The 56,940-nt window shown below is 74.3% G+C and carries 51 protein-coding genes and 1 pseudogene; 25 read left to right on the top strand and 27 right to left on the bottom strand.

Annotated elements, in window-relative coordinates; all coding sequences use genetic code 11:
- The first annotated feature begins 57 nt into the window (after positions 1-57).
- The 3 genes from EV374_RS28610 (at position 58) to EV374_RS28600 (ending at position 3,738) form a co-directional block, all read left to right on the top strand.
- Positions 58-1,149, top strand: coding sequence for a ferredoxin reductase (locus tag EV374_RS28610; protein ID WP_132240263.1), 1,092 nt, complete (start codon positions 58-60; stop codon positions 1,147-1,149).
- Between the two features lie 14 nt (positions 1,150-1,163).
- Positions 1,164-2,306 (top strand): acyl-CoA desaturase, encoded by a 1,143-nt coding sequence (locus EV374_RS28605; RefSeq protein WP_132240262.1) that lies wholly within the window; start codon positions 1,164-1,166, stop codon positions 2,304-2,306.
- A gap of 259 nt (positions 2,307-2,565) precedes the next feature.
- Positions 2,566-3,738: an alanine--tRNA ligase-related protein gene (locus EV374_RS28600; protein WP_132240261.1), complete on the top strand. Its 1,173-nt coding sequence runs from the start codon at positions 2,566-2,568 to the stop codon at positions 3,736-3,738.
- A gap of 158 nt (positions 3,739-3,896) precedes the next feature.
- On the opposite strand, the gene EV374_RS28595 is transcribed toward EV374_RS28600, so the two are convergent.
- Positions 3,897-5,477 (bottom strand): pectate lyase family protein, encoded by a 1,581-nt coding sequence (locus tag EV374_RS28595; RefSeq protein ID WP_132240260.1) that lies wholly within the window; start codon positions 5,475-5,477, stop codon positions 3,897-3,899.
- 649 nt (positions 5,478-6,126) lie between these two features.
- Here EV374_RS28595 and EV374_RS28590 point away from each other — a divergent pair.
- Positions 6,127-7,944 (top strand): acyl-CoA dehydrogenase, encoded by a 1,818-nt coding sequence (locus EV374_RS28590; protein WP_486486016.1) that lies wholly within the window; start codon positions 6,127-6,129, stop codon positions 7,942-7,944.
- An 86-nt stretch (positions 7,945-8,030) separates the two neighbouring features.
- Complete coding sequence (locus EV374_RS28585) at positions 8,031-8,396, top strand: hypothetical protein (protein WP_132240258.1); 366 nt, start codon at positions 8,031-8,033, stop codon at positions 8,394-8,396.
- Positions 8,397-8,426: 30 nt separating this feature from the next.
- Here EV374_RS28585 and EV374_RS28580 read toward each other — a convergent pair whose 3' ends face one another.
- The gene (locus EV374_RS28580; RefSeq protein WP_132240257.1) at positions 8,427-10,121 is read right to left on the bottom strand and encodes a long-chain-fatty-acid--CoA ligase; all 1,695 of its coding nucleotides are present in this window, start codon (positions 10,119-10,121) and stop codon (positions 8,427-8,429) included.
- Between the two features lie 108 nt (positions 10,122-10,229).
- Here EV374_RS28580 and EV374_RS28575 point away from each other — a divergent pair, with 108 nt between their 5' ends.
- Positions 10,230-11,858 (top strand): glycosyltransferase 87 family protein, encoded by a 1,629-nt coding sequence (locus tag EV374_RS28575; protein WP_132240256.1) that lies wholly within the window; start codon positions 10,230-10,232, stop codon positions 11,856-11,858.
- Here the strand turns inward: EV374_RS28575 and EV374_RS32800 are convergent.
- Both EV374_RS32800 and EV374_RS28570 read right to left on the bottom strand, forming a co-directional pair.
- Positions 11,815-11,991 (bottom strand): hypothetical protein, encoded by a 177-nt coding sequence (locus EV374_RS32800; protein ID WP_165947935.1) that lies wholly within the window; start codon positions 11,989-11,991, stop codon positions 11,815-11,817. The genes EV374_RS28575 and EV374_RS32800 overlap by 44 nt on opposite strands.
- 549 nt (positions 11,992-12,540) lie before the next feature.
- Positions 12,541-13,254: a class I SAM-dependent methyltransferase gene (locus EV374_RS28570; RefSeq protein WP_132240255.1), complete on the bottom strand. Its 714-nt coding sequence runs from the start codon at positions 13,252-13,254 to the stop codon at positions 12,541-12,543.
- A gap of 130 nt (positions 13,255-13,384) precedes the next feature.
- On the opposite strand from EV374_RS28570, the gene EV374_RS28565 reads away from it, so the two are divergent.
- Positions 13,385-14,389 (top strand): alcohol dehydrogenase catalytic domain-containing protein, encoded by a 1,005-nt coding sequence (locus tag EV374_RS28565; RefSeq protein ID WP_207914639.1) that lies wholly within the window; start codon positions 13,385-13,387, stop codon positions 14,387-14,389.
- Between the two features lie 363 nt (positions 14,390-14,752).
- Here EV374_RS28565 and EV374_RS28560 read toward each other — a convergent pair whose 3' ends face one another.
- The 8 genes from EV374_RS28560 to EV374_RS28525 form a co-directional block, all read right to left on the bottom strand.
- Positions 14,753-15,268 carry a hypothetical protein gene (locus EV374_RS28560; RefSeq protein WP_132240253.1) on the bottom strand — a complete coding sequence of 172 codons (516 nt, stop codon included), beginning with the start codon at positions 15,266-15,268 and terminating at the stop codon, positions 14,753-14,755.
- Between the two features lie 101 nt (positions 15,269-15,369).
- Positions 15,370-16,026, bottom strand: coding sequence for a response regulator transcription factor (locus EV374_RS28555; protein WP_207914635.1), 657 nt, complete (start codon positions 16,024-16,026; stop codon positions 15,370-15,372).
- The gene (locus EV374_RS28550; RefSeq protein ID WP_132240252.1) at positions 16,008-17,132 is read right to left on the bottom strand and encodes a hypothetical protein; all 1,125 of its coding nucleotides are present in this window, start codon (positions 17,130-17,132) and stop codon (positions 16,008-16,010) included. Before EV374_RS28550 ends, EV374_RS28555 begins: the two co-directional genes overlap by 19 nt.
- Complete coding sequence (locus EV374_RS28545; protein WP_132240251.1) at positions 17,125-18,273, bottom strand: ATP-binding protein; 1,149 nt, start codon at positions 18,271-18,273, stop codon at positions 17,125-17,127. The genes EV374_RS28550 and EV374_RS28545 overlap by 8 nt, the downstream gene beginning before the upstream one ends.
- A gap of 116 nt (positions 18,274-18,389) precedes the next feature.
- Positions 18,390-19,298: a sulfite exporter TauE/SafE family protein gene (locus EV374_RS28540; RefSeq protein WP_132240250.1), complete on the bottom strand. Its 909-nt coding sequence runs from the start codon at positions 19,296-19,298 to the stop codon at positions 18,390-18,392.
- Entirely contained in the window at positions 19,295-19,897 is a 603-nt protein-coding gene (locus tag EV374_RS28535; RefSeq protein ID WP_132240249.1) for a rhodanese-like domain-containing protein, read from the bottom strand. The genes EV374_RS28540 and EV374_RS28535 overlap by 4 nt, the downstream gene beginning before the upstream one ends.
- A 135-nt stretch (positions 19,898-20,032) precedes the next feature.
- Positions 20,033-21,436, bottom strand: coding sequence for an MBL fold metallo-hydrolase (locus tag EV374_RS28530; RefSeq protein ID WP_132240248.1), 1,404 nt, complete (start codon positions 21,434-21,436; stop codon positions 20,033-20,035).
- 135 nt (positions 21,437-21,571) lie between these two features.
- The gene (locus EV374_RS28525; RefSeq protein ID WP_089000744.1) at positions 21,572-21,841 is read right to left on the bottom strand and encodes a metal-sensitive transcriptional regulator; all 270 of its coding nucleotides are present in this window, start codon (positions 21,839-21,841) and stop codon (positions 21,572-21,574) included.
- A 215-nt stretch (positions 21,842-22,056) separates the two neighbouring features.
- On the opposite strand from EV374_RS28525, the gene eccB reads away from it, so the two are divergent.
- On the top strand, positions 22,057-23,439 hold the full coding sequence (eccB, locus tag EV374_RS28520) for a type VII secretion protein EccB (protein ID WP_132240247.1): 1,383 nt from the start codon (positions 22,057-22,059) through the stop codon (positions 23,437-23,439).
- A gap of 108 nt (positions 23,440-23,547) precedes the next feature.
- On the opposite strand, the gene EV374_RS28515 is transcribed toward eccB, so the two are convergent.
- The 5 genes from EV374_RS28515 to EV374_RS28495 form a co-directional block, all read right to left on the bottom strand.
- Positions 23,548-24,153, bottom strand: a complete 606-nt coding sequence (locus EV374_RS28515) for a class I SAM-dependent methyltransferase (RefSeq protein WP_132240246.1) — start codon at positions 24,151-24,153, stop codon at positions 23,548-23,550.
- A 175-nt stretch (positions 24,154-24,328) separates the two neighbouring features.
- Complete coding sequence (locus EV374_RS28510) at positions 24,329-24,886, bottom strand: GNAT family N-acetyltransferase (protein ID WP_207914633.1); 558 nt, start codon at positions 24,884-24,886, stop codon at positions 24,329-24,331.
- 50 nt (positions 24,887-24,936) lie between these two features.
- Positions 24,937-25,803 (bottom strand): carbohydrate ABC transporter permease, encoded by an 867-nt coding sequence (locus EV374_RS28505; RefSeq protein ID WP_132240245.1) that lies wholly within the window; start codon positions 25,801-25,803, stop codon positions 24,937-24,939.
- A complete protein-coding gene (locus tag EV374_RS28500) occupies positions 25,803-26,765 on the bottom strand; it encodes a carbohydrate ABC transporter permease (protein WP_132240244.1) in 963 nt (320 codons plus the stop codon). Before EV374_RS28500 ends, EV374_RS28505 begins: the two co-directional genes overlap by 1 nt.
- Positions 26,762-28,156 carry an extracellular solute-binding protein gene (locus tag EV374_RS28495; protein WP_132240243.1) on the bottom strand — a complete coding sequence of 465 codons (1,395 nt, stop codon included), beginning with the start codon at positions 28,154-28,156 and terminating at the stop codon, positions 26,762-26,764. Before EV374_RS28495 ends, EV374_RS28500 begins: the two co-directional genes overlap by 4 nt.
- A gap of 116 nt (positions 28,157-28,272) precedes the next feature.
- Here EV374_RS28495 and EV374_RS28490 point away from each other — a divergent pair, with 116 nt between their 5' ends.
- From EV374_RS28490 to EV374_RS28465, 6 genes are all read left to right on the top strand, one after another.
- Positions 28,273-29,313: a zinc-binding dehydrogenase gene (locus tag EV374_RS28490; protein WP_132240242.1), complete on the top strand. Its 1,041-nt coding sequence runs from the start codon at positions 28,273-28,275 to the stop codon at positions 29,311-29,313.
- Complete coding sequence (locus tag EV374_RS28485; RefSeq protein WP_132240241.1) at positions 29,310-30,128, top strand: sugar phosphate isomerase/epimerase family protein; 819 nt, start codon at positions 29,310-29,312, stop codon at positions 30,126-30,128. The genes EV374_RS28490 and EV374_RS28485 overlap by 4 nt, the downstream gene beginning before the upstream one ends.
- Positions 30,125-31,489 (top strand): trehalase domain-containing protein, encoded by a 1,365-nt coding sequence (locus tag EV374_RS28480; RefSeq protein WP_486486015.1) that lies wholly within the window; start codon positions 30,125-30,127, stop codon positions 31,487-31,489. Before EV374_RS28485 ends, EV374_RS28480 begins: the two co-directional genes overlap by 4 nt.
- Positions 31,490-31,629: 140 nt before the next feature.
- Positions 31,630-32,019, top strand: a complete 390-nt coding sequence (locus EV374_RS28475; protein ID WP_132240240.1) for a DUF2267 domain-containing protein — start codon at positions 31,630-31,632, stop codon at positions 32,017-32,019.
- Positions 32,020-32,287: 268 nt separating this feature from the next.
- Positions 32,288-33,046 (top strand): alpha/beta fold hydrolase, encoded by a 759-nt coding sequence (locus tag EV374_RS28470; protein WP_132240239.1) that lies wholly within the window; start codon positions 32,288-32,290, stop codon positions 33,044-33,046.
- Between the two features lie 87 nt (positions 33,047-33,133).
- Positions 33,134-34,087 (top strand): TauD/TfdA family dioxygenase, encoded by a 954-nt coding sequence (locus tag EV374_RS28465; protein WP_132240238.1) that lies wholly within the window; start codon positions 33,134-33,136, stop codon positions 34,085-34,087.
- 3 nt (positions 34,088-34,090) lie between these two features.
- On the opposite strand, the gene EV374_RS28460 is transcribed toward EV374_RS28465, so the two are convergent.
- Entirely contained in the window at positions 34,091-35,347 is a 1,257-nt protein-coding gene (locus EV374_RS28460; RefSeq protein WP_132240237.1) for a hypothetical protein, read from the bottom strand.
- A 31-nt stretch (positions 35,348-35,378) separates the two neighbouring features.
- Complete coding sequence (locus EV374_RS28455; protein ID WP_132240236.1) at positions 35,379-35,969, bottom strand: D-alanyl-D-alanine carboxypeptidase family protein; 591 nt, start codon at positions 35,967-35,969, stop codon at positions 35,379-35,381.
- Between the two features lie 610 nt (positions 35,970-36,579).
- On the opposite strand from EV374_RS28455, the gene EV374_RS28450 reads away from it, so the two are divergent.
- Both EV374_RS28450 and EV374_RS28445 read left to right on the top strand, forming a co-directional pair.
- Positions 36,580-38,217 (top strand): BCCT family transporter, encoded by a 1,638-nt coding sequence (locus tag EV374_RS28450; protein WP_132240235.1) that lies wholly within the window; start codon positions 36,580-36,582, stop codon positions 38,215-38,217.
- Positions 38,218-38,354: 137 nt separating this feature from the next.
- Positions 38,355-38,933, top strand: a complete 579-nt coding sequence (locus tag EV374_RS28445; RefSeq protein ID WP_132240234.1) for an AAA family ATPase — start codon at positions 38,355-38,357, stop codon at positions 38,931-38,933.
- 159 nt (positions 38,934-39,092) lie between these two features.
- On the opposite strand, the gene prfH is transcribed toward EV374_RS28445, so the two are convergent.
- The 5 genes and pseudogenes from prfH to EV374_RS28420 all read right to left on the bottom strand — a co-directional run bounded on the left by prfH (position 39,093) and on the right by EV374_RS28420 (position 43,567).
- A complete protein-coding gene (gene prfH / locus EV374_RS28440; protein WP_132240233.1) occupies positions 39,093-39,782 on the bottom strand; it encodes a peptide chain release factor H in 690 nt (229 codons plus the stop codon).
- On the bottom strand, positions 39,779-40,954 hold the full coding sequence (locus tag EV374_RS28435) for an RNA ligase RtcB family protein (RefSeq protein WP_132240232.1): 1,176 nt from the start codon (positions 40,952-40,954) through the stop codon (positions 39,779-39,781). The genes prfH and EV374_RS28435 overlap by 4 nt, the downstream gene beginning before the upstream one ends.
- 224 nt (positions 40,955-41,178) lie before the next feature.
- Positions 41,179-41,883, bottom strand: a pseudogene (blaOXA, locus tag EV374_RS28430) (class D beta-lactamase); the annotation flags it as partial.
- Between the two features lie 389 nt (positions 41,884-42,272).
- Positions 42,273-42,905, bottom strand: coding sequence for a hypothetical protein (locus EV374_RS28425; RefSeq protein WP_132240231.1), 633 nt, complete (start codon positions 42,903-42,905; stop codon positions 42,273-42,275).
- Positions 42,906-42,964: 59 nt separating this feature from the next.
- On the bottom strand, positions 42,965-43,567 hold the full coding sequence (locus EV374_RS28420) for a DUF4291 domain-containing protein (RefSeq protein ID WP_132240230.1): 603 nt from the start codon (positions 43,565-43,567) through the stop codon (positions 42,965-42,967).
- A gap of 88 nt (positions 43,568-43,655) precedes the next feature.
- On the opposite strand from EV374_RS28420, the gene EV374_RS28415 reads away from it, so the two are divergent.
- Positions 43,656-44,138 carry a type II toxin-antitoxin system PemK/MazF family toxin gene (locus tag EV374_RS28415; protein ID WP_132240229.1) on the top strand — a complete coding sequence of 161 codons (483 nt, stop codon included), beginning with the start codon at positions 43,656-43,658 and terminating at the stop codon, positions 44,136-44,138.
- Between the two features lie 4 nt (positions 44,139-44,142).
- Here EV374_RS28415 and EV374_RS28410 read toward each other — a convergent pair whose 3' ends face one another.
- Positions 44,143-44,793 carry an NAD(P)H-dependent oxidoreductase gene (locus tag EV374_RS28410; protein WP_132240228.1) on the bottom strand — a complete coding sequence of 217 codons (651 nt, stop codon included), beginning with the start codon at positions 44,791-44,793 and terminating at the stop codon, positions 44,143-44,145.
- 117 nt (positions 44,794-44,910) lie between these two features.
- Positions 44,911-45,561: a GGDEF domain-containing protein gene (locus tag EV374_RS28405; protein WP_132240227.1), complete on the bottom strand. Its 651-nt coding sequence runs from the start codon at positions 45,559-45,561 to the stop codon at positions 44,911-44,913.
- A gap of 262 nt (positions 45,562-45,823) precedes the next feature.
- Between EV374_RS28405 and EV374_RS28400 the strand changes: the two genes are divergently transcribed.
- The 6 genes from EV374_RS28400 to EV374_RS28375 all read left to right on the top strand — a co-directional run bounded on the left by EV374_RS28400 (position 45,824) and on the right by EV374_RS28375 (position 51,319).
- On the top strand, positions 45,824-46,063 hold the full coding sequence (locus EV374_RS28400) for a DUF397 domain-containing protein (protein ID WP_132240226.1): 240 nt from the start codon (positions 45,824-45,826) through the stop codon (positions 46,061-46,063).
- Positions 46,064-46,197: 134 nt separating this feature from the next.
- Complete coding sequence (locus tag EV374_RS28395; RefSeq protein WP_132240288.1) at positions 46,198-47,079, top strand: Scr1 family TA system antitoxin-like transcriptional regulator; 882 nt, start codon at positions 46,198-46,200, stop codon at positions 47,077-47,079.
- 106 nt (positions 47,080-47,185) lie between these two features.
- Complete coding sequence (locus EV374_RS28390) at positions 47,186-48,034, top strand: SAM-dependent methyltransferase (protein ID WP_132240225.1); 849 nt, start codon at positions 47,186-47,188, stop codon at positions 48,032-48,034.
- 330 nt (positions 48,035-48,364) lie between these two features.
- Positions 48,365-49,420 carry a LacI family DNA-binding transcriptional regulator gene (locus tag EV374_RS28385; RefSeq protein ID WP_132240224.1) on the top strand — a complete coding sequence of 352 codons (1,056 nt, stop codon included), beginning with the start codon at positions 48,365-48,367 and terminating at the stop codon, positions 49,418-49,420.
- 2 nt (positions 49,421-49,422) lie between these two features.
- The gene (locus tag EV374_RS28380) at positions 49,423-49,626 is read left to right on the top strand and encodes a hypothetical protein (protein ID WP_132240223.1); all 204 of its coding nucleotides are present in this window, start codon (positions 49,423-49,425) and stop codon (positions 49,624-49,626) included.
- 136 nt (positions 49,627-49,762) lie between these two features.
- Positions 49,763-51,319: a protein kinase domain-containing protein gene (locus EV374_RS28375; protein WP_132240222.1), complete on the top strand. Its 1,557-nt coding sequence runs from the start codon at positions 49,763-49,765 to the stop codon at positions 51,317-51,319.
- A 6-nt stretch (positions 51,320-51,325) separates the two neighbouring features.
- Here the strand turns inward: EV374_RS28375 and EV374_RS28370 are convergent, their stop codons facing one another.
- Complete coding sequence (locus EV374_RS28370; protein ID WP_132240221.1) at positions 51,326-52,153, bottom strand: MOSC domain-containing protein; 828 nt, start codon at positions 52,151-52,153, stop codon at positions 51,326-51,328.
- 175 nt (positions 52,154-52,328) lie between these two features.
- Here EV374_RS28370 and EV374_RS28365 point away from each other — a divergent pair, with 175 nt between their 5' ends.
- A complete protein-coding gene (locus EV374_RS28365) occupies positions 52,329-53,132 on the top strand; it encodes a DedA family protein (RefSeq protein ID WP_132240220.1) in 804 nt (267 codons plus the stop codon).
- Between the two features lie 481 nt (positions 53,133-53,613).
- A complete protein-coding gene (locus EV374_RS28360; protein WP_165947934.1) occupies positions 53,614-56,742 on the top strand; it encodes a BTAD domain-containing putative transcriptional regulator in 3,129 nt (1,042 codons plus the stop codon).
- Positions 56,743-56,940: the final 198 nt, after the last annotated feature.

Below are 56,940 nucleotides of genomic sequence, written 5' to 3'. Positions count from 1 at the left end.
TTCGGTTCACCTTCGAAGGTCAAGATTTTATGCCATTCTGCCGGCGACCATCGAATCATGACCACCACCGTCCCGAACCCCTCCGGGAAGGCGGCCCTGCGGGGCCGGATCCTTCGGCTGGCCGCGTCGGTCACCACCCCGCTGCTGCCCGACGACTACCTCGACATGGTCGCCCCGCTGCGCTCCGGCGCCGACCTGCGCGGCCGGATCCTCGCCGTGCGCCCCGAGACCGCCGACGCGGCGACGCTGGTGATCCGGCCCGGCCGCGACTGGCGCGGGCACACGCCCGGGCAGTACGTCCGCCTCGGCGTCGACGTCGACGGCGTACGCCAGTGGCGGGCCTACTCGGTCACCTCGCCCCCCGCGCGCCGGGGCGAACCGATCTCGGTCACCGTGAAGGCCATCCCCGACGGGGTCGTCAGCAACCATCTCGTCCGGCGCACCCGGCCCGGGACGCTGGTCCAGCTCGACCAGGCCCAGGGCGACTTCGTGCTGCCGGGCCGGCCGCCGGCCCGGGTGCTCTTCGTGACCGCGGGCAGCGGCGTCACCCCCGTGATGGGGATGCTGCGCGCCGACCGGCTGGGCGGCGCCGACGTCGTCGTGCTGCACTCGGCGCCCACCCCCGCCGACGTGATCTTCGGCGCCGAGCTGCGGGACCTGGCCGCGCGGGGCGCGATCCGGCTGGTGGAGCGGCACACCGACACCGACGGGCTGCTCACCGTGGCCGACCTCGACCGCCTCGTGCCCGACCATCTCGACCGGGAGACCTGGGCTTGCGGCCCGCTCGGACTGCTCGACGCCCTGGAGGAGCACTGGGCGGCCGGGGGGTGCGGCGACCGGCTGCACACCGAGCGGTTCCGCCCGACCGTCATCTCGCCCGGCGAGGGCGGCACCGTCACCTTCGCCCGCTCGGGCGTCACCGTCGCCGCCGACGGCGCCACCCCGCTGCTCGACGCCGGCGAGAACGCCGGGGTGCTGATGCCCTCGGGCTGCCGGATGGGCATCTGCTTCGGCTGCGTCCTGCCGCTGCGCCAGGGCGCGGTTCGGGACCTGCGCAACGGGGAACTGACCACGGCGGTGCCCGGCGACGGCGTCCGCATCCAGACCTGCGTGTCGGCGGCGGCCGGCCCCTGCGACATCGACCACTGACCGGAGTACCTGACGTGACCGTGATCCAGAACAAGCCCGTCAACCCGATCGCCCACCTCACCGCCGAGGACATCGAGACCATCGGCAGGGAACTCGACGCGATCCGCGCCCGGGTGGTCGCCGACCGGGGCGAGCGGGACGCCGCGTACATCCGCCGGGTCATCTCGACGCAGCGCAAGCTGGAACTGGGCAGCCGGGTCGTGCTGCTGTTCTCCCTCTTCCCGCCCGCCTGGATCGTGGGCACCGCCGGCCTGACCGTGGCCAAGATCCTGGAGAACATGGAGGTCGGCCACAACGTCCTGCACGGCCAGTGGGACTGGATGCGCGACCCGAAGATCCACTCCACCACCTGGGAGTGGGACCACGTCTCGCCCGCCGACCAGTGGAAGCACTCGCACAACGAGCTGCACCACACGTACACGAACGTCCTCGGCAAGGACAACGACCTCGGCTACGGCATCATGCGCGTCGACGAGGACCAGCGGTGGCACCCGTTCCACCTGGGTCAGCCGCTGTGGAACTTCATCAACGCCTGCTTCTTCGAGTACGGCATCGCCGCGTACGACCTGGAGCTGGGGCGCAACCTGCGCAAGGGCCGGCACAAGAAGCCGGAGTTCCGGGCCCGGGCCCGGGCGGTGGGCCGCAAGATCCGCCGGCAGGTGCTCAAGGACTACGTGCTGCACCCGCTGCTGTCGGGGCCCTCGTTCCTGCACACGCTGGCCGCCACCTTCACCGCCAACCTCCTGCGCAACCTGTGGAGCCACTCGGTGATCATGTGCGGGCACTTCCCGGAGGGCGTGGAGACCTTCTCCCGGCGCTCGATCGAGGGCGAGACCCGCGGCGAGTGGTACCTGCGGCAGATGCTCGGATCGGCCAACATCAGCGGCAGCCGGCTGATGCACATCATGACCGGCAATCTGTCGTTCCAGATCGAGCACCACCTCTTCCCGGACCTGCCCAGCAACCGCTACCAGGAGATCGCCCCCGAGGTGCGGGCCCTGTTCGACCGCTACGGGCTGAAGTACACCACCGGCTCGCTGCCCCGGCAGGTCTTCTCCGCGTGGCGGAAGGTCGTCCGGCTGTCGCTGCCGAACCGCAAGGCGCCCCGCCGGGTCGACGACCGCCCCGCGCCGGCGCTCGCCACGTCCGGCGTCTGACCCGCCCCCGACGCCGCCGCCCGCCGCGAAAAAACGCGCTGGGCGGCGGCGCGGTGTCCCCGTACAGTCGGGGCATGGAGATCAGGCACCCCTTCGCCGCCGCGGCCGCGCGAGCTTCGCGCTCGTCGGTCGCCGCCGCCTGACCTCACCAGCACCCGCCGGCGACCGGAAACGGTCCGCCGGCTTCTTCGTTCCCGTCGGCCCGCCGGTCGCCGGCGGCGGACCCTTTCCGGCCGTCAAACCCGGAAAGGCCACCGCCATGACGTACGACCCGATCAGCCGCACCTTCCTCGACTTCTTCCGCGAGCGCGGCCACGAACTCGTGCCCGACGGCTCCCTGATCCCGCCGCCGGGCGACCCGGTGCTCTTCACCACCTCCGGGATGCACCCCCTGACCCCCTACCTGGAGGGCCGGCCCCACCCGCTGGGCCGGCGGCTGGTGAACGTGCAGCGTTGCCTGCGCACCACCGACCTGGACGAGGTGGGCGACTCCACCCACCTGACCCTGTTCCGGATGCTGGGCTCCTGGTCGCTCGGCGACTACGACCTGCCGCGCAGCCTGCGGTGGGGCTACGAGCTGCTGCGCGACGGCTTCGGCGTGCCGCACGACCGGATGCACGTGACGGTCTTCGGCGGCGACGACCGGGTCGGCCCGGACGAGCCCTCGCTGCGGACGTGGGGCGAGCTGGGCCTGCCCGTGGAGCTGACCGGGGAGGAGAACTGGTGGTCCAACGGCCCGACCGGGCCGTGCGGACCCGACACCGAGATCTTCCTCTGGACCGGCGACGGCCCGCCCCACGGCACCCCCGGCACCGACGAGCGGTGGATGGAGGTCTGGAACCACGTGGGGATGCGCTACCACCGGCACCCCGACGGCCGGCTGACGCCGCTGCGCCAACGCAACGTGGACACCGGGATGGGCCTCGAACGGCTGGAGATGGTCCTGCGCGGGCACCGCTCGGTTTACGAGGGCGAGAGCCTCGTGCCGTGGGTGCGCGGCGTGTCCGACGTGTGGGGCCTGCGCGACGCGTCGCTGCGCCTCGTCGGCGACCACCTGCGGACGGGCGTGGCGGTGGTCGGCGACGGCGTACGGCCCTCGAACACCGGCCGCGGCTACGTGCTGCGCCGGCTGTTGCGCCGGACGCTCACCACGCTGTGGCGCGACGACGCGTCCAGGACCCTGTCCGACCTGCCGACCGGGCCGGTACGGCACACCCTCGACGGGTTCCGGCAGCCCGTCGGCGTGGACGAGGTGCGCGACGTGTTCTCCGGCGAGGAACGGCGGTTCCGGGAGCTGCTGCGGCGCGGGCGGCCGGTGGTCTCCCGGCGCCGGTCCCGGGGACCGCTGACCGAGGCGGACTACCGCGATCTGCACGACACCCACGGGCTGCCGCGCGACCTCGTCGACGGCCTGCTCGCCGAGGCGGCCTGACCTCGGCGCCCGTGCGCCCGTGCGCCCGTCGTCCGTCGTCCGTCGTCCGTCGTCCGTCGCCCGGGGGACCGGTGGCGGCGGCGCTCGCCGCGTCGACGCCGGGCGGGTCGCCGCTGCCGTCCGGGACCGGTTCGCCGGTCCCGGACGGCAGTTGGCAACTAGCTGGCGTAGGTCTCGAACTCGGCGACCTTCGGCGCGCCGCTCGATCCGGTGATCCTGAACGTGATCTTGGTCAGGGACGTCGAGGGGAAGGTGATGACGCCCGCCCCGCTGCCGGAGGCCAGGACGGCCCCGGTGCCGTGGTTGACGAGCTGCCAGGACCCGATGCTGCCCTGGGTGCCCGACGGCTCACGGATGATGACCCGGGCCACCCTGGTGGCGGAACCCCACTTGATCGAGATGTCGCCGGTCGCGCCCGACGGCGACCAGTGGGTGCTCAGGCTGCCGTCGCGCACGTTGCCGTAGCTCGTGCCGTCGGCCTTGCTGGAGCCGTCGGAGCCGGCGCCGATGCTGAGGTTGCTCCCGCTGGGCGGGTTCGTCGGCCCAGGGGTGGGGCTGCTGGTCGGCCCGGGCGTCGGGCTGGTGGTCGGCCCCGGCGTGGGGGTGGTCGGCGTCGGTGCCGGCGTCTGCGGCGAGCAGCTGCCGTTCGACTCCCGCAGGCCGGTGTTGGCGCCCGCCGTCTGGCGCACGACGTCCGGCACGCAGGCGGCCCCGTCCAGGCTGTAGGAGTACGGGATGCTGACGCTGGTGTTGGACACCGGGTTCGGGCCGGCCGGGTTGTTGTCGCCGCTGCGGCTGGACCAGGTCACGTTGTCGAAGACGTTTCCGGCGACCTGCCAGTAGCCGGCCTCGCTGGTGTAGAAGGTGCCCAGGACGTCCTTGGAGTTCCGGAAGTAGTTGTTCTCCACCTTGGCCCTGGCCCCGGCCCGCGAGTTGATGCCGGACTCGTGGAGGCTCACGTAGTGGTTGTTGTAGATGTGTGCGATGCCGCCGCGCAGCAGGGGCGTACGGGAGTCGATGTTCTCGTACAGGTTGTGGTGGAACGTGACGAAGCCGTTCGAGCGGTCGCTCTCGCTGGACCCGATCAGGCCGCCACGGCCGGAGTTGCGCAGGATGCTGTACGACAGCGTCACGTACTGGACGTTGTCCTTCATGTCGAAGAGGCCGTCGTACCCCTCCGACTCCCCGCCCGAGGCCTCCAGGGTGGCGTGGTCGACCCAGACGTTGCGGACGGTGCTCTCCATGCCGATGGCGTCACCGCCGTTGGACGTGGGCGAGCCCGACTTCTTGACGTTCCGGACCGTCACGTTCCGGATGATGATGTTGCTGGAGTCGCGGATGTGGATGCCCAACTGGTCGAAGACGGCTCCGGTGCCGACCCCGATGATCGTGACGTTGCTGATCTGCTTGAGTTCGATCACGCCGGCGGCGGTGTTGCAGCTGTCGCCCGACACCTTGGCGGTGTTGCCGTGGTTGATGGTCCCCTGCACCTCGATGATGATCGGGGTGCTGCTGCTGGCCCGGGTGCACAGGGCCGTGTGGATCCCGGTGCCCGTGCTGACCCGTACCGTCTGCCCGCCCGCGCCGCCGGTCGTGCCGCCGTTCTGGGTCGCGTAGCCGGTGGCGGCGCCGGCGGCTGCCGACGCCTGCTGCATCGGCAGGGCCGCAACGCCGAGCGCGGCCCCGACGGCTGTCGTGGCCAGTGCCACCTGGAGTCGCAGTGCGACTGGTCGTCTCATCCTTGCCTCACCTTCGTATGAAATTTCGGGTGTTGCTGTCACGTGCCGTGGTCCGGCCGGCGGGGCCGTCGAGGCTGCCGACGTGTCGCCGGCCGCCGGACGGGTCGCTCGTCGACCCGGCTGTGGGGGTGTTCCTTTCGATGTCGAGCGGGTCGGCGGTTCCGCCTCGGCCTCGACCGTCGAGGTCGTCGGCGTCGGCCGCGAGGCCGCCAAGATCCGCTCTGGTGGTGCCGTCGCCCGTGCCCGGAAAGCGCTTTCCAGCGAGGATAGGGAGCTGTCTATCGATATGGCAAGAACCTGTCCGGATTGCGGTGTGATGCCCTGCTCCGTCTGTCCCGACAGCCGCCGTACGCGCCGCCGGCGGCAGCGGGGACACGACGCGGGCCGCCAGCGCGGGGGCGCGGGCGCCGGTGGCGGGACACGGACGCGGGCCGCCAGCGCGGGGGCCGCGGGCGCCGGTGGCGCGCTTCGCCCCCGGCCGGAGGGGCCAGCCGGTGGCCCGGCGGCGTTGCCGCGCCACGGCCCGGGTCACCCGACGACGCGGCGTCGGGTGGTGCGGTGGCCGGCCGGATCAGACAGGATGACCTGCGCGAGGGCGTCGCCGGGCCGCGCCGCGGCCGACGGCCCGCCCGTCGACGGAAGGAGACCCGTGTCGTCCACCCTGCTCTCCCGTCGCGACCTGCGCTTCCTGCTGCACGACTGGCTGGACGTGACCCGGCTGACCGAGCGGCACCGCTACGCCGAGCACTCCCGGGAGACCTTCGACGCCGTGTTGGAGCTCGCCGAACGGGTTGCGGTCGAGCGGTTCGCCCCGCACAACCGGGCCGCCGATCTGGCCGAGCCCACCTTCGACGGCCGCCGGGTGCACACCATCGCGCAGGTCAAGCAGGCCCTCGACGTCTTCGCCGAGACCGGGCTGCTGGGCGCCGGCATGGACGCGTCCGTCGGCGGCATGCAGCTGCCGCACGTCGTACGGGCCGCCTGCTTCGCCTGGCTCCAGGCCGCCAACGCCGGCACCTCGGCGTACCCGTTGCTGACCCTCGGCAACGCCAACCTGCTGCTGGCGCACGGCAGCCCCGAGCAGATCGACACCTGGGTCCGCCCGATGGTGCAGGGGCGCTTCTTCGGCACGATGTGCCTGTCCGAGCCGCAGGCCGGCAGCTCGCTGGCCGACATCACCACCCGCGCCGAGCCGCAGGACGACGGGACGTACCGGCTGCACGGCACCAAGATGTGGATCTCCGGCGGCGACCACGAGCTGTCGGAGAACATCGTCCACCTGGTGCTCGCCCGGATCCCCGGCGGCCCGCCCGGGGTCAAGGGGATCTCGCTGTTCATCGTCCCGAAGGTGCTGCTGGGCGACGACGGCGCGCTCGGCGCCCGCAACGACGTCGTGCTGGTCGGCCTCAACCACAAGATGGGCTACCGGGGTACCACCAACACGCTGCTCAACTTCGGCGAGGGCGTGCACCGGCCGGGCGGGCGCCCCGGCGCGGTCGGCTACCTGGTCGGCGAGCCGCACCAGGGCCTGGCGCAGATGTTCCACATGATGAACGAGGCACGCGTCGGGGTGGGTGCCGGCGCGACCGCCCTCGGCTACACCGGCTACCTCAAGTCCCTCGCGTACGCCCGCCAGCGCCCGCAGGGCCGACCGCTGGCCGACAAGGACCCGGCCACGCCGCAGGTGCCCATCGTCGCCCACCCGGACGTACGCCGGATGCTGCTGGCGCAGAAGAGCTACGTGGAGGGCGCCCTGGCGCTCGTCCTCTACTGCGGTCGGCTGCTCGACGAGGAGAAGACCGCGCCGGACGCGGCGGACCGGGAGCGGGCGCGGCTGCTGCTGGACGTGCTCACCCCGATCGCGAAGAGCTGGCCGTCGCAGTGGTGCCTGGCCGCCAACGACCTGGCCATCCAGGTGCACGGCGGCTCCGGCTACACCCGCGACTACGACGTCGAGCAGCACTGGCGCGACAACCGGCTCAACCCGATCCACGAGGGCACCCACGGCATCCAGGCGCTGGACCTGCTGGGGCGCAAGGTCACCATGCGCGACGGGGCCGGGCTGGCGCTGCTGGTGGAGACGGTCCGGGCCACGACCACCCGCGCGTGGCAGGCCGGGGGCGAGGCCGCCGAGCTGGCCGCCCCGCTCGGCGCCACCCTCGACCGGGTCGCCCTGGTCACCCGACGACTGTGGAGCACCGGCGACCCGGAGGTGGCGCTGGCCAACGCCAGCGTCTACCTGGAGGCGGTCGGCCACGTGGTGATCGCGTGGATGTGGCTGGAGCAGCTTCTCGTCGTCGAGGCGGCCGGCGACCCCGGCGACGGCCCGGACGCCGACCTGCACGCCGGCAAGCGGCAGGCCGCCCGGTACTTCTTCCGGCACGAGCTGCCCCGCACCGGCCCGCAGTTCGACCTGCTGGACAGCCTCGACCGGACCACGCTGGAGATGCGCGACGACTGGTTCTGACCCGCCCCCGCTGCCCCCGCCGTCCTCGCGGGGGAGCGCTGTCCCGCCGGGGTCGTTGGTGCGCGGCCCGCCTATCCTTGCCAGCCATGAACCCCGGTGACGTGACCGTTCCGCCGCCCGCAGACGGAGCCGAGGAACGGCTGGAGACCCTGCGGCGCTGGTGGCGGCTGCCGGATCCCGCGCGACGCGAGGTCCGGCTGCTCAGCCGCTCCGGACGGCACCACCCGGACCGGGAGATCGCCTGGGTGGCCTGGCGGTGGGCGCAGGTCGTGCTGCCGCCGGGAGCGCCGGAGCCGGGCCGCGCCCGCAACATGCTCAGCGCGGCCGGCTTCTGGGCGCTCATCCTGCTGGATCTGGTCACCGGCGTCGATCCGACGGACCCGCCGGAGCCGCGGTGGCTCGACCGCCGCCGGGCCCGGCGCGTCCTGCGGGCCGGCCCGCCCGTCGCCTGACCGGCGCGTCGGCTGTGCCGCCCGGCGGTCTCAGCCGTCGGCGAGCAGCCGGTTGCGGACCTCACGGCGCAGGACCTTGCCGATCTGGGAGCGGGGCAGGTCCTCGACGACGACCACGCGGCGGGGGACCTTGTACCCGGCCAGGTGCCGCCGGCAGGCCGCCCGCAGGCTCGCCTCGTCAGGTGGCTCGGCGCCCTCGTCCAGGACGACCGCCCCCACCACCTCCTCGCCGCCGTGCTCACCGGGCAGACCGACCACCGCGGCGTCGCGGACGCCGGGAACGCGGCGCAGCGCGTCCTCCACCTCCGACGGGTAGACGTTGAACCCGCCGGTGATGATCAGCTCCTTGATCCGGTCGACCACGCTGACGAAGCCGTCGGCGTCGGCCACCACGACGTCCCCGGTACGCAACCAGCCGTCGGGCAGCAGCGCCGCCGCCGTCTCCGCCGGGCGGTTCCAGTAGCCGGCGAACACCTGCGGCCCCCGGATCAGCAGCTCTCCCGCCTCACCCGGGGCGCGGTCGCGCGACGGGTCCTCGGGGTCGACGATGCGGATGTCGGTGGACGGGAACGGCACGCCGACCGTGCCCGGCCGGCGGGCGGGGGAGACCGGGTTGCCGAGCGCGACGGGGGAGGTCTCGGTCATGCCGTAGCCCTCGACGAGCAGCCCGCCGGTGACGGACTCCCACAGCTCGACCGTCGCCGTGGGCAGCGCCATGGCGCCGGAGATGGCGAACCGGGCCGAGGAGAGGTCGATCCCGCGTTCCCGGGCGGTCGTGGCGAGCTTCTCGTAGATCGGCGGGACGGCGGGCAGGAAGGTGGGCGGCCGGCGCCGCACCGCCGCCAGCGTCTGGTCCAGGTCGAAGCGGGGGAACAGCACCAGCGTGGCGCCGATGCCCACCGAGAAGGTGAGGCAGAGCGTCAGCCCGTACGCGTGGAACAGCGGCAGCACCGCGTACACCGTCTCCTCGCCGTCGCGCAGGCCCGGCACCCAGGCGCGGCCCTGCGCCGCGTTGGTCCGCAGGTTGCGGTGGCTCAGGATGGCGCCCTTGGGCGTGCCGGTGGTGCCGCCCGTGTACTGCAACAGCGCCGTGTCGTCCGGGCCGGGGGCGGGGTGCGCGGCGGCTAGCGGGCCGGCCTCGGCCACCAGCCGCTCCCAGGACAGCGCTCCGGGCGCGGGCCCGGTCATCGCCGCGCGGGTGGCCCGCGCCCGGGCCAGCGGCAGCCGCAGCGCCCAGCGCTTGCGCCGGGGCAGGGCCCGGGTGAGGTCCACCGCGACCACGGTCTCGACGGCCGTCGCGCCCGCGCTGTCGCGGACGAGATGGGCCACCTTGTCCCAGACCACCGCGACCCGGGCGCCGTGGTCGGCGAGTTGCCGGGTGAGCTCCTGCGCGGTGTAGAGCGGGTTGTGCTCCACCACCACCGCGCCGAGCCGCAGCACGGCGTAGAAGGCGACCACGTGCTGCGGGCAGTTCGGCAGCACCAGCGCCACCCGGTCGCCCCGGCCGACGCCGAGCCGGCGCAGTGCCTCGGCCCCCCGGCCCACCTGCTCGTCCAGGTCGGCGTACGTGGTGGTGGCGCCGAAGAAGTCCAGGGCGATCCGGGGACCGAAGCGGCGGGCGGCCCCGCGCAACAGGTCGACCAGCGACTCGTCGGACGGCGCGACGGTCGCCGGCACGCCCGGGGCGTAGCTGCGCAGCCAGGGCCGCTCGGCACTCAGGTCCATGTCTCTCCTCCGCGCGTGCCTGACCATCTCCTACTTCACGGTAACCTACGGTTGCGTAGGTAGCGCTCGGGGTCCCCGTCCGACCGGCCCCGGCCGTAGACTCCGACGGTGCGGGATCGACGGGTCGTGGCGCTCTGGTTCGTGTTCGTCCTGCTCGCCGTCGGGTCGTCGGCGCTCGTCACGCTCCGCCCCGACCGTCTCTCCGACCTGCACATCTATCGTGGCGCACTGCTGCACCTGCAGGCCGGCCGGCCGCTGTACGAGTTCGCCGCCGAAAACGGCGGCCCCTTCACCTACCCGCCGTTCGCCGCGCTCGTGCTCTGGCCGGTCTCGGCCGTCGCCGAGGGGGTCGTGCAGGGGGTCTGGCTGGCGCTGATCTGCCTCGCGGTGGTCGCCATCGCGGTGCCGGTCGGCCGCGTACTGGCCGGCGGGCCGCAGCGGCACCTGGTCGTGCCGGCCGTCGCCTGCGCCCTGATGCTCTCCGCGCCGGTGCAGAGCAACCTGCGCTTCGGCCAGGTCAGCGTCTTCATCGTGCTGCTCGCGCTGCTCGACGGCATGGGCGTCCCCCCGGCCCGGCTGCGGGGCGTGCTGGTCGGGGTGGCCGCCGCGATCAAACTGACCCCGCTGCTGTTCGTGGTCTACTTCCTCGTCACGGGCCGCTACCGGGATGCAGGGCGGGCCGTCGTCACGTTCCTGGCCTGCGCCGCGCTGGGCGCGGTGGTTCTCCCGGCGGAGAGCTGGACGTACTGGACCGAGGCGGTGCGCAACACGTCCCGGATCGGCAACCTGGCCTCGCTGGGCAACCAGTCGGTGCACGGCATGCTGCTGCGCCTCGGCCTCGACCAGGCGTCGCTCCCGCTGCTCTGGGTGGCCCTGGTGGCCGTCGTCTGCGCGGTGGCCCTGCTGCGGGCCCGGCACCTGGCCGCGCACGGGCGCCCCGGTCACGCCGCCGTGCTCGTCGGCTGCGCGACCGTCGCCGCGTCCCCCGTGTCCTGGACGCACCACCAGATCTGGCCGGTGCTGGCGGCGATGCTGCTGATCGGGGCCGACGGGGTCGCCCGGCGGGTCGCCGGCGGCGCCCTGCTGGTGACCATGGTGGTCTCGCTGGGGGTGGCGCTCAGGCCGGTCTCGACCACGTCCGGGGTGCAGTTCCTCCTCGAGAACGCCCGGGCCCTCGGCGTCGGTGTGCTCTGCCTCGCCGGGTTCGGCGGGGCGGCGCTGGCCGCGGCCGGCGCGGGCCGACGGACCCCGGCGGCCCGCGGCTGGCTGCGGGTGGGCACGACGGCCGCGCTGGCCGTGGCGTTCTTCGCCGTGCAGCCGCTGCCCGCCGGCGCCGATCCGACCTTCAAGGCGTACGCGCTCTCCGACGTCACCAACCCGCGCTACTTCTTCGTCTGCCGGGGCCCGGCGGAGTGCGCCGCGTACGGCACGGACGCGCCGGTCACCTTCGGCACCCGCAGGGAGAAGACCAAGGTCCGCGTCAACGGGGTGGTGTCGCCCGCCGTCGCCCGGCTGGAATACCACTCCGCCCCCGGTGGCGCGCCCCGGGTCATTCCACTGCTCGCGCCCCACCCGGGCCCCCGGACGTTCTCGTTCCGGTCGGCGACCATGACCCACGGCCGGCTGGTCGCCTACGCGGCCGACGGGCGACCGATCGCGACCTACGACGAGGAGCTGGCCGCCGCGCTCGCCGTCAGCGGTGCCCGGCGGAATGGCGCACCGCCCGCCGGCCCTTGACCACCACCATGACGACGACCGCGACCAGCGCCACCACGCCGATGATCACCAGCCAGCGGACCGCCTCCAACAGCAGCCCGAGCAGGATGAGCGCGCCGGCGACGACGCCGACGGCCCAGAGCATGGCTCGCATGTCCACCTCCCGTGACTCCGGCCGCGCGGCGCGGCCTGGCCGTCTGCCTTCCCGGCCCGCACCCGGCCATGCCGCCGCGACCGGCGAAGTCCTCGCGCGGCACGCCGGTGGCGCGCACTGTCGCTGACCTCACCGTCGTGGTCCGGGCCGCCGCGTCGGCCAGCACCGCGTCCAGCGCCGCCCGGAAGCCGGCGGTACGGGAGTACGCCGCGACGGTCCGCCGACCATCCGGCTACCTAACTCGTCAATGCCGGCCGCCCCCGCCGCCCGCCGCCCCGCCGCCGGCCGCCCCGCCGCCGGCCGCCCCGCCGCCGGTCGACAGGGTGGATCTTGGACAGTTGTCGTCCTCGGGTAACGACAACTGTCCAAGATCGCGGCGGTGCGTGCTGCGGGCGTCGGTTCCGATCAGGCGCGGCGTCCGCTGGTCAGTTCGGCGGGGTGCTCGGCGGATCCGGCCAGGTGGAGCAGCGGGGCCGTTCCGTTTCCGCGGCTCCCGCCCAGGAGGCGCAGCGTTCCGGTCGGCGCCCGGCGGGGTGCCCGGTGACCGCGTCAGCGCTGGGCGACGTAGACGGTGTTGGCCGACTGCCCGCCGGTCAGCGGGTTGGCGAACGGGACGACGTGCGCCCGAGCGGTACGGAACACCTCGGCGAGGACGGCCTCGAAATCGGCGTCGGGCGGATCGTCCGACCAGAGGGCGAACACCCCGTCCGGGTGCAGGTGGGCGGCGAGCCGGCGCAGGCCGTCGGGGGTGTAGAAGGGGGCGTGGCCGGGGTGCAGCACGTTGCGCGGCGAGTGGTCCACGTCGAGCAGCACGGCGTGGAACCGCCGCCCCGGCTCACGTGGGTCGAAGCCGGTGCCGTCGGCCACCGCGGCGAAGAAGTCGGCCCGCACGAACCGGGTACGCGGGTCGGCGGCCAGCCCGGCGGCGAAGGGCAGCAGCCCCCGGCGGTGCCAGTCGATGACGTCCTCGATCGCCTCCACGACCAGCAGCGAGCCGACCCGCTCGTCGGAGAGCGCGGTGCGGGCGGTGTAGCCGAGGCCGAGGCCGCCGACGACCACGTCGAGCCCCTGCCCGGACAGGGGAGCCAGGCCCAGCCGGGCCAGCTCGATCTCCGCGACGGGGAAGAGGCTGGACATCAGGTACTCGTCGTCGAGCTTGACCTCGTACACCTCGACGTCGAGCGACGGGTCGCGGCGCCGGCGCAGGCTGATGAGGCCGATCGGGGTCTCCCGCCAGGCCAGTTCCTCGAATCGCACGCCCACGGGCCCGGATGCTACCCGCCGCCGCCCCGGACCCCGGCGGCCGGCACGCATTCCTCCCGCCCGGCCGGGTATGCCCACCCGTCGAGGGCCACCCGACCGGGGGCCGGGCAGGGGGCGCGCGGTGGCGGACATGCTGGCCGGACGGCTGCACCTGACGGAACGGGCGCTGCGGATGGAGTCGGTGCCGGTGCCCGAGCCGCAGGACGGGCAGGTGCGCGTCCGGGTCGAGGCGGCGGGGGTCTGTCTGTCGGACGTGCACCTGATCGACGGCACCCTCACGCCGCTGTACCTGCCCGGCGACTCCGTGACGCTGGGGCACGAGGTCGCCGGGGTGGTCGACGCGTTCGGCGACGACGTCGAGGGCTGGCGGCCCGGCCAGCGGGTGCTGCTCCAGGCGGGGGAGCGGGACCGGCGCGGCACCGTGCTGACCCGGGGCGTGGACTACGACGGCGGCTGGGCCGAGTACGTCGTCGCCAGCGAGGACACCGTCGTGCCGATCCCGGACGACCTGCCCTTCGAGCAGGCCTGCATCATCCCCGACGCGGTCTCCACCCCCTGGGCGGCGGTGACGGACACCGCGCGGACCCGCCCCGGCGAGGCGGTCGGGGTCTGGGGCGTGGGCGGGCTGGGCGCGCACGCCGTTCAATTGCTGCGCCTGGTGGGCGCGGCCCCGGTCATCGCGGTGGAACCGCTGGCGGCGGCGCGGGACCGGGCGGCGGCCCTGGGGGCCGACGCGGTGCTCGACCCGGCCGACCCCGCGTTCCGCGAGGCCGTGCTGGAGTTGACGGGCGGGCGGGGGCTGGACGTCGCGTTCGACTTCGCCGGGGTGACCGCCGTACGTGAGCAGGCGCTGACCGTGCTGGGCCGCCGGGGCCGGCTGGTCCTCGCGGGCATCGCCAACAAGCCGGTGACGATCGCCTCGGACAGCCCGTTCACCTACTTCCAGCAGGCGGTGCTCGGCCACTACGGCTCGGAGGGCGAGCACGTCGAGCAGCTGGTGTCCCTGGCCCGGCAGGGGCGACTCGACCTGTCGGCGTCGATCAGCGACGTGCTGCCGCTGGCCGACGCCGAGGAGGCGGTGCGCCGGGTGCAGACCAAGCAGGGCGACCCGATCCGGCTGATCCTGCGCCCCTGAGCGGCCCCGGGTACACGCCGGTGGGCAGGATGGCGATGTGGTACGGCGGCTCGATCATGACCCGGCGGCCGGTGTGCGAAGGGGCGCGCCCCAACCCTCCGCCAGCCGGGACGGGTGGAGATCGCGGCCGCCGCCGTAGAACTCGAGGAACTTCATGATCAGCGGGTCCCACCGATCCGACCGGCGGGCGCAGCGCGATGAGATCTTGGCAGATTCGGGCCCCTCCGAGGGCCGATTCCTGCCAAGATCTCGCCGGCTCCAGGGCGTCGATCGGCCCCGCCGCCTCTGGGCTCAGTCGTCAGTCGGCGCAGGATGGGGTCGCAGAGCGGCTCCGGTCACCAGTCTTCGACCCCATCGTCCGCCTTAGCCGTTGTTGAGGATCCAGGTGTACCCCTGGCAACCGACCAGAGCGTCGCACGAGTACAGCCTGATTCCGCTGCCGCGGCCGCCGAGCGCGTTGGGACTGGTGCTGTCCTCATAGAACTCTTTGTTGCAGTGGCCCCAGACCCCGGTGGTCAGATCGTTGCTGCACGTGCCCTGGCGGTACAACACCCAGGTGCTTCCGTTGTGCAGCCAGTTCTCCCACTGGGCATAGTGGCCGCGACCGTTGGTGTAGGTGTCCACCACCCAGAACTTGTCGCCGTACTTCTGGAAACACGACTTGCCGTACGGGCCGGCCTGGCACACGGAGTTCGACAAGCCGGGTGCCGACGCGGCTACGACCTGGTCGTTCTCCCATGCGGCTGCCGCCACGGTACTCGGGCTCGCGGATGCGCCAGCGCTGGTCACGACAAGAGCAGTGACCGTCAGTACGGCCGCTGCCGCTGCCGCCGCGATGCGGGTTCCTAGCTTTCCCATGATCTCCTCCGATCGGGTCATGAAGGACTGCGGAGCTGTTTCCGCCTGTCCCTGCTCGAAGGCTAGGGCGGAGCAGGGCGGCGCCGTGACGGTCGATCGACCCACGCTCCGCGTCGGGTCCGCTACAGCTCTTCCAGCCGGACCAGACCGTCCTGAATGGCCCGGGCGACCAGCGCCGCCTTGGTGGAGGCCGGGCGACCGACGTTCGCATACCGGATGCGGACCCGGTCGATGTAGCTGCTCACCGTCCGCACGGACAGGCCGAGTTTGCGGGCCACCAGCTCCTTGGACTCGCAGGCGAACCAGCTGACCAGCACGTCGGTTTCCCTCGGCGTGAGTCGCGGCCGGTCGGGCCGGCTGTCCGTGCTGATGGCGCGGGCCATCGACGGGGACGTGTAGGGCAGGTTCTGACCGGCCGCGCGGATCGCATGGACCAGGTGACCGGGGCCCTCGGTCTTGGCGAGGCAGGTGAACGCGCCGAGGTCGAGGCAGGTGAGAATGGTGTCGCGGTCCTCCCGCATGGTGTAGACGATCACTCGACGGCCGGCGTCGACGAGCCGTCGCAGGTCGGGGTACGCCGGGACCTGCCCCTTGAGTAGCAGGTCGAACACGATGACGTCGGCGGAGAGGCCCGGATCCGTCCACGCCACTGCCGGTGTTCCGCCGCAGTCGATGACCTGGACCGGCGGTTCGGCCGCGGCGCACCACGCCTCGATCCCGGAAATGATCGCCGGGTGGTCGTCGATCACCACCACCGTGTTCAGCCCTTCGGTTGCCATGTGGCCTCCACCCACACTTTCGACCCGTCCACGAGTCGGGTGACGGTCACCCCGCTGTCGACGGCGACACCGTGTCCTGGATCGCTGCCGGAGCGCTCGCTGGCGTCGGCGCCGGCGAGGAGACTCACCGTGACACCGGTCGTCGACCTGAGCACCGTGACCCGTACGTCGGAAGTGGCGTTCGCCATGATCCGCAACGCGGGCTCGGTCAACGCGCGACGTACCGCCAGCGGTGGTGTCGGCCACTCCCCGCACGTCCCGAGGTAGACGGCGACGCCGTTGCGTTCCGCCAGTTCAAGACAGGCGCGCAGCTCGTGTAACAGCGGATCGGCCGCCTCGTCATGTTCGGCGAACAGACGGCGTAACTGTGCCGCCGCTACGGCGTAGGCGCTGCGGGCCCGCTCGTCGCCCAGGTTCACCGAACCGGTCGTCAGGTCGGCCAGCAGCGGTATGGACGTGGTGGCGAGGTCCGCGTATCTCAGCCGGCGGTCGGCATGCAGGTGCTCCGCGATGACCTCGGCAGTCCGCGCCCGCTCCGCGTCGGCGGTGGCGGCTGACGAGGTGGCCACGAGGTCGCGCAGCGCCATGGCGCCGGCCAGGACTGGCAGTTCGCAACCGAACATGATCACGGTGACGACCACCAGGTCGGCGGTCTCGTGCCGCTGCCCGACCAGCGCCAACTGCGCGAAGCTCGCGACCGTGTACACGCCGAGGAAGACGGCCGCACCCACGACGCTGCGGTCCACCAGCAGCAGGATCCCGAACCAGCCGATGACGCCGTAGGACCATTCCTCTTCCGACATGAGTTCGGCGGCTGGAATTCCGGTGGTCGCCAGCGCCGCCGCCGCGATCACCGCCGCCACCAGTACCCAGCGCGGCCGGCCGAGCGGCTCGTTCCGCAGGATTCGCACCCCGGCCACGACGGCGACCACAGTGAGGATCGTGAAGGCGAGCACCTGCCGGGCCGGGCTGCTGTAGGTCTCCCAGCCCGTGACCAGCAACGGCAGGGCGAGACCGAACAACGTGGTGACCGTGATCGCCAGCGTGGCCAGGCATAGGCCGCGCAGCAGCTTCCCCGCCATGAGGTGGGAAACCGGCTCAGCCATCCGGGACCTCCAGGGAGATCCGGGTGCCGGCGCCAGGACGAGACGCTACGATCGCTCGTCCGCCGACCCGTGCCATGCGTTGCGCTATGGACTGCGACACCCCGCGCCGGTGTGGCGGTACCCGCTCCGGCGCGAAGCCCTTGCCCTGGTCGGAGATCTCTACCAGGATCCGGTCCCCGGCCCGCCCCACCACCAGTACGGCGGTGTCGACGCCGGCATGGCGTGCCACGTTCGTCAGCGCCTCCCGAGCCGCCGCGCTGATCGCCGTGGCGCGGATCGCCGGCATCGGCACGGCCGCCGGCGAGCGCACCTCCACCGCGACCGGGGCGTGCCGCGCCACCTGGTCCAGCAGCCGTACCAGGTCTGTGTCGCCGTCGGGAAAGTGCGGCTGCGCGGCTAGGATCTCCAGGTCGCGGGCGGCCTGCTCGGCCAGCCACGGCTCGGTGCCGTCGACCATGCGGGTGCCGACCGCGAGCAGGGTGGCTGCCGCGGTGTCGTGCAGTACCGCCAGGTGCTCCCGTTCGTCGGCACGTCGGGCTGCCGCGACCGTGGCATCGCGCCGGGCCCGTTCGCTCGCCGCGACGGTCCGGTCAGCCTGCTGGGCTCCGGCCCGCACGAGCAGGAACAGCACCCTGGACAGGCCGGCCTCCGCGAAGGTCCACAGGCCGAGCGAAACGGTGCCCGACCAGGTTTCGGGCAGGGCAAGGGCGTTGCCGGCCAGATGCGCCACCACGACCGCAATGGTCAGCAGTACGCCGCCGGCCGCGGTCGTGAGCCACTGGTGTGCGATGACCGTGACCGTCACTACGGCGAGGACCCAGTTCGTGCTGTCGACCGCCGCGTCCGGCGGCACGGTCCAGCGCTGGACCAGGCACAGCAGCATGATCACCAGCGTGTCCAGGGGCAGTAGCCACCCGCGGGAGCTGAAGCGGACGTACACCACGCTCCAGGCGGCGAGCCCGGTGGCCACGCCCACGACCAGCGCGCGCCGGTCGGGGGCCGCCTGGAACAACGCGGCGCCGCTCACACAGCTCAGCGCCGTGGTGCGCATGACGACTGCGTATCGCCGGCCCAACCGGCGCAGCTCGCGTTCGGTGGCTGCAGGCCGCAGTGGTAACGGACCCAGTCGCCACGCGCTCATGACGGCATCCCGTCCTTCAGTCGCATCGGGATCACCCCAGGGCGGATCGGGAGCGCCGTGCGTGCCCCGGGCCGACGACTACCTGCTCGAACGTTTACCCGGCGCCAGCGTAGTTCTTACATCGAGCTCTGTCTCTGCCCAGTCGTATTGGAGTCAGACGGCACCGGGGGCGGTGGGACCCGGCGGCGTCTCCGTCGCACCCCGGCGACCACCACTGCCACCGCCACCGTCGTCGTGGCGACGGTCCACAGCAGCGGGTCCGCCCGCAGATGTTCGGGCAACTGCTGGGCCAGCACGAAGGCGCCCATCGCCGCCACGAACCAGCCGAACGCGCGGCGCAGCACGTCCTCGCGGACGCGTCCGGCCAGCCGGCCGCCGGCCAGGCTGCCGAGCACGGCCGCGGCGGTGACGGCGGTGGCCAGGCCCGGGTCGATGTCGACGGTGGACAGGTAGCCGGCCAGCCCGGCGAACGACTTCATCGTGATGACCACGAGCGAGGTGCCGACCGCGACCGGCATCGGCAGGCCGCCCAACAGCGCGAGGGCCGGCACCACCAGGAACCCGCCGCCCGCGCCGACCAGCCCGGTGACCAGTCCGACCACGACGCCGTCGAGGAGCACCCGCGCCACGGGCAGCTCACGCCGCTGCCGCCCGGGGCCGTCGTGCCGGCCCCGCAGCATCGCCGTCGCGGTGGCGAGCATCATGACGGCGAATCCGGCGAGCAGGACGGCGGGCGGGACGAACGCGGCGAGGCGTCCGCCGCCGTACGCGCCGGCCATGCCCGCGGCCCCGAAGAGCAGGCCGGTGCGCCACCGGACCCGGCCGGCCCGGGCGTGCGGCAGCGCGCCGACGGCGCTTGTCACCCCGACGACGAGCAGCGAGGTGGCGATCGCCTCGCGGGCCGGCAGGTCGGCCACGTAGACCAGCAGCGGTACGGCGAGGATGGACCCGCCGCCGCCGAGCAGGCCGAGGGTCACCCCGATGAGAACGGCCAGCGCGACGGTCAGCGCGAGGCTGCCGGTCACGGCAGGGGCCGGGGCGTCGGGTGGTCTCCGAGCCGACCGACGAGGGTCTGCACGTCGCAGCTCGCGCCGCGGTTGTAGGGGAGCCTGCCGAGCAGCATGCCCATCGCGCAGGTGTCGGTGACGGCGGCGAAGGTGAGGCCGGCGCCGATGAGGCCGGCGACCCACTTCAGGCCGGGTACGAACACCGAACCGAGGACGCTGAGCAGGACGATCGAGCCGGCGACGAGGCGGACCTGCCGCTCCAGCTCCCAGCGGGGGGTGCCCCGCCGGACCGGTCCCCGGGCGGCCTGCCACGCGGTCATCCCGCCGTCGAGGATCCTGAGGTCGGGCAGCCCGACGTCAGCGAGGGCCTGCCCGGCCCGGGTGGCGCGGGCCCCGGAGCGGCAGATGAGCACCACCGTCTCGTCGAGGTGCCGCCGCAGCTCCTCGCGGTGCTCCCTGAGCACGTCGAGCGGCACGTTGTGGGCGCCGGGGACGTGGGCCGTCTCGAACTCCGCGGGGGTGCGCACGTCCAGCAGGCGCGGAGCGCGGCCGGATTCGATCAGCTCGCGCAGCGTGGCGGCGTCGAGGGTGGGCAGGGCGCTCGGTGAAGTGGTCATCTCTCCTCGTTCAGTGCTCGATCGCCCGTGGAAGGGCAGGGTGAGTCGGCCCGGCGCCGATCGGCGGCGGGCGCGCGTCGCCGTGCGGACGACCGGTGGCGTACGCAGAGGGCGGGGCCGGCGGTGCGGGGTCGGTCAGGCGTCGCCGGGGCTCATGGCGACCCCGGTGGCTTCGGCCCGGCCGAACTTGTCGTCGATCACGACGACCTCGCGGCCCGCGTTGGCCAGCAGGGACGCGGCGACCGTGGCCCGGTACCCGGAGCCGCAGTGCACCCAGACGGTGCCGGCGGGCACCTCGGCGAGCCGCCCGGGCAGGTCGGGCAGGGGGATGTGCACGGCGCCCTCGACGTGACCGGCGGTCCACTCGTTGGTCATCCGGACGTCGAGCACCACGTCCGGGGCGGGCAGCCCCGCCGGGGTGTCGCCGGCCCGGGCGGCGGCCAGCGCGGGAAAGTCGGCCATCCGCAGCTCGCGGAGCTGTTCCGGCCCGGTGGACCACCGGTCGGGGTCGCCGGTGGCCTGGGCGGCCGGCCGGTCGATGCCGACGCGGACCAGTTCGCGCTGGGCGTCGGCGACCTGCTCCTCGGTCTCCGCCAGCAGGGTGAGCGGTGCGCCCCAGTCGATGAGCCAGCCGAGCCAGGTCGACATCGGGCCGTCCAGTCCGAGGGCGACCGTGCCCGCCAGGTGCGACGTGGCGTACGCCTTGCGGTGGCGCAGGTCGACGACCCACTGGCCGGCGGCGATCCGCTCCCGCAGCTCGGCGGCGTCGGCCCGGGCGACCGGGGTGAGGTCCACCGGCGTCGGGCCGGCGAGGTTCGCCACCCCCATGTGGGCGTAGTACGCCGGGTAGGCGTCGAGCCCGGCGAGGGTCTCGGTGACGAACTCGTCGGCGGCGAGCCGCAGCACGGGGTTCGCCCGCTTCTCCCGGCCGATCGTCGACTCGGGCGCGTCGGCCTGGCTGGCGGAGCAGAAGCTGCCGAAGCCGTGGGTGGGCCACACCTCGGCGCCGTCGGGCAGCAGGTCGGCCAGGCGTCGGGCCGAGGCGTACTGGTGGTGGGCGAGTTCGTGGGCGTGTTCCCCGCCGAGCAGGTCGGTGCGCCCGGTGGTGCCGAAGAGCAGCGAGCCGCCGGTGAAGACGCCGACCGGGCGCCAGCCGGAGTCGTCGGCCTCGTCGAGCACGTACGACAGGTGGTGGAACGTGTGTCCCGGCGTGGCGAGCACCCGCAGCCGCAGCGCGCCGGAGACGGACACGGTGTCGCCGTCGGCGACCGGCGCCCGGTCGAAGTCGACCTCGTCGTCCGCGGCGACGAGGTAGCGGGCGCCGGTCAGCCGGGCCAGCTCCAGGCCGCCCGAGACGTAGTCGTTGTGGATGTGGGTCTCCACCACGTGGGTGACGCGTACGCCCTTCTCGCCCGCGAGGTACAGGATCCGGTCGATGTCGCGCTGCGGGTCGACCACGATCGCCACCGTGCCGTCGGAGGCCAGGTAGCTGCGGTCGCCGAGCGAGGACGTCGCGATGACGGACACCTCAACTGCCATTGCCGTGCTCCTTGTGGGATCAGATACCCCGGGGGGTATGCGGCGGGCACACGTCGGGGTGTTGACGTGTGCACTCTGTTTACCCGCACACGTCGCTGTCACGCAACGTGTGCGGTGCGTTTCTTTTCGTAGTGGTCAGGCGAGGGCGAGGAAGAGCTTCTCCAGCTCCTCCTCGGTCATCTCCGGGGAGTCGCCCCGCTCGCGGGCGGCGGTGCAGTGCCGCATGCCGGAGGCGATGATCTTGAAGCCGGCCCGGTCGATCGCCTTCGACACCGCCGCGAGCTGGGTCAGCGCCTCGCGGCAGTCCTGGCCGGTCTCCATCATCTCGATGACCGCGTTGAGCTGGCCCCGAGCCCGCTTCAGGCGGGTCAGGGCCTCGCTCGTCATCTCGGGTCGCAGCTTCACCGTGCGCCTCCTCGCTCTCTCCCGGTATACCCCCAGGGGTACCCGTACGTGCCCATGCTATCCCCTCAGGCAAGAGGCGTCCGCGTCCGCGCGGTGATCCTGGTCGCTCCGGCGAGGTCCGGCACCCGGGAATCCGGCACCGCCGCCACGCAGGGTCCTCGGGGCATCGACGCAACGCTTATCCTGTGCCCCGACCGCCCATCGGAGGGGACGCGATGCCGTCGCGGCAGGACCAGCTGCACTCGTACCAGTTCACCGTCCAGCGGGCCGTCGCCGCCCTGGTGATGCGGGAAACCGACCCGGCGCAGTCGCCGTTCCGGCGGCTCGCCGGCGCCGGCCTGGCCAGCGTGCTGGTCGCGGCCATCGGCCTGGGCGGCTTCGCCCTCTACGGCCTCTTCACCGGGGGCGGCAGCACGTGGCGTGACCCGGGCGCGGTGATCGTGGAGAAGGAGTCCGGGGCCCGGTTCGTCTACCGGGAGGAGAAGCTGCACCCGGTACTCAACTACGCCTCGGCCCTGCTGATCATCGGTGCCGAGCGGCCGAAGACGGTGCTCGTCTCCCGTCGCGCCATCGACGGGGTGCCGCGCGGGCTGCCGCTGGGCATCGCCGACGCCCCCGACTCGCTGCCCGCCAGGGGCCGGCTCTCCACCGCGCCGTGGACGGTCTGCTCCGCCGCCGAGGCCGACCGGACGACGCCCCGCTCGGCGCTGCTGATCGGCGTGACCGCCGGGGGCGGCCGGGCCCTCGGCGAGGACGCGCTGCTGCTGCGCCACCCCGACGGCGGGCTGCACCTCGTCTGGCACCAGCGCCGCTACCTGGTGCGCGACACCAACCGGGTGCTGGCCGCCCTGGCGGCCACCCGGGCCCGGGCGGTCCCGGCGGCCCCGGCCCTGCTCAACAGCCTGCCCGCCGGAGCCGACCTCGCCCCGCTCGCCCTGCCGGCCCAGGGGGAGCGCTCCGCGCGGGTGTCCGGGGCGCGGATCGGCGACGTCTACCTGGTGCGCAACTCCGGCGGTGGCCGGCAGTACGCCGTCGCGCTGCGGGACGGCCTGGCCGGCATCACCGAGTTGCAGGCCGGCCTGCTGCTGGCCCGCACCGGCCAGGGCGAGCCGGAGCCGATCACGCTCGGGCGGTTCGCGGCGCTGCCCAAGCTGCCCGACCTGGCCCCGACGGGGCCCACGGCGCCGCCGACCGCGCCGCCCCGGCTGGCCGCCTCCGACGGGGCGGGGCTCTGCGCCCGGGTGGGCGACGACGGCGGCGTCACGGAGGTCCGGCTCGGTGTACGGCTGCCCGACCTCGCCGCCGCGCCGCGCACCGTCCCGGCGGCCGGGGGTGGGGTACGCGCCGATCACGTCGTGGTGGAGCCGGGCCGTGGCGCGGTGGTCGAGGCGGTCGCGGCGCCCGGTGCGACCGGCGGCGCGGTCTCCGTGGTCACCGACCTGGGCCGACGCTACGTCCTCGCCGGCGGCGAGGTGCTCGGCACGCTCGGCTACCGCGACGTGCGGCCGGTGCGGCTGCCGGCCAGCCTGGTCGCCCTGGTGCCCGCCGGCGCCACGCTCGACCCGGCCGCCGCGCGGGTCGTCGCCGCCCCCGCCTGAGCGCGCCCCCCGGCTGGGCGCGCCGCCGGCTGGGCCGTTGTCGGTGCCGCGCCGCGACCTCGGGTGGCCTCGGCGAGGGTGCACCGGTCGGGCTCGGCCGGGCGGGGCTCAGTCGGCGGGACGGCGCAGCACGGTGACGGCGAAGTCGGCGTCGTCGCGCCACGGGCGCAGGTCCCAGGTGGCGAAGCGGTGCTCCAGCCGCAGGCCGGCGGCCACCGCGTCGGCGTCGAACCCGGTCAGCGGGTAGCCCCGGTCGGTGCCGAAGCCGACCGCCAGCACGCCGTCGGGGCGCAGGTGGGCGGCGACGCGGCGCAGCACCTCCCGCTCGGTGCCGGGGGCGACGAAGGCCAGCACGTTCCCGGCCACGACCGCCGCGTCGAACGGCTCCGGCTCGCCGGCCGCCGCCAGGTCCAGCTCGCTCAGGTCGGCGACCAGCCAGCGCGGGCCCGGGTGGTCGGTGCGGGCGGCCTCCACCAGCGCCGGGTCGGCGTCCACGCCGATCACGGTGTGGCCCCGGGCGGCCAGCGCCGCGCCGACCCGGCCGGTGCCGCAGCCGGCGTCGAGGATCCGGGACCCGGGCGCGACCAGCGCGTCCAGCAGGCGGGCCTCGCCGGCCAGATCGGCCCCCTCGGCGGCCAGCCGACGGAACCGGTCGATGTACCACTGCGAGTGCTCAGGACCGGTCTCGGTCTCCCAACGGGTCGGGTTTGCCATGCCGCCACCGTAGCCCGGTCCCCGGTGCTCCCCGGGGGGTGGGGCGGACGGGGCAATGCCCGCCGGTGTCGTGGGCCGGGGAAGCCGTGGCCGCTCAGGTCGGCGGGACGTCGCCGCCCGGGCCTCCCGCCGACGAGCCGGTAGCGCCGGCCGACGGATCGACGCCTCCCGGCGACTAGCGGTCGGCGCCGGCCGACGGATCGAGGACCCAGTGGTTGGTGCGGAAGAGGCGGCCGGCGAACTCCGTCTGCTCCTCGCCGACGAGGGCGAAGCCGACCGACCGGCAGATCGCGTTCGACGCGGCGTTGGTCGTGGCGGGGAAGGCGTGGATGAGGCCCCACCGGCCGTCCGTCCGGGCCAGGGCGAGCACGGCGCGGACGGCCCTGCCCGCCAGGCCCCTGCCCTGGAACTCCGGCACGACCATCCAGCCGATCTCGGAGACGCCCCCGTGGGAGTACACCGTCACCGTCCCCGCCACCTGCGCCGAGCCGCCGGGGATGATCATCTTGATCCAGGCGCTACCGTCGCGGACGGTCTCGAGGTCACGCCGGAGCTGGGCGGGCACGCGCTCACGCGGCTGCGGGCCGCCCAGCTCCGCCATCACGGCCGGATCGCAGCGCATCCGCACGTACGCGTCGAGGTCGCCCGGCTCCACGTCGCGCAGCCGCATCCCGGCCGCGGGCGGGGCAGCCGTGGGCGCGTCGTCGGGGACCGCGCCGGGGGAGGCATCCACCCGGCACATCCTCGGTCAGCGCCCACCGCGCGGCAACCCCGCCCGCCGCCTCAGCCCTTCTCCGCCCCGCTGGTGAGCCCCTCGGTGAGCAGGCGCTCGCTGGCGAAGAAGAGGATCACGATGGGCAGGGTGAGGATCACCGAGCCGGCCATCAGCACCGTCTTGGGCACCTCGACGCCGTCCGCGAGCTGCGCCAGCCCCAGCGACACCGTCCACCGGTGCGGCTTGTCGACCAGGAACAGCAGGGCGAAGAGGAACTCGTTCCAGGCGATCATGAAGTCGTACAGGGCGACGGCCATGATGGACGGCGCCGCCAGGGGGAGGCTGACCCGGCGGATGATGCCGAGCCGCCCGGCGCCGTCGATGGCGGCCGACTCCTCCAGGCTCACCGGGATCGTCTCGAAGTAGTTGCGCAGCATGTAGACCGAGACCGGCAGGGTCTGCGAGATGTAGACCAGCACCAGGCCGAGCAGCGAGCCGCGCAGCCCGGCCCGGGTGAAGACCACGAAGAGCGGGATGGCGATGACGATCGACGGGAACAGGTAGACCGCCAGGAAGAGGAAGTCGACCTGTCGCCGGCCGAAGAACCGCAGCCGGGCGACCGCGTACGCGCCGGGGATCGCCACGGCCAGCGTCAGCAGCGTCGCCGCGACGGCGACCAGGCCGCTGTTGCGCATGAAGGTCAGGAATCCCTGGCCGCCGTCGTCGACGGCCTTCACCACCTCGGCGTACGTGTCGAAGGTCAGCTCGCCCAGGCCCACGACCAGCGAGCCGGGGTCGAGCAGCAGCCGCTCGATGGGGCGCACCGAGAGCACCAGCATGTAGTAGAAGGGAAAGACGGTGACCAGCAGGAACGCGGCGATCACCAGTCGGCGCAGCCAGCGCAGGCCCACCGTCTCGATCCGGTCCCGGTCCATCAGCCGTTCCTCCGTCCGCCGAAGAAGCGCAGGTACACCACCACGAACACGATGAGCACGACGGCGAGCACGACCGCCTGCGCCGCCGCCGCGCCGATGTCCGTACGCGCGGTCAGGAACTCGTAGACCCGGACGCTGACCACCTCGGTGCCGGCAGCCCCGCCGGTGAGCAGGTAGACGTCGTCGAACTTGTTGAACGTCATGATGAAGCGCAGCACCCCCAGCAGGCCGATCACCGGCAGCAGCTGCGGCAGCAGGATGTGCCGGAACCGCTGGGTGGGCGTGGCCCCGTCGACCCGGGCCGCCTCCTCCAGTTCGCCCGGCACCGCCTGGAGCCGGGCGAGCAGGAACAGGAACGCGAAGGGGAAGTAGCGCCACGCCTCGAAGGCGACGACCGTGGCCAGGGCCGTCGACTCCTGGGACAGGAACGGCACCGGGGTGTCCCAGCCGAGGAACCGCCGTCCCCAGTCGTTGACGACGCCGAGTTGGGGGTCGAGCATCACCTGCCAGACGAACGTGACCGCGACGACCGGCGCCACGTACGGCAGCAGCATCGACGCGCGCACCAGGGTGCGACCCCGGAACGGCCGGCGTACGACCAGCGCCGCCACCAGGCCGAGCACGATCGATCCGGCGGTGCTGGCCACGGCGTAGACCAGCGTGGTCCACAGCGTGTCGGCGAAGCCGGGGGTGTTCAGCACCCGCTCGACGTTGTCCATGGTGAACTCGCCGAACAGCCCGGTACGCCGCAGCGTCGCCAGGCGTACCCGCTGAAAGGCCAGCACGACGGTCCAGACGATGGGGATGCCGATCACGGCGACCACGACGAGCAGGGTCGGGGCGACCAGCGCGAGCCCGGCGCGGGACTCGCGGCGGCGCAGGGTCAGTGGCCGGCGGCGGCGGGCCGGGGCCGGCCGCTCCCGGGCGGGGGAGCGGCCGGTGTCCGGTGGGGCGGCGGTCAATTGACGCCCGCCTTGATCGCCTCCACGTCCTTCTTCGCCCGTCCGGCGGCCGCGGCGGCGTCGGTCTTGCCGGCGACCACGTCGTTCAGGGCCTTGGGCACCGGCAGCTCGCCGAGGATCGCGCCGACGAGCTTGCCCTGGCCCTGGGTGAGCCCCCACCGCTGGAAGGTGTCGGGGCTGCGGCGCAGGCTGGCGAGCACGTCCTCGCCGTAGACCTCGGCGAGCGGCTTGCGGGTGTCGACGCCGGCTTGGCTGGTGTTCCAGGCGGTGAGGAACTTCTCCGGCTCCTGCGGGGTGCCCTTGCGGACGGGGAAGCGCCCCTCGGGGGACATGCCGAACCAGCGCGGGTAGCCGTCGCTGAGCATGTGTTCGACGAAGGACCTCGCCGGGTCGGCGGCGGCGCCGTCGAGCACGGCCCAGGAGCTGATCTCGCCGTACTGGGCGGGTTCGGCGCCGTTCGGGCCCTTGATCGCGGTGACGAAGCCGCTGTTGCGCGCGAGGAACGCCGGGTCGGCCTGGCACTGCGGGCAGGTCGGCCTGGCGTCGTCGCGCAGGCCGGCCAGCTCGTCGAGGATGAACGGCGACCAGACCAGCATGGCCGCCTTGCCGGCGAAGTAGGTGGCCCGGGTGGTGTCGACGTCCTGCGCGCCCCTGACCGAGCTGGTGCGCATCAGGTCGCCGTAGAACCGGAACGCCTCGACGCACTCCGGGGAGTCCAGCTTCACGGCCCCGGAGTCGTCGGTGAGCTGGCAGTTGTTGGCCAGCGCGAGGTGCTCGAAGGTCTGCTGGGTGAACACGTCGCCGGGGGCGGTGGCGGCGGTGACGCCCGCGACGCCGCCAGTGTGGAGCCTCGTCGCGGCGGCGGCGATCCTCTCGTACGTGTCGGGGGCGGGCAGCCCGGCGGCGGCGAACAGGTCCTTGCGGTAGACCAGCAGCTGGCCCCAGCCGTCGCTGGGCACGGCGAGCTGCGTGCCGTCGTCCGCGGTCAGCTCCAGGGCCCGCGGCGAGAACGTCTGCCGGCCGAGCTTCTCGACGACCTCCGCGTTCGCCGAGGAGTGCAGCAGCTCGTTGCCGGCGAGGGTACGCACGCCGGCGAGCGACACCGAACCGACCACGTCGGGCAGTTCGCCGGCGGCGGCGCTGGTGGCGATCAGGGCGGGGAACTGGTCCTCGTTGACGGTGACGAGGTCGACGGCGATCCCGGTGCTGGCGGTGAAGTCCGCGATGATCGCCTTGGTGGCGGTGACCCGGTCGGCCACGTCCTCGAGGCTCCACACGGTGATCTTCCTGCTGTCGCTGTCGGATCCATCGTCGCCGCAGCCCAGCAGGCTGGCCCCGGTGACTGCCATGATCAGGGTGGCGGCGAGTATCCGCATCGGAGGTGCTGACATCGGTGGCACTCCTCTCGAAGGGTATACAAGGGATTCAACCCCTTCGATTGATCAATTACAAGACATATGCCGATTTATTGCCTACGATGGAGCCCAGTGCTACCGGGATGTGACTCATGGTCAACTGGGTTGTCTCACTCGCCGGGCCCCGACGGATCAGCCTCGAGCCCTGCCCCCCGGACCCGCTCGGCCCCGGCCAGGTCCGGATCCGCACCTGCTACTCCGGCATCTCGGCCGGCACGGAACTCACCCTCTACCGGGGCAGCAACCCCCGGCTGAGCAAGGACTGGGACGACGTCAGCCGGATGTTCGTGCCCCGGCAGACCGCCGTGCCGTACCCGCTGGTGGGCTTCGGCTACGAGGAGGTCGGCGAGATCGTCGAGGTCGCGCCCGACGTGGCCGACCGCCGGGCCGGGCAGGTCGTCTGGGGCATCTGGGGGCACCGCGCCGAGGCCGTCGTGCCCGCCGACACGGTGCATCCGCTGCCCGCCGGGCTGGATCCCCTCGCGGCGGTCTTCGCCCGCCCGGGGGCGATCGCCCTCACCGCCGTGCTCGCCGGCGACCTGCACCTGGGCGACTGGGTCGCGGTCTTCGGGCAGGGCGTCATCGGCCTGCTCGCCACCCGGCTCGCCGCCCTCTCCGGCGCGCGCGTGGTCGCCGTCGACCGGGTGCCCGCCCGGCTGGCGCACGCCATCCGGCTCGGCGCCCGGATCTCCGTCGACGCGACCGCCGAGTCGGCCGCGGCCGTGCTGCGCCAAGCCACCGGCGGCCGGGGCGCGGACGTCTGCCTGGAACTGTCCGGGGCGTACCCGGCGCTGCACGAGGCGATCCGCTCCACCGCCCACGCCGGTCGCGTCGTGGCCGCCGGCTTCTACCAGGGACAGGCCGACGGGCTCGGCCTGGGTGAGGAGTTCCACCACAACCGGATCCAGCTGGTGGCGGCCCAGGTCTCCGGGCCGACCCCGGCGCCCGGCACGGCCGGCCGGTGGACCGGGGCCCGCGTCGCACACACCTTCATGGACCTGGTGGCCGAGGGCAGCGTCGACCCGCTGCCGCTCGTGAGCCACGTCGTCGACGCGAGCGCGGTGGCCGACGCGCTGGCGCTGCTCGACCGCGGTGACGCGGACGCCCTCCAAGTGGTGCTGAGGTTCCCATGACGATTCCGCTGGCCTGCCAGGAACAGCTCCTGCCGGGCACCGACCTGATCCAGAAGTACGCGCTCGCCACCGCGCTCGGCTACGACGCGATCGAGCTGCGCGGCTCCGGCGACCTCGGCCTCGCCCGCCGGCTGCCCGAGCTGCGCCGGGCCCGCGCCGCCGGGGTGGTCATGCCCACCGTCTGCGTGGAGATGGACCACTTCATCGGCGACTTCGACCCCGAGCGCTCCCGCGACGCCGTCCGCAACCTGCGCTCCCAGCTCTCCGTGATCGCCGAGCTCGGTGGCGTCGGCGCGATGACCCCGGCCGCGTGGGGGATGTTCTCCCGGCGGCTGCCGCCGTTCGAGCCGCCCCGCCCACCCGCCGCCGACCGGCAGGTGCTCATCGACGCCCTGGGCGAGCTGGGGGAGCACGCCCGCGCCGAGGGGGTCACCCTCTTCCTGGAACCGCTCAACCGGTACGAGGACCACATGGTCAACCGGCTCGCCGACGCGGTCGCCCTCTGCGCGGCCGTCGGGCTGCCCACGGTGCGGGTGGTGGCGGACACCTTCCACATGAACATCGAGGAGGACGACGTGCACCGGGCGCTGCGCGCCGCCGCCCCGTACCTCGGGCACGTGCAGGTCAGTGACTCCAACCGCCACCAGCCCGGCGCCGGGCACCTCGACTGGCCGGCGCTGCTCCGCACCCTGCTGGAGATCGACTACCGGGGCTGGCTGGCGCTGGAGTGCCGGCTGCGCGGCGACCCCGTACGCGCCCTGCACCAGGCCGCCGCCGTGCTGCGGCACGCCCAGCCCCGGCAGGCGGCGGCGTGAGCACCGGGACCGCCGACGGCCCGCCCACCGCCGTCGACGCCGGGGCCCACGACCGGGGGGCCCTGCGCCGCCTCGCCGTCGCCACCCTCGACGCCAACTGGGAACACGACCACACGGTGCCCTCGCGCACCCTCTACCCGCACCAGTGGAGCTGGGACTCGGCGTTCATCGCCATCGGCTGGTCCCACGTCCGCCCCGAGCGCGCCTGGTGCGAGCTGGCCAGCCTGTTCCGCGCCCAGTGGGTCGACGGGCGGGTGCCGCACATCGTGTTCAACCCGGCCCTGCGCGTCGGCACGTACTTCCCGGGGCCGGAGTTCTGGGAGTCGGGGCTCGCCGAGGGCGCCCCGGCGGCCGCCACCTCCGGGCTGATCCAGCCGCCCGTGCACGCGCCCGCCGCCTGGCTCGCGTACCGCCGGTGCCCCTCGGCGCAGGCGCGGGCCGCGCTGCGTCGGCTCTACCCCCGCCTGGTGGCCCAGCAGCGCTACCTCGCCACCCGCCGGGACGTCGGCGGGGGCGGGCTGGCCTGCATCGTCCACCCGTGGGAGTCCGGGCTGGACAACAGCCCCGCCTGGGACGCGCCGATGGCGGCGGTGCCCGCCGACGCGGCCGTCATGCGCGCGTACCGCCGGCACGACACCGCGCACGCCGACGCCGCGCACCGACCCACGGACCTCGACTACGCGCGCTACGTCGCGATCGTGGCGTCCTACCGCGAGCGCCGCTACCGCGACGACGACCTCGCCGGCCGGCACCCGTTCCTGCTGGAGTGCCCGCTGGTCAACGCCGCCATGGGCGCCGCCGAGCACGCCCTCGCCCGGATCGCGCCGCTGGTCGGCGCCGACCCCGGCCGGCACCGGGAGCGCGCCGCGCGGATCACCGAGGCCCTGGTGCGCCGGCTGTACGACCCGACGACGGGCACCTTCCGCCCCCGGGACCTGCGCGCCGACCGCCTCGTGCCGGCCCGGACGGTGCTCGGCCTGGCCCCGCTGGTCCTGCCCGACCTGCCCGCGCGGCAGGTGTCGGCGCTGGTCGCCGAGGCCTGCTCGGCCCGCTTCGGGCTGGCCGCCCGGATGGACCGGCCGCTGCCCAGCCACGACCGCACCGCGCCGGACTTCGAGCCGTTGCGCTACTGGCGCGGGCCGAGCTGGATGAACGTCAACTGGCTGGTGCGCCGGGGGCTGCTGCGCCACGGCCGCCCGGACCTGGCGGCCGGCCTGCGCGACTCGATGATCGAGCTGGTGGCCCGCTCCGGCTGCCACGAGTACTTCCACCCGGACACCGGGGCCGGGCTGGGCTCACCGGCGTTCGGCTGGACGGCCGCGCTGCTGCTCGACGTCCTCGCCGACGACCCGGCCGGCTGATCCCGGCCGGGGGCGTCCCCGGTCCGCCGGCGGGTACGACGTCCGTGGCCGGCCCCGCACCCGGGACCGGCCGGACGGCGGGGTCGTTTGCCGGTGCCGGGCGCGGGTAAGCGTGGGGCCGCTGACGACAGGAGGCTGCCGTGCGGTTCCCCCTCTTCGTCGACGCGGTGTCGCGCCGCGCCGGACTACCCACCGCCCAGGCCGCCACGATCGCCCGCGCCGTGTTGCAGACCATGGTGGAACGGATGAGCGGCGGTGCGGCCGGTCGCCTCCCCGACGAACTCGACGGCTATCTCGCGGAGGCCGGTTCCGGCGACGGCCCGCCCGGCGCGCCCGGTCCGGCGGACTTCGTGCGTCGGGTGGGGGAGCGGGCCGGGACGGACGAGGCCACCGCCCGGGCGGGAACCGGTGCCGTCTTCGCCACCCTGCGGGAGGCGGTCACCGTCGAGGAGTTCCGCGACATGGTGGCCCGGCTGCCCCGGGACTTCGACGGCATGACCCAACCGATCCCCCGACCCGACGACACCTGACCGGCCACCCGCCACCGCCCGCGCACGTCGCGGCGGCCCGCCACGCGGATCCTCGCGGGCGGGCATCGCGCCTTATGCTGCTTCCGACCCGACGGTATAGGCAGATCATGAGGCCCCTCCTGGAGCATGACGGTCGGCCCGATCGCGGTCGGCCCGCCGATGCCTCGGAGGGTGCCGCACCTCGGGTCGCTCCGGCGCGCCGGAGCGACCCACCACCCGTTCCGGCGCCAGCGGCACCGGAGCGGCCCCCCTCGACGAAAGGCGCGCGGTGACCTGGTTCCTCTCCGCCGGCGGCTGGCACCCGGCGCCGGTCCAACTCTTCTGCCTGCCCTACGCGGGCGGAGGCGCGACCGTCTTCCGGCGCTGGCAGGACGAGCTCGGCCCCGACGTCGAGGTGCTGCCGGTGCAGCTGCCCGGCCGCGAGAACCGGATCAGCGAGAACCCGGTGTTCAAGGTCGTCGACGTCGCGCACGCCATCGCCGAGCGGATCCGTGGCCCGTACGCGATCTACGGCCACTCGATGGGCGGCCGGGTCGCCTTCGAGGTCGTCCGCGAGCTGCGCCGCGCCGGGCGTCCGCTGCCGCTGCGGCTCTACGTCGGCGGCGCCCGCGCCCCGCACGTCAGCGCGCCCAGCCACTTCGACGGGCTGTCCCGGGTGGACGACGACGATCTGCTGCGTCGCCTGGCGGCCGGCGGCGGACTGCCGGCGGGGCTGCTGGATTACCCGGAGCTGGTCGAGCTGCTGCTGCCCCTGCTGCGCGCCGACTTCGCCCAGGTGGACGGCTACCGCTACACCCCCGAGGAGCCGCTGCCGATGCCGATCGTGGCGTTCAGCGGGCGCGGCGACGACACCGTCTACCGGGAGCACAGCGCCGGCTGGCGGGAGCACACCTCCGCCGGCTTCACCCTGCACGAGATCGACGGCGGGCACTTCTTCCTCAACGAGCGGCTGCCCGACCTGCTCGCCGTGATCCGGGCGGACCTCACCGCCGCCCGCACCGACGCGGCCACCCGCCACCACGGGTGAGCCGCCCGCCACGGCCGCCGTCCGGGCCGCCATCCCGCTGTCCCGCGGCCGCCCGCGGCGACGGCGGGCGACGACAGGAGCGAGAGCATGAGTGACCGGATCGCCACGCTGCCGATCGTCGTCGAGAACGACGGCCGCGAGCTGACCGAGCTGATCGCCGCCCGCCGCGCGGAGCTACGGGCCGGCCTTGTCGAGCACGGCGGGCTGCTGTTCCGCGGGTTCGACGTCGGCGGCGTCGAGGGCTTCGACCGGGCGGTGCGGGCGCTGTCCGGCGAGCCGCTGGTCTACACCGAGCGTTCGTCGCCCCGGCACGCCATCGCCGGCCGGGTCTACACCTCGACCGACTACCCGCCGGACGAGGAGATCTTCCTGCACAACGAGAACTCGTACCAGGCCCGCTGGCCGTTGACGTTGTTCTTCTACTGCATCACCGCGCCGCAGACGCGGGGCGCCACCCCGCTGGCCGACGTCCGCCGGGTGTACGCCGAGATCGATCCGGCCGTACGCGAGGAGTTCGTCCGCCGCCGCTGGATGCTGGTACGCAACTTCCACGGTGACTTCGGCACCCCGTGGCAGCACGTCTTCGGCACCGACGACCGGGCCGAGGTCGAGGCGTACGCGGCGGCGAACCGGATCGAGCTGGAGTGGCGGGGTGCCGACGGGCTGCGTACCCGCGCGGTGCGGGACGTCGTGCACCACCGGCCGGGCTCGGACACCCCGCGCTGGTTCAACCACGCCACGTTCTTCCACGTGAGCACCCTCGCCAAGGACCTCCAGGAGGGGCTGCTGGCCATGTTCGGCACCGACGGGCTGCCGGCCAACACGTACTACGGCGACGGCGGCGAGATACCCGCCGACGTCATGGACCATCTGCGGGCCGCGTACCGGGCGGCCAGCGTCCGCTTCGACTACCGGCGCGACGACGTGCTGGTCGTGGACAACATGACCGCCGCACACGGCCGGGAGCCGTTCACCGGCCCTCGCAAGATCGCCGTCGCGATGGCCGAGCCGCACGACCCCATGGCGGCCGACGGCAGGTGACGCCTACCGGTCGGCGGCGTCGGTCTCCGGCAGCTCCTCCGGGTTCGCGACCCAGGCGGAGAAGACCGGCAGGCCGTGCCACGGGCCGGTCGTGCCGTCGGCCCGGCTGTCGGTGGCGACCGCGACCACGGCGTACGGGTGGCCGAAGCGCAACTCGGCGACCCGGGCCACCCCCTCCGGCGGAAGGCTCTCGAGCATGGCGAATCCGGTGACGGCGGCCGCCTCGAAGCCGTACCGGCCGTAGCGGGCCATGGCGGCCTGTGCCGCCTCGAACTTCAGCCCCGGGGCGCCCAGCAGTTCGCCGAAGACCTCCGCGACGGCGGGGAAGCCCGACCCGGGGGCGGCCAGCTCGTGCCGGCTCCTGGCCGACCAGCACGGCAGTACGGCCGTGATCCGCTCCTCCCGGCCGTCGGGCGCGTTCGTGCGGGTCGGCTCCTCACGCACGGTCCAGATCGGGCCGTCGCCCAGCGGGACGTCGAACAGGGAACGCCGGTCCGCCGGAAGGCGGTCCGGCGAGGTGGTGGCGACCGCCGCCGCCACCTCGTGGGCGGCGGCGAGGACGTCCCCGGCCGGCACCTCGGGTGCCGCCGCGACCGAGACCACCGACAGCCCGGCCGTGCCCTCGGCGGTCCGCGCCGGCTTGGCGGTGGCGGCGTGGGCGGCCACGGTGCCGGCCCGCACGGTGTCGGTGATCCAGCACTGGTGGCCGTACTCGGGGCTGCGCAGCACCCGGCGCAGCCGGCCGGTCCAGGAACTGCCCGGTCCGAGCGCGCCCGCCGGCGCCACCTCGAACGGGTCCTCCCAGGAGATCCGGGTGGCCAGGGCGCTGGCCAGGACGAGCAGCACCTGCGGCGTCACCGTCAGCGGGAACTTCCTGATCAGGTCGAGGGTGTGGGTCCGGGCCCACGCGTCGAGGGCGTCCTGTTCCGGCACCGGTCCGGTGGCGGTCGACGCGGGCAGGGTCGCCCGCCATCCGTCGAGCCCGGTCGTCTCGATCCCGGGTCGGTGCCAGAACGCGGTCGCCGAGGGCACCAGGGGGTGTGGCGCGGCCACCAAGGCGTGAGCCGCCCGCGCGGCGGTCTCCGCGTCGGTGCCGAGCGCCTCCTCCAGGGCGGTGCGGGTCGGGCCGGTGGCGGCCGGTGCGGCGAGCGCCAGCAGCAACCACGCGCCGAGCGGGGAGGCGACGTGGTGCCCGTCGCCGATCACGGCGTGCAGGCGGTCGGCGTAGCGGGCCAGGGGAGTACGGATGTCGGTGGTCACCGCTTCACTGTGCCCGCTCGGCGGGCCGCCGTCACCACCTGTCGGTCAGCCGCACCAGCCGCGACGGCCGGGCGGGGGTCACGGTCGGGGGCGTCGAGGCCCCCGGGTGGGGCAGCCGCTCGGGGCGACGACCGGGCCGGTACTCGAAGTGCCACCACTCGTTGTCGTACACCCGGTGCAGATGGTGGCGCGCGCCGTACGTCTCCAACCAGCGCGCGCCCTCGGCGGGTCGTACGTCGAGGGCCGTGCCCGCGACGTGCCGCGACTCGTGCGGCGGGAGTACCCGCACCCGGGCCGCCTCCGGGGACCCGGCGCACCGGACCGCCTCGGCGAACAGGCGTGCCTGCTCCTCGGCAGTCCGGTGCCCGGACGTGAGCCCGATCAGCTCACCGTCGCGCCACAGGGCCTGCGCCCGGGCGGCCTCGAAGGCCGTGCGCGTGGCGGGCGTCAGGCCGGTCAGGTCCTCGGCCGGGAAACGCGTCGCCAGCGCCCACTGGCAGGCCACATGCCTCGCCCGGCCGCGCGCGACGACGAACGCCACCGGCAGGAGCACCACCGCGAGAGTCAGCGTGACGACCTCGTACACGCGATCGCGGCGCCGGGCGGACCGGGCCGGGCTCATGATGTTCGCCCGCCGGGCCAGGCGGACGACGACGGACCTGATCCGTGGCCCGGCCGGCGCCCGCCGTCGACCGGGAAGCCGTCGCCTCGTCGATGCCCCTGACCCGTGGCACTCCACGTCATCGACCGGAATCATGGAGTCAGAATTCCGCAACCGTCACGCGCCGGCCTGAGTACGACTACTCAGCGCGCGGTCGCGGAGCCGCCGGCGAAGCCGGCTCCCGCCGTGCCGTCGGGACCGTGCGCCAGTTCCTGCCCGGCCGGGCGCTCACGCCGCACGGACCGATCGCAGCCCCGACGCGGCTTGCACCGGGTGCGAACGCCCCTAACCGTGCCGCCCCGCTGGTTTTGTCACCGGACTGTCATGAGACCGCAGGGTCACCTCCAACATCGACGCCGAGAGTGATCGCCGGTCGTCGCCGACGTCCGTGGCGGCCGAGCCCCGGCGGACCCGTACGCCCGCCGGAACGACGCCGGCGCCGGCAGCGACAACTTTCCGAGTTCCCGGGCCCCGGACGGGGCGCGGGACAACCCGACATGCGGGCCGACCGGCGCGCGCGGAGCCGGGAACGCGGCCCGCGGACCGGACAGCCCACGGAGGTCCACAGACCATGACCGTGTCCGCGACAGGTCCGGCAACCGACGACAACACCCCGCCGGGCGACGCACCACCTGAGCCTGGCCGTCCCGCGCAGGGCATCGACCGGACGGTGCTGGGCGTCGCCGCCGCGGTGACCGTTCTCTTCGTCGTGTGGGGCATCGTCGCCACCGACAACCTCGCCTCGGTCACCGACACCGCGCTCGACTGGGTGGTCCGGTCGTTCGGCTGGGTCTTCGTGCTGGCCAGCACCGGCTTCGTGGTGCTGTCGGTCTGGCTGGCGCTCAGCCGGTACGGCCGGATCAAGCTCGGCCGCGACGACGACGAGCCCGAGTTCTCCACCGTCTCCTGGGTCGCGATGATGTTCAGCGCCGGCATGGGCATCGGCCTGATGTTCTGGGGCGCCGCCGAGCCGCTGTCGCACCTGGCGACCCCGCCGCGTGGCCTCAACGAACCGAACTCCCCGCAGGCCGCGCGGGTGGCCATGGAGTACTCCTTCTTCCACTGGGCGCTGCACCCGTGGGCGATCTACGCCGTGGTGGGCCTCGCGCTGGCCTACTTCACCTTCCGCAAGGGTCGGCGCGGCCTGATCAGCAGCGCCTTCTTCCCGCTCATCGGGGAGCGTGCCAACCGGGGACCCGGCCGGGCCATCGACATCTTCGCGATCTTCGCGACGCTGTTCGGGTCGGCCGTCTCCCTCGGGCTGGGCGCCCTGCAGATCAACAGCGGCCTGACGAACCTCTGGGACGTGCCGAAGTCCACCCCACTGGCGATCGGCATCATCGCGGTGCTCACCGTGGCGTTCGTGGTCTCCGCCGTCACGGGCGTCAAGCGGGGCATCCAGTTCCTGTCGAACACCAACATGGTGCTCGCGGTGGCGCTGATGTTCTTCCTGCTCGTGGTGGGCCCGACGGTCTTCGTCCTCAACACGCTCACCGCGTCGACCGGCGGTTACCTCTACGACCTCATCCCGATGAGCTTCCGCACCGGCGCCTTCGGCGGCGAGCAGTGGATGGCGGGCTGGACCATCTTCTACTGGGCGTGGTGGATCTCCTGGACCCCGTTCGTCGGCGCCTTCATCGCCCGCATCTCCAAGGGCCGCACCATCCGTCAGTTCGTCCTCGGTGTGGTGGCCATCCCGAGCCTCGTCAGCTTCGTCTGGTTCTCGGTGTTCGGCGGTACCGCCATCAACCTGCAACTCAACGGCACCGACCTGTCGGCCGCGGTGAAGGAGAGCCCGGAGGCGGCGCTCTTCGCGGTCCTGCGGGAGTTCCCGTTCTTTACCGTCACCGCGATCCTGGTGATGGTGCTGGTGGCGCTCTTCTTCGTCAGTGGCGCCGACGCCGCCTCGGTGGTGATGGGCACGCTCTCCTCGCGCGGCAGCCTGGAGCCGAAGGCCTGGCTCGTCTCCATGTGGGGCGTCCTGACCGGCCTGGTGGCCGCGGTGCTGCTGTTGGCCGGCGGACTGTCCGCCCTGCAGTCGCTGACCATCCTCGCGGCGCTGCCGTTCCTGTTCGTCATGGTCGGCATGGTCGTCGGCCTGCTCCGCGAGCTGCGGCGCGAGCCGGACAGCGCCACGATGGCCCCGGAACTGCGGGCCCTCGTGTCCGCCGGCACGTCACCGGCCGCCACGAGGCCCGAGTCCTCCTGACCCCGGCGCGTGCGGGCCGTTCCTTCCAACCGGGGACGGCCCGCGCGGCCCGTGGGCTCCGGCCCGTGGACGTACCATCGTGGCGTCCGTACGGGCGGCGCCTCCCGGCGGCGGCGGGCCGAGCGAGGAGGCGTGTCGTGCCCCAGGCCCAGCCGGCTGCCGCGCGGGCGCCGCGCCTGATCGTGCTCAACGGGCCACCCGGCTGCGGCAAGTCGACGCTGGCCCGCAAGTACGTCGAGGACCACCCCCTCGCGCTCGACCTCGACATCGACCGGATCCGTGACCTCATCGGGCGGTGGCGTGATCATGCCGGTCCCGCCGGTCTCCTCGCCCGCGCCGTCACGCTGGCGGCCGCCCGGGCACACCTGGCCGGCCGCCACGACGTGATCGTCCCGCAGTTCCTCGGCCGTCCCGAGTTCATCGAGCAGGCCGAGCGCGTGGCGCACGACACCGGCGCCCGGTTCCACGAGATCGTCCTGCTCGACGGCAAGGAGAACGCGCTGTGGCGATTCGCCGAACGCAGCCGTACCTCCACGGATCCGGCGCATCTCGACGCCCAGCGCCTGCTCGACCGGCATGGCGGGACCGCTGAGCTGGCGGCGATGTACGACCGGCTGCTCGCCGTCGTCGCCGCCCGGCCCGGGACGAGCGTGGTACGCAGCGAGCACGGCAGGGAGGACGAGGCCTACCGCCAACTCCTCGCCTGCCTCAGCTAGCGCGGGGACCGGCCACGGTCCGGCCACCCCGCGCCGTCCGGCCGCCCGCGCGGGCGTGCGGAACAGGCGCGGACCGCCGCTCCGACGCGACGCCCGCCTGAGCCGCCGCAGGAGGAGCGTGTGCGGGTGGCGGTGCCGACGGCGGCCGGCTCCCGCCGCTCACGAGGCTGACGCGTCCCGGCGGCGGGGTGAGCGCCCCCGGCGCGCCCGCTGCGGTGGACCGGCCCCCTGCCCCGACGGTTCCGGGCGTTCGACGCGGGTGGGGTCGCCGCGGACGAGCTCGTCGTGGATGCGCCATCGGGCCGTGTCGGCGGCGCGCTCGGCGGTCTCGTCGTCGCGGGCGATCCGCTGTCGCAGCAACTGGATGGCGAGGCGCCGGTTGGCGCTGAACTGCCGTTCGGTGTCGACCACCACGACGATGCCCGACGGGCGGTGGGTCGCCCGCACCGCCGTGCTGGCCTTGTTCCGGTGCTGGCCGCCGGGGCCCCCGGTACGGCAGGCCACGATGTCGACGTCCGCCTCCGCGAACGCCGTGGTCGGGCTGTCGAGCTGGCACGGGCGGGCGACGACGTACCAGTTCTTCCGGCCGGTGCTCGCCCGGTAGGGGCTGGGGGCCTGCCAGCACAGGGTGCCGGTCCACGAGGCGGCGAACGCCTCGGCGTCGTCGCCGGAGATCCGGATCAGTGCCGACCGGTAGGTGTCGGGCCGTTCGCCGGGCACGGTCCGGACCCGGTGGGTCGTCAGGCCCCGCCGGGCGGCCTCGGTCTCCAGGCGGTGCAGCAGCCGGGCCAGCGCCCAGGCGCACTCCTGCGGGCCACGCCCGGCCGACACGAGCAGGTGCAGGCTCATGCCCGGCCCCGCTTGCGGCGCTCGTCGCGGCGGTCGGGCCGGCTGGTGGACCCGGCGTCGGGCGTCTTGTAGGTGACCAGGGGGACCGTGGTGGCCACGGGCGTGGCCAGGTCGTGGTCGACGAGATCCGTGATCACGCGTTCGATGCGCTTGTAGGCCGTGGGCGCCTCCTCGAAGAGCAGTTGGCGGTCGCCGCACACCACCAGCGACCCCACCGGGGTGCGCCGCAGTTCCTCGACGGTGTGCTTGGCCCGGCTGCGCCGCAGGGCGTCGGCGCGGGACATCTTGCGGCCCGCGCCGTGCGCCACCGAGTGGTTGGCGTCCGGGCCGGCGTGGGCGGCCACGAGGTAGGAGGCGGTGCCCCGGGTGCCGGCGACGAGCACGTCGCGGCCGTCGCCCGGCGCCGCGCCCTTGCGGTGCAGGTAGACCCCGTCGTGGACCTCCACCAGGTTGTGGCACTGGTCGACGACGGGCTCGGTGGGCTCGGCCCCCAGGGCGTGGGCGACCCGGGCGGCCAGCAGCCGCCGGTTGAGCGAGCCCCACCGTACGGCGTCGTCGTGCGCCGCCAGGTAGGCGGCGGGATCAGGGGCGGGGCCCGCGCCGTGGGCCTCGGTGTGCGCTCGCAGGATCCGCTCGCCCAGCCCCCGGGAACCGGTGTGGACGATGAGCACGAGGTCGCCCGCGTCGAGCCCGAGCCGGCCCGCGTGACCCGCCTCGAAGACCGTGTCGACGCGCGCCAGCTCGACGAAGTGGTTGCCGCGACCGACCGTCCCGAGCCCGTCGACGTGGCCGGCGGGGATGTCGCCCCCCACGACGGCCCAGGCGGGGTCGGCGGCGTCCCGCCCGGGGTCGAGGGGGCGGTCGAGGTCGGGGAACCGGGCGGCGAGCCGCTCCGGCACGGCCCGCTTGAGCCGGATGGGGAACACGGCGATGCCGCAGCCGATGTCGGAGCCCACCAGGAACGGGTACAGCACGGTCGACGCCATGGCGGCGCCGATGGGGGCACCCTTGCCCGGGTGCAGGTCCGGCATGGCGGCCACGTGGATCATGCCGGGGAGGGCGGCCACCTGCCGGCACTGCGTCAGGGCCTCGGACTCGATCCAGCTCGTGGGGGAGGCGAACACGGTGACGGTGGCGGGGGTGGGGTGCGGCAGGGACTGGTGCGGAGACAAGGACGCTCGCTTCTCGCTGAAACAGCATGGACGGACGGCACCACGACACCGGTCGGTGCCGCGCGCCTCGGCGATGGGGATGCTGCCCGTCAGAACGTCATGGACGACACTCTCGCGGAGCCGACCGGGTGCGGCAACCGACTTTCCGCCGCGCCGGCGACCTGTTCGACGCCCTGCCAGGGTTGCGCCCCCTAGCCATGGGTCGTCGCGACGGTGGGCGGCGGTCAGGGGGCGGGCAGGGCGCCGAGGCGGTGCAGCAGTTGCCGACCCAGCGGCAGGCGCTTGTCGGCGTCGCCGTCCGTCCGGACGTCCACGTTGAGCGCGAAGCAGTACAGCCGGTCGCCGCGCTCGACCCAGCCGACCCACCATCCCGTGCCCGGGTCGGTGGCGTCCGTCCACCCGGTCTTGCCGTGGAGGGCGTACCCTGCGGTGCGCTCCAGGCGCAGGATTTCCCGGACGGTGGCCTGGTGCCCCCGGTCGGCCGGCAGCTCGCCCTGGGCCAGCCGGGCCAGCCACCGCGCCTGCTCGTCGGCCGAGATCTCCAGCGGCCCGGCCAACCAGAACCGGTCCACGGCCGGCCCGACCTCGCTGTTGCCGTAGCCGAGCCGGTGCAGCCACTCCCGCTCCCGGTCCGGCCCGATGCGGCGGGCCAGTTCCTGGAACACCGGCACGTTGGAGACCCGGACCGCGTCGCGCAGCCCCATGTCCCGCTCCCAGGCGGCGACGCGCTGCGGCCGACCGCCGTAGGGGACCTTCTCCCGCTCGTCGCGCACCACGCCGGTCTCCAGCGCGATCAGGCTGTGCGCGATCTTGAACGTCGAGGCGGGAACGAACCGCCGCTCGGCCCGCTCCCGGTCGACCATGACGACGCGGCCGGCCGTCACGTCGTACATCACGAAGGTGCCTCGGAGGCCGGCCTGCCGGAACAGGGCCGCCAGGTCGTCGCGGATTTCGACCACCGGCGCGGTCGGCGTGGGGGACGGGCCCGTCGCGGCGGTGGCGGACGCGGCGCCGGCCGGCGGCGGCTGCGGACGCCCGCCGCCGGTGCAACCGGTCGCGCCGGCCAGCAGGAGCAGGGCGACGGCCGCGGCGCCCGCGACCCGCCGCCGGGGGCGGGCGCGGCCCAGGCCGACGACCTCGCCCGGCACCCCGACCGCTACGAGGCCCGGGCGGACCGCCGTCGGCGGCGCGGCCAGGCTTCGCGTCCGTGTCTCGAAGACCACCCGCCACCGCCTCCGTCCGTGCCGGCACCGACACCCCCAGTGAAGCACGTGTCAGGTAATACGACGCCGCTCGACCACCCGCGCCGCCGGTCGGCTCACAGCCTCGTCGGGGCGTCCGGCTCCGACACCCGCAGGTGCCGGTCCAGGTTCGCGACCAGTTTGTCCGCGCCGGCGGGAACGACGTCGTCGGCCCAGCTTCGCAGCGCCCGCAGGAACCCGGCCAGGTCCGCCCGGACGCCGTCGACGAGCCCCGTCAGATCCTCGACGTGGGTGTCCACCCAGGAACTGCCCTCCTCGTCCGCCCACACCCGGACCGTGCCGCCGGGGCGCCGCTCCACCCAGGGGTCGGGGTCGTGGCCGAGGTCCGGTGAGCGGCCGGCCGGGATCTCGTACCACTCGCGCCAGTCCTCCAGGCCACTGCAACAGCCCGGATCGACCCGCGCCCCCGTCACCGGGTCGGTGAGGCGCAGACCGCCGGGTACCACCAGGGAGCCGGGCTCCGGGCCGGCCGCCACCACCGGCAGCACGGCGGTCAGCGGATCGTCGTCCCCGGGCCACACCGTGCGGTCGTCGAGGTGGTTGTACGCCGCGATCCGGGCCACGGCGGCACCCACCTCGTCGGCGGTCAGCGCGTCGGAGAGAGCCAGCCACGGCCCGACGTCGGCCACCGGCCAGAGCGGGAAGTCGTCGACGCGACCCACCTCGAGCACCGGCTGGAGCCGTGGCACGCGGCGGCTGGAGGCGGACCGGGACCGGACGGCGCGCCCGCCGGGGGCACGGGGCCCGGTCACGGTGCGGACGCGCCGATCACGGCGGCCACGTCGGGCGGCAGCGGGTACGGGCGCTCCGGCGGCAGCAGCGCCCCGGCGGCGGTGTCGTCGCCGGCGTCGAGCGCCGCGCGCACCGCGTGGGCGGTCGGGGTCACGTCGGTGAGACCGACCAGCCACTCGTCGACGTACCGGCGCACCGCCTCGCCGGAGAGCCCCACCTGTAGGGACCGGTGCGGCAACGGGGCCAGGCGCAGCGACCGTTCCGGGTCCCACTGCACCCGCACCGGACTGGCCCGCAGCCATCGCGACCAGTCCTCCCGGTCCTGGTGGCGGTCGCGTTCGAAGCTGCTCAGGCACGAGTTGGCCAGCGCCCACTCGAAGCCGGCGCGGGTGATCTCGACGGCCAGCACCCGCTCCTGCCCGGGCTTCGTGCCCCAGCCGCAGCGGTACATCATCCAGCGGAACGACGGCTTGACCCAGGTCATCCGTTCCCGCTTGAACGGCGGCACGAAGCGGCCGGCGGCCAGCGCCGGGCGGGCGATCTCCGGCGGGTACGCCTGGTACACGGTCACGGTGTCGGCGGTGAAGCGGGCGCGAACCTGGTGGACGGGGACCTGCATGGCGCCGATCCTGGCCGATCGTCCGGGCCCGGTCCATCGGATTGTCCCGCCCGGGCCGGCGGCCCCGGTGGGGGATAGGCTGCCGGTCGTGGCAGGTCTTCTCAGGAGTGTGGCGGCCCGTATCGGCGGGGTGATCCCGTCGCCGCGCCGGCCCGGGCCGGGCCCGGCGCGGGTCGCCCGCCCCCGCCAGGTCGCGGCGTTGCAGCGTAGGCAGCTGGCGTACGCGCCGGAGCTCGACGGGCACGCCGATCCAGGCGAGATCGTCTGGACCTGGGTGCAGTACGAGGACGACCCGCGCCAGGGCAAGGACCGCCCGGTGCTGGTGGTGGGCCGGCACAGCCGGACGCTGTTCGGGCTGATGCTGTCCAGCCAGAGCGAGCGCGACGGGCAGCGGCACTGGCTGGCGCTCGGCCCGGGCGAGTGGGACCGGGACAACCGGCCGAGCTGGGTGCGGCTGGACCGGGTGCTGACCATGCGGGAGGACGGCATCCGCCGGGAGGGCGCGGTGTTGGACCGGGCACGTTTCGACCGGGTCGGCCGGGCCCTGCGCGCCGGCTACGGCTGGCGCTGACCCGTCAGGCCGGCTCGCGGCTCGGGCCGATCCCGGCGTCGCGGGTGTCCGGCGGCGGGTACGGCTGCTCGGCCAGCAGCCGGGCCAGGTGCGCGCTGTTGAGCGCCAACGCCTTGGTGGTGCGTCCCGTGGTGTCGGGCTTGGGCCGGGCGTCGATGTAGTCGACCTTGTGCAGCGCCTCGCCGACCCAGTAGGTGGCGCCCGCCGCGGGGCAGGTGAAGCCGACCTCGTTGAGGGCCTGCTGGATCTCGCCGATGGTGTGGTGCGCGCCGTCCTCGTTGCCGACGACCGCGACCCCGCCCACCTTGCCGTAGGTGAGCAGCCGGCCCTCGGCGTCGGTCTCGGAGAGCTCGGCGTCGAGCCGTTCGAGGACCATCTTGCACACGGCGGACGGCTGACCGAGCCAGATCGGCGTGGCGATGACGAGGATCTGCGCGGCCATCAGCTTGGACCGGACGACCGGCCAACCGTCGCCGTCGCCCTCGTCGGTGGAGACGCCGAAGCGCACGTCGTGGTCGACGACCCGGATCAGGTCGCCCGGCACGCCCTGGTCGGCGAGGGCGTCGAGCACCTCACGCCCGAGCACCTCGGCGCTCGACGGGGCGGGGGACCGCTTGAGGGTGCAGTTCAGGACCAGGGCCCGGATGCTCGCCACGGTGTTCCTCCCTCGGCCGGTGCGGCGCTGACCTGCCGGCATACCCGGCAACCGACGTGAGACACGTCGAAACGAGCCGTGTCCCGACCGGCGGTCCGCTGACGTGGGCCTGCGCGCTCAGCACTCCGCCAGGTGGGCGCTGTCGACGAGTTGCCGGGGCGGGCGGGCCACTCCGAGACTCTTGGCCCGGTACATGGCGGCGTCGGCCCGGTCGAGCGCCTCGGTGAGCTGAGCGGGCCCGGTGACGGGGGCGAGCCCGACGGAGGCGGTCACCCGGACGCTGAGCCCGCCCAGCGGGATCGGCGCGGCGAGGCTGTCGCAGAGCCGTCGGGTGGCGTGCTCGATCCACCGCCGGTCGATCGTGGGGCTGGCCAGCAGCCCGGCGAACTCGTCGCCGCCGAGCCGGGCGACCAGGTTGTCCCCGGCGAAGGCGGCGAGCCGTTGGGCGACGCTGACCAGCACCTGGTCGCCGGCGGCGTGGCCGTAGCGGTCGTTGATCTGCTTGAAGTCGTCGAGGTCGAGCACCACGGCGATCAGCGGCTGCCCGGCCGCGTCGGTGAGCAGCGTGGCGGCCAGGCGGTAGAACGCGCGGCGGTTGGGCAGGCCCGTCAGGGGGTCGTGGCTGGCGGCGTGCCGCTCGGCGGCGAGCTCGGCCTGGAGGTGCCTGATCTCGACCTCGGCCTGGATCGCGCGGCGCCGCAGCTGCCAGGAGGTGACGAGTGCCCCGGCGGCACAGATGCCGGACGCGATGGTCAACGGATCCGGCACGAGACCTCCCATCAGCACGTCGCCGCCGGCCCCCGCGCGCGGCGGTCCGCGCCCGCGTGTCGGGCCCCGTCCGTCCTGGTTGCAGCCCCAGGTCGGGTCACTCAGAGTGAACAGATGGGCACTGTCCACGTGCGTTATCATGCTCGTTGTCCGGTGCAGATGCAATAGCAGATGCACGTGCAGGAAGCCCTTCGTCGATATCGTGCCCCCTCATTCAGGCACCGCTGCCCGGCATCGCGGGGCTCGCGAGAGAAAGACGTCCATGCAGCAGCCTCCGAACGGCGTTCCCACCACCCAGTTGCCCCCGCTCGCCTGGCAGAAGAGCCGCCGGAGCAATCCCAGCGGCAACTGCGTCGAGCTGGCCGAACTGCCCGGCGGCGCCGGCATCGCCCTGCGCAACTCCCGGCACCCGGAGGGGCCGGCGTTGATCTACACGGTGGACGAGATCGCCGCCTTCGTGCTCGGCGCGCGCGACGGGGACTTCGACAACCTGATCGCCTGACCGCGTCCCGCCGACCGGGACGAATTGTCCGCACCGAGGAAGTTCACCTCACTCACGGTTCATGGCATGCTTACACGTCGGCCGCGCGAGGGCACCGGTCGGCACGAACCGGCATGTGGAGGTCGGCTGTGACGATGGGTCCCGCCGAGGGCGGTCCGGGGACCGGCCCGACCGTGCTGCGCATGCTGCTCGGCACCCAGCTGCGCCGGCTGCGCGAGTCCAGCGGGGTGACCCGGGAGGGCGCCGGCTGGGAGATCCGCGCCTCCGAGTCGAAGATCAGCCGGATGGAGCTGGGCCGGGTCGGCTTCAAGGAGCGCGACGTCGCAGACCTGCTCACCCTCTACGGCGTCACCGCGTCCGAGGAGCGGGAGGCGCTGCTCAAGCTGGCCCGCGACGCCAACAGCCCGGGCTGGTGGCACCGCTACGGCGACGTGCTGCCGAACTGGTTCCAGTCGTACCTCGGGCTGGAGGCAGCCGCCGCGCTCATCCGCAGCTACGAGGTCCAGTTCGTCCCCGGCCTGCTCCAGACGCGGGAGTACGCCCGGGCGGTGGTGCTGCTCGGACACGGCCGGGCCGCACCGGCCGAGATCGAGCGCCGGGTCGCACTGCGCATGCAGCGCCAGCGGTTGCTGCACCGCGAGAACCCGCCGCAGCTCTGGGCGGTGGTGGACGAGGCCGCGCTGCGCCGGCCGATCGGCGGCCCACGGGTGATGCGCGAGCAGGTGGCGGCGTTGATCGAGGCCACCAAGTCGCCGAACATCCGGCTCCAGGTCATCCCGTTCGCCGCCGGTGGGCACGCCGCAGCGGGTGGGGCCTTCACCATCCTGCGCTTCGGTGACCGGGAACTGCCCGACATCGTCTACATCGAACAGCTCACCAGCGCGCTCTACCTCGACAAACGCGACGACCTCGACTACTACGCGGTCGCGATGGAACGGCTCTGCGTGGAGGCCGAGCCGCCGGAGCGTACGCCGGAGATCCTCGGCGCGATCCTGGACGACCTCTACCCGGGGTGACCCCGGCGGGCCTCGCCCGGACGGCGGTGCGGCTACCATGGTCGCCGACCGGCGACAGTGGACGGACGCCCCCGGTCGCGGGTGGCGCAGAGTCGTGGAGGCTGCCTTGACCACCGATGCCCCGGGTACGACGACCGGCCCCGCGCACCCGAGCGACCGCATCGACACCTCGGTGGCCCACCCGGCGCGCCGGTACAACTACTGGCTCGGTGGCAAGGACAACTTCCAGGCCGACCGGGACTCCGGCGACATGGTGGCGGCGTCCTTCCCGACCATCCGCACCGCCGCGCTGGAGAACCGCCGGTTCCTCCAGCGGGCCGTGCGGCACCTCGCCCGGGAGGAGGGCATCCGCCAGTTCCTCGACATCGGCACCGGCATTCCGACCGCCGACAACACCCACGAGGTCGCGCAGGCGATCGCCCCCGAGTCGCGGGTGGTCTACGTCGACAACGACCCGATCGTGCTCGCGCACGCCCGGGCGCTGCTGACCAGCTCGCCCGAGGGCGCCACCGCCTACATCGACGCCGACCTGCGCGACCCGGAGCGGATCCTGCGCCACCCCGACCTGCTGCGCACCATCGACCTGTCCCGGCCGGTCGCCCTGATGCTGGTCGCGATCCTGCACTTCGTCGGCGACGACGACGACCCGTACGCCGTGGTCACGCGGCTGCTCGACGCGCTGCCGCCGGGCAGCTACCTGGCGGCCTCGCACGCCACCCACGACTACCTCCCCCCGCACGTGGCGCAGGAGGCGAAGGCGGCGGCCCGGGGCGGCAGCCCGCACGGCCTGATCAACCTGCGTACCCGGGACGAGTTCATCCGGTTCTTCGACGGGCTGGAGCTGTTGGAGCCCGGCGTCACGTCGGTCGCCGAGTGGCGTGCCGAGGACGCGCCGCAGCCCCGCCCGGCGGCGGCCGAGGTCAGCATGTACGGCGGGGTGGCCCGCAAGGGCTGACGCGCACCCGCGCGTCCGCCAGCCCGGACCACCACGGTCCGGGCCGGCGCAGCTGCTGTCCGGCATCACCCTCGACGTCGCCCTACGCCGCCGCGCGGAGTCGCACTCGACATCGCCCCCGCACTCGACATCGCCCCCGCACTCGACGTCGCCCCGCGCGCGGCGTCTCTGTTGGCCGGGTCGGCGTGGTCGGGCGGCGTGGTCGGGCCGCGTCGGTTTTCCTGTCGCGCGCGATCCCGAGCGGGATCGCCGCCTGTGGCGTTGACGAGGGCGGCCCACTCCGCCTAGTCTCTGTATCGATCCAGTCTGAATCGATACAGAGAGGTCGCGGTGAAGCCGACCCTGCAAGCCGTCGCGGACGCCGTCGGCGTGTCCCGCAGCACCGTCTCCAATGCCTACAGCCGACCCGACCAGCTCTCCGCCGGCCTGCGCCAGCGGATCCTGGACGCCGCCCGGCAGCTCGGCTACCCCGGCCCCAACCCCACCGCCCGGTCGCTGCGGCGCGGGTACGTGGGCGCCATCGGAGTGCTCTTCGAGTCACGGCTGTCGTACGCCTTCACCGATCCCTTCGCGGTCCGCTTCCTGGCCGGCGTCGCCGAGGCGGCCGAGCGGCACGGCACCAGCCTGCTGCTCGTGCCGCTGCCGGCCGACGAGCCCGCCGCGCGGCGGGCGGTGGAGAACGCCGCCGTCGACGGCTTCTGCGTCTACTGCGTCGGCGACGAGGGCTGGGTCGTCGACGTGCTCCGCGAGCGCGGCCTGCCCGTCGTCACGACCGCCCCCCGCGACGACGCCGGCCCCGACGACCGCTACGTCGGCATCGACGAGCGGGCCGCCGCCCGGGCCGTCGCCGCCCACGTGGCGGGGCTCGGGCACCGGCGGGTCGCCCTGCTCGGCGACGCCGTGCGCCCCGGCGCGGCCCCTGGCGAACTGCGCCTCGCCGACGTGGCAGACGTCGCCCACCCGACGACCCGGGCGCGGCTGGCCGGGTTCGCCGACGCCTTCGCCGAGGTCGGCGTCTCCTGGTCCGAGCTGACCGTGCTCGCCGCCACCGACAACAGCCGGTCGGCGGGCGCCACGGCCGTCGCCGCCGTCCTCGCCGCCCCCGAACCGCCCACGGCGGTACTGGCCTGCGCGGACGTGCTCGCCCTCGGCGTCCTCGACGCGCTCGCCGAGGTCGGCCGGCCGCCCGTGTCGGTCACCGGCTTCGACGACATCGCCGAGGCCGCCACCGCCGGCCTCACCACCGTGCGGCAACCAGCCGAGGAGAAGGGGCGCATCGCCGCCCGACTCCTGCTCGACCCGCCCGCCGATCCGGCGGCCGGCCACGTCCTGCTACCCACCGCACTCGTCGTCCGGTCCTCCACCGGACCCGTCCCAGGGAGCTGACCATGGAACAGCCCACCGGCTTCGTCCTCGCCGTCGACGCGGTGACCCGGCACGTCAACTCCGCCCGGCCGGACGCCCCCGTCCGCCCGGAGCGGCCCCGCGCCGCGCGACTCGCCCCCACCCGGCTGGCCGCCGCCGCCGTCCTGCGTCGGCTCGCCGACCGCATCCAGCCGCCGCCGGTCGCCGCCACGCCGCGCTGCTCCTGACCTCGGCGCGGGCCGGTAGCCCGCTGCTCCTGACCGTCGGTTGCGGGCCGGTCGTCGCCGCCGAAGCGCGACGACCGGCCCGCGACCGGGCACCACGCTGGTGGCCGACCCCGCCGGCAGGGCAGACTGAACGGCTATGTCGCCGTTCTCGCCCACCCTGCGGTTGCACGACCGCTACGTCCTGCGCGAGCGCATCGGCCTCGGCGGGATGTCCGAGGTGTGGCGCGCCGACGACGAGGTGCTGCACCGGCCCGTCGCCGTCAAGGCCCTCACCCGGGAGTTCGCCACCGACCCGCAACTGCGGGCCACCATCCAGCGCGAGGCCCGCGCCGCCGCGCGGCTGACCCACCCGCACGTCACCCAGGTGTACGACTACGGCGAGGCGGCCCTGGACGGCGGCATCGTCGTGCCGTACCTGGTGATGGAGCTGGTGCAGGGGCGCAACCTCGCCGACCGGCTCGCCGACGGGCCGCTGCCCTGGCCGGAGGCGGTGCGGATGGCCGGCCAGATCGCCGCGGCGCTCGCCGCCGCCCACCGCATCGGCGTGGTGCACCGCGACGTCAAGCCCGGCAACGTGATGCTCACCGAGACCGGCGCCAAGGTGCTCGACTTCGGCATCGCCGCGCTCGCCGGGCCGCACCACCCGCGGGCGGGGCAGACCGGCGAACTGCTGATGGGCACGCCCGCGTACTTCGCCCCGGAGCGGATGCGGCCCGGGCCGCCGAACCCGGCCAGCGACGTCTACGCCCTCGGCGCGCTGCTCTACCGCACCCTCACCGGCCGGGCCCCCCTGCCCGTGCAGACCTGGGAGGACGCGCTGGAGGTGCACGCCGGGCACCCGCCGGTGCCGCCCCCGCGGGTCCCCGGGCTGCCGCCCGACATCGCCGAGCTGACCCTGGCCTGCCTGGCCACCGATCCGGCGCACCGGCCGGGCGCGGCCCAGCTCGCCACCCGCTTCGCTGCGGGGGCGCCGAATCACCCGCCCACGGCCGTCCTGCCGACCCCGTCCGCCGGCGCCTCGTCTGCGACGTCCCCTTCGTCGGCAGGCGCCGAACACCCGCCGACCCTGATCGACCGCTCACCGCCGTCCCCGCACCCCACCGGCCGCGCGGGGGTGCCGTACCCCGCCCCGCCGGGCGGGCGCCATCCCGTGGTCGCCCGCACCGGTCGTACCGCCCCGGCCGGCGGCGCGGGAGCCACGCGCAGGAGGCCCGTCACCGCGCTGGTCGCCGTCGGCGTGGCGCTGCTCGTCGGGCTCGTCGGGGCGCTCGTCATCGGCGACGGCGGAAGTCCGCCACCGGCGGCGGCCCCCGTCACCGGCACACCGGCCGGCAAGCCGACCTCGGCCAGGCCGACGCCGCCGCCCGTCAGGACCTCCGCCCCGCCGCCGGTGACCGCGCGGCCCGACCCGGTCGGCCTGCCGCAGTTCGTCGCCGAGTTCGCCGCGGTGCTCGCCTGGGCACAGGCCCGCGGCGAGATCGACCGCAAGACGGTCGAGGGGCTGCGGGACAAGCTCGCGGACCTGAGCCGGGGCAAGGAGAAGGACCGGGCCAAGCGGGTCGAGAAGCTGCGGGAGCGCCTCGCCGAGGCGGCCGAGGAGGGGCAGCTCCCGCCCGACACGGTGGCCCGACTCGACGCCCTGCTCGACCGGATCGACACGCCGTCGCCGGACGACGACGAGGACGACGACTGAGCCGGCTCAGCCGACCTCGACCGCGGACCCCTGTGCCACCCGGCCGCCCCGCACCACCTGCGCGTACGCGCCCACGCACGGCTGCGCGCCGAGCTGCGGCAGCGGCGCGACCCGGTTGAGGCGGGCCGGGACACGCAACGCCTCGGTCTGCCGGGGCAGCGACCCGTGCGCCAGGGTCGGCACCGCGCACCGCGGGGTCGGGGCGAGTACCCGCAGCACCAGCTCGGAGCCGACCCGCAGCTCGCGACCGACCCAGTCGTTCTCGGCGAAGCCGTCCACGCCGACGTCGAGCACGAGGTTGGGCCGGTAGCGGACCGCCTCGACGGTGCCGCCCGGAAGCTCGGCGGCCACCCGGGCCAGGGTGGCCGTCGTGACCAGGTGCACCGGGGCGAAGTCGAAGAAGGTGCCCGGCGCCGCCGCCCCGAGCGGGTTGGCGTCGACCGGCACCTCGGCGGCCATACCGGCCGCCAGCACCGCGTCCGGGTCGGCCCGGTCCAGGAGCGCCCCGGCGGGCGGCCGGTCGATCAGCGTCACCGGGACGCCGAGCACCCGGGACAGCACGTCGTCGACGCCGGGGTCCAACCTGGACAGGACCCGCCCGTCGGGCAGCGTGATCCGTACCTCATCGGGTGCGGCGCCGGACGCGCGGAGCGTGAGCAGGTCGCGCCAGAGCCGGGGATGCTTCGCGCTGGCCACCCGCCCGGTGTCCCGGTGCCGCAGGGCCAGCCGCCGGTCGCCCGCCACACCCGCCGGGCCGACGTCGGCGGCGGGCAGCCGCTCACCCAGCATCGACTTCACCGGGTAACGCCACAGCTGCGCCAGCCGGCCGGTCATCCTGCCGCCGCCCCGGCGCGGGGCGCCGTGACCCGGACCGGGGCCCCGCCGGCGGTCGTGGTGCGCGTCGTCACGGGGCCACCCTAGTGCGAACCCCCGCCGCTGTGGACCGTCCGCCTGATGCAAGGGTCGGCCCGTTGGCGGACTCCCAGGTTCGGTTCGTAGCGTGTGGGCCATGATTCGTACCGCGCACGCCCTGCTCGCCTCCGGCACCGCCCCCGAAAAGGCCGCGCCGCCCGAGGACGGGCTGGTCGGCTTCGTCATCGGCCTGGTCGAGCGGCTCGGCGGCCCCGGCGCGGGTCTGGCCGTGGCACTGGAGAACCTCTTCCCGCCGATCCCCAGCGAGGTGATCCTGCCGCTGGCCGGCTTCGTCGCCGGCCAGGGCCGGATGAGCGTGGTCAGCGCGATCTTCTGGACCACCCTCGGTTCCCTGCTCGGCGCCCTCGCCCTGTACTGGATCGGCGCCGCACTGGGCCGGGAGCGGATCCGGGCGATCGCGCAGCGGCTGCCGCTGATCAAGCTCAGCGACGTGGACCGCACCGAGGAGTGGTTCCTGCGGCACGGGGTAAAGGCCGTCTTCTTCGGCCGGATGATCCCGATCTTCCGGAGCCTGATCTCCATCCCGGCCGGCGTGGAGCGGATGCCGGTGCTGACCTTCGCGGTCTACACGACGCTCGGCAGCCTGATCTGGAACACCACCTTCGTGATGGCCGGCTACCTGCTCGGCGACAACTGGCACCTCGTCGAGGGGTACGCCGGCGTGCTGCAGAAGGTGGTCATCGTCGCCAGCGTGGCGGCCGCCGGCTGGTTCGTGGTATCCCGGATCATCCGCGCGCGGCGCGGCGCGCCGGCCGCCGACCCCGCCCCGCCCGTCGACCCCGCCCCGCTGCCCTACTCGCCGGACCCGACGGGGCGGGGCACGATCTACCGCAGCGCGTACTCGGACGGGCAGGCGCCCGACCGCGACCTGTCCCGCTGAGCCGGTGGCGCGGCCACGGCGGGCGCCACCACGCCCGCCGGGCCCGTCGTTTCGGCCCTCGGTTTCCGCGCCGCCGCCGAGGCGCTCCGCACAGTCGGCGCGGAACCCCGTCCCGACCCCGAACGGCCCCGGGATGCGGAAGCCCGCCCGCGTCCCCGGCCCTTCCTCGCCGTCGGAGGCACCGTCGCACCGGCTGCCTCCGGCCCGCTGCCACGGCTGCCTCCGGTCCGTTGCCACGGCTGCCTCCGGTCCGTTGCTATGGCTGCCTCCGGCCCGCTGCCGCGGTCGCCTCCGGCCCGTCGCACCGGTCGCTTCCGGCTCGTTGTGACGGTCGCCTCCGGCAGGCTGCCGCCGGCTTGACAGCTGGGCCGACGTCGATGTCTGGCCGGTGTCTTTATTGGACGAACGTGTCGGAGCGTCGTGTTACCGTCGCTCTCGGTCGGCGTCATGGGGCGAGCCCGGCGCGGTGCAGGGGGCTGTCGTGGAGTGGGATTTCGGCGTGCTCGGCGCGTTGCACGTGAGCCGGCGCGGGCGCGCGATACCGGTTACGGCCAACCGGCAACGGGCGTTGCTGGCCACGCTGCTGCTCAACCGGGGCGACACGGTGAGCGTCCCCGCGCTCGTCGACCGGGTCTGGGGCGACGAGGTGCCCGCCCACGCCAAGGCGTCCCTGCACTCGCTCGTCCGGCGGCTGCGGCGTGGCCTGGTCGTCGACGACCGCCTGAGCGGATTGATCGTCACCCGCGCCAACGGCTACCTTGTCGAGCTGCCACCCGACGCGATCGACCTGGGCCGGTTCGACGCCCTGCTGGCCGCGGCGAACCGGACCGCAGACCCGGGGGAGCGCGCCGTGCTGCTGCGCGAGGCCCTCGCGCTGTGGCGTGGTGAGCCGCTGGCCGATGTCGTGTCCGAGGTGCTGCACCGCGAGGACGTGCCGGCCCTGGCCGAGCGCAGGGAGCGCGCGACGGAGACGTACTTCGACGCCGAGCTCGCCCTGGGCCGCCATGCCGAGATCGTCACCGAGCTGCGGGGAGCGACCCGGCGCAGCCCGCTGCGGGAGCGGTTCTGGGGGCAACTGATGCTCGCCCTCTACCGCAGCGGCCGGCAGGCCGAGGCGCTCGACGCCTACCAGCGGTTGGCCATGGTCCTAGCCGAGGATCTGGGCCTGGACCCGGGGCCCGCGCTGCGGGACCTGCGCACCGGCATCCTCCGGTCGGAGCCGGAGCTGCGCTGGCAACCGCCCCCGTCCGTCGCCACGGTGACGCGACCCGCCCCCGCCCCCGCCCCCGCCGCTGCGTCAGCCCCCGCGCCCGCGCCGCCGGCCAATCCGATGTTCCAGCTGCCCGCCGATCCCGGCACGCTGCACGGCCGCGCCGAGGTGGTGGCGGCCGTCCGGGCAGCCATCGCGGCTGCGGCAGCCGCGGGGCGCCTGCCGCTGGTCTCCGTCTCGGGAGCGCCGGGCGTCGGCAAGACCGCCCTGGCCGTACACGTCGGTCACCGCCTCTGCGACCTCTTCCCCGACGGCCAGTGGTTCGTGCGGCTGCGTGGGCAGCAGGCGGATCCGGCCCGGGCGGCTGACGTCCTCGCCGAGCTGCTCACCAACGCCGGCGTACGGGGCTCCGCCCAACCGGCGACGACCGACGCCCGCGCTGCGGCGCTGCGGGCCGCGCTCGCCGAACGGCGGGTGCTGCTCGTCCTCGACGACGCCGCCTCGGCCGAGCAGGTCGTGCCACTGCTGCCCGGCACGGCGAGCTGCGCGGTGATCGTGACCAGCCGCAGCACGCTCGGCGGTCTCGTGGCCCTGCACGGCGGGCGGGCGGTCAGCCTCGACCCGCTCACCCCGGCCGATGCCGCGGACCTGCTGACCTCGGTGTTCCGGGAGCACGCGATCACCGTCCCGCCGGGCGTCGTGGACGAGCTGGCCGCGCTGTGCGGCCACCTTCCACTCGCGCTGCGGATCGCGGCGGCCAACCTGGCAACGGCGGGTCCGTCCGACGCGACCGACTACGTACGGCGGCTGCGTCACGGGGACCGGCTCGGCGGCCTGTCGGTGCCCGGCGACCCGGAGGTCGCGCTGCGTACCGCGATCGAGCCGTCCTACCGGCGGCTCGCCGAGGGGGAGCGGCGCACGCTGCGGCTGCTGGCGTCGGCGCCGGTCGACTGCTTCACCACGTCGGAGGTGGCGGCGCTGCTGGACGCGGGGTGGGCAGACGCCGACGCCCTCCTGCGCACGCTGGCCGCCGGGCACCTCGTGCGCCCCGGGCACTGCGGCTGGTACGTCACTCACGACCTGATCAGGCTCTACGCCGCAGAGCGTTCCCGCACCGAGGACAGCGACGAGCAGCGCGACGCCGCCCTCGCCCGGCTCTTCAATTCCTACCTGGCCACCGCCGACAGCATCGCCCGTCGTGCCTTCCCGCGGATGACCTTCCTACCCCGGCCCTCCACCCTGACCCGGGTCGCCGGCGCGCCGGACGAACCGGAGTCCCCGCAGTGGTTCCACACCGAGTACGGCAACCTGCTCGCCGCGATCCGCCACTCGGCGCAGCACGGCCCAGCCGGGCTCGCCTGGCAACTGGCCGACCGGATGCGCGGCCACCTTCAGGAGACGGGGGCGCACGGGGAGTGGCGCATGGTCGCCGAGCTGGGTCTGGACCAGGCACGGCGGGAGGGCGACGACCACGGCGTCGCCGCCATGGAGCTGAGCCTGGCCACGCTCAGCGCCAGCCGCGCCGACTACCCCGACGCCCGACGGCGCTTCGCCACCGCGCTGGTGCTCCAGCGCCAACTGGGCAACCGGGCCGGGCAGGCGTCCATCCTCAACAACCTCGGCGTCGTGCACCGGGAGGAAGGCAACCTCGCGGAGGCGAGCAGGTGCTACGCCGACGCCCTGCGCCTCTACGGGGAACTGGGCAACCGGCACGCCGAGTGGAGCTGCCTCGGCAACCTCGGTGTGGTCCAGCTCGAGCTCGACCAGGTCGTCGAGGCGCTCCACGCCCAGCACACGGCCCTGGCCGGGTTCACCGCCCTCGCCGGGGCCGAACAGCCGACCAACGACGTCGCCAACGCCCTGCACAACCTCGCCGTCGGGCTCCGCGCACTCGGTCGGCCCGCCCTGGCGGTGGTGCACCTGACCCGCGCCGTGGTGATCCGCCGGCAACTGCGGAACGTCTACGGAGTCGCCACGGACCTCGACCAGCTCGCCGCCGCCTACGTCGACCTCGGCTACCACGCCAAGGCCCTCCGCTTCGCCGACGAGTGCCTGAGCATCGCGCGCGCGATCGGCAGACGCCGGGTCGAGGCGGAGTCGTTGAGCACGCACGGGCTGATCGCGCTGGGCCTGCACGGCCCGGGGGCGGCCGTTCCGCTCCTGCACGACGCCCTGCGGCTCAGCCGGGAGATCGGCTACCGGCGCGGCGAGGTCTCCGCCCTCATCGGGCTCGTCTCGGCCCACCGGGCGGCCGGTCGGCTCGCCGAGGCGGCGCGTCACGCCTGCCTCGGCGAGCGCATCGCCCGCGACGCCCAGCACCACCTGCTGGCCCGGCAGGGCCGGGAGGCCCTCGGCGGTACCGAGGAGGAGGCGGAGCCGCTGCTGCGGGAGGCGTGCTGAGGCGGGTGGGCTCCGTTGATCTGCCCGTCATGGGGTGGCGCCGTCGCCCTCTGTGATGGTTGTGCGGTGGTTGCTGCGGTGCCTGGAGTGGGTTGTGGTGCCTGGCTGGTGCGGTGCGTCGTGGTGGGGGTGTGGCCCGCCGTGCCCGGCTCCGGGCGGTCAGGCTTGATCCCTGCGCCGGGCACGGCGGGCCACACC

The organism is Micromonospora sp. CNZ303 (assembly GCF_004345505.1).
This window is presented reverse-complemented; position numbering and strand designations above follow the sequence as displayed.

Coding starts and splice junctions, on each gene's coding strand:
- EV374_RS28535 (WP_132240249.1), bottom strand. CDS start 19,897: ATGACCACTTCACCGAGCGCCCTGCCCACCCTCGACGCCGCCACGCTG.
- EV374_RS28555 (WP_207914635.1), bottom strand. CDS start 16,026: ATGGCAACCGAAGGGCTGAACACGGTGGTGGTGATCGACGACCACCCG.
- EV374_RS28495 (WP_132240243.1), bottom strand. CDS start 28,156: ATGTCAGCACCTCCGATGCGGATACTCGCCGCCACCCTGATCATGGCA.
- EV374_RS28505 (WP_132240245.1), bottom strand. CDS start 25,803: ATGGACCGGGACCGGATCGAGACGGTGGGCCTGCGCTGGCTGCGCCGA.
- EV374_RS28560 (WP_132240253.1), bottom strand. CDS start 15,268: ATGACCCGATCGGAGGAGATCATGGGAAAGCTAGGAACCCGCATCGCG.
- EV374_RS28530 (WP_132240248.1), bottom strand. CDS start 21,436: ATGGCAGTTGAGGTGTCCGTCATCGCGACGTCCTCGCTCGGCGACCGC.
- EV374_RS28420 (WP_132240230.1), bottom strand. CDS start 43,567: ATGCAGGTCCCCGTCCACCAGGTTCGCGCCCGCTTCACCGCCGACACC.
- EV374_RS28485 (WP_132240241.1), top strand. CDS start 29,310: ATGACGATTCCGCTGGCCTGCCAGGAACAGCTCCTGCCGGGCACCGAC.
- EV374_RS28580 (WP_132240257.1), bottom strand. CDS start 10,121: ATGGACCTGAGTGCCGAGCGGCCCTGGCTGCGCAGCTACGCCCCGGGC.
- EV374_RS28595 (WP_132240260.1), bottom strand. CDS start 5,477: ATGAGACGACCAGTCGCACTGCGACTCCAGGTGGCACTGGCCACGACA.
- EV374_RS28365 (WP_132240220.1), top strand. CDS start 52,329: ATGATTCGTACCGCGCACGCCCTGCTCGCCTCCGGCACCGCCCCCGAA.
- EV374_RS28465 (WP_132240238.1), top strand. CDS start 33,134: ATGAGTGACCGGATCGCCACGCTGCCGATCGTCGTCGAGAACGACGGC.
- EV374_RS28585 (WP_132240258.1), top strand. CDS start 8,031: ATGAACCCCGGTGACGTGACCGTTCCGCCGCCCGCAGACGGAGCCGAG.
- EV374_RS28400 (WP_132240226.1), top strand. CDS start 45,824: ATGCAGCAGCCTCCGAACGGCGTTCCCACCACCCAGTTGCCCCCGCTC.
- EV374_RS28545 (WP_132240251.1), bottom strand. CDS start 18,273: ATGAGCGCGTGGCGACTGGGTCCGTTACCACTGCGGCCTGCAGCCACC.
- EV374_RS28395 (WP_132240288.1), top strand. CDS start 46,198: ATGGGTCCCGCCGAGGGCGGTCCGGGGACCGGCCCGACCGTGCTGCGC.
- EV374_RS32800 (WP_165947935.1), bottom strand. CDS start 11,991: ATGCGAGCCATGCTCTGGGCCGTCGGCGTCGTCGCCGGCGCGCTCATC.
- EV374_RS28490 (WP_132240242.1), top strand. CDS start 28,273: ATGGTCAACTGGGTTGTCTCACTCGCCGGGCCCCGACGGATCAGCCTC.
- EV374_RS28610 (WP_132240263.1), top strand. CDS start 58: ATGACCACCACCGTCCCGAACCCCTCCGGGAAGGCGGCCCTGCGGGGC.
- prfH (WP_132240233.1), bottom strand. CDS start 39,782: ATGAGCCTGCACCTGCTCGTGTCGGCCGGGCGTGGCCCGCAGGAGTGC.
- EV374_RS28375 (WP_132240222.1), top strand. CDS start 49,763: ATGTCGCCGTTCTCGCCCACCCTGCGGTTGCACGACCGCTACGTCCTG.
- EV374_RS28565 (WP_207914639.1), top strand. CDS start 13,385: ATGCTGGCCGGACGGCTGCACCTGACGGAACGGGCGCTGCGGATGGAG.
- EV374_RS28380 (WP_132240223.1), top strand. CDS start 49,423: ATGGAACAGCCCACCGGCTTCGTCCTCGCCGTCGACGCGGTGACCCGG.
- EV374_RS28450 (WP_132240235.1), top strand. CDS start 36,580: ATGACCGTGTCCGCGACAGGTCCGGCAACCGACGACAACACCCCGCCG.
- EV374_RS28370 (WP_132240221.1), bottom strand. CDS start 52,153: ATGACCGGCCGGCTGGCGCAGCTGTGGCGTTACCCGGTGAAGTCGATG.
- eccB (WP_132240247.1), top strand. CDS start 22,057: ATGCCGTCGCGGCAGGACCAGCTGCACTCGTACCAGTTCACCGTCCAG.
- EV374_RS28455 (WP_132240236.1), bottom strand. CDS start 35,969: ATGAGCCCGGCCCGGTCCGCCCGGCGCCGCGATCGCGTGTACGAGGTC.
- EV374_RS28600 (WP_132240261.1), top strand. CDS start 2,566: ATGACGTACGACCCGATCAGCCGCACCTTCCTCGACTTCTTCCGCGAG.
- EV374_RS28550 (WP_132240252.1), bottom strand. CDS start 17,132: ATGGCTGAGCCGGTTTCCCACCTCATGGCGGGGAAGCTGCTGCGCGGC.
- EV374_RS28515 (WP_132240246.1), bottom strand. CDS start 24,153: ATGGCAAACCCGACCCGTTGGGAGACCGAGACCGGTCCTGAGCACTCG.